The 54,412-nt window shown below is 58.2% G+C and carries 60 protein-coding genes, 1 tRNA gene and 1 pseudogene (2 of these 62 only partly in view); 32 read left to right on the forward strand and 30 right to left on the reverse strand.

The features are described from left to right. From mepA to V8359_RS08060, 9 genes are all read left to right on the forward strand, one after another. Nucleotides 1-21, forward strand: partial view of a penicillin-insensitive murein endopeptidase gene (gene mepA / locus V8359_RS08020; protein ID WP_336428244.1) — the end only. The gene continues 873 nt to the left of window position 1, outside the view; the window shows 21 of its 894 coding nt (coding positions 874-894); the start codon falls outside the window, past its left edge; the stop codon is at nucleotides 19-21. Nucleotides 22-156: 135 nt separating this feature from the next. Then, nucleotides 157-786, forward strand: coding sequence for a queuosine precursor transporter (locus V8359_RS08025; RefSeq protein WP_336428245.1), 630 nt, complete (start codon nucleotides 157-159; stop codon nucleotides 784-786). Between the two features lie 264 nt (nucleotides 787-1,050). After that, nucleotides 1,051-1,473, forward strand: a complete 423-nt coding sequence (gene arfB, locus V8359_RS08030) for an alternative ribosome rescue aminoacyl-tRNA hydrolase ArfB (protein ID WP_336428246.1) — start codon at nucleotides 1,051-1,053, stop codon at nucleotides 1,471-1,473. 82 nt (nucleotides 1,474-1,555) lie between these two features. Then, nucleotides 1,556-2,167 (forward strand): ribonuclease D, encoded by a 612-nt coding sequence (locus V8359_RS08035; protein ID WP_336428247.1) that lies wholly within the window; start codon nucleotides 1,556-1,558, stop codon nucleotides 2,165-2,167. Continuing rightward, a complete protein-coding gene (gene lptC / locus V8359_RS08040) occupies nucleotides 2,157-2,780 on the forward strand; it encodes an LPS export ABC transporter periplasmic protein LptC (protein WP_336428248.1) in 624 nt (207 codons plus the stop codon). Before V8359_RS08035 ends, lptC begins: the two co-directional genes overlap by 11 nt. A 39-nt stretch (nucleotides 2,781-2,819) precedes the next feature. Beyond that, a complete protein-coding gene (gene lptA / locus V8359_RS08045; RefSeq protein ID WP_336428614.1) occupies nucleotides 2,820-3,290 on the forward strand; it encodes a lipopolysaccharide transport periplasmic protein LptA in 471 nt (156 codons plus the stop codon). Beyond that, nucleotides 3,287-4,045 (forward strand): LPS export ABC transporter ATP-binding protein, encoded by a 759-nt coding sequence (gene lptB / locus V8359_RS08050; protein WP_336428249.1) that lies wholly within the window; start codon nucleotides 3,287-3,289, stop codon nucleotides 4,043-4,045. The genes lptA and lptB overlap by 4 nt, the downstream gene beginning before the upstream one ends. Before the next feature lie 249 nt (nucleotides 4,046-4,294). Continuing rightward, on the forward strand, nucleotides 4,295-4,858 hold the full coding sequence (gene hpf / locus V8359_RS08055; protein WP_336428250.1) for a ribosome hibernation-promoting factor, HPF/YfiA family: 564 nt from the start codon (nucleotides 4,295-4,297) through the stop codon (nucleotides 4,856-4,858). 47 nt (nucleotides 4,859-4,905) lie between these two features. Beyond that, entirely contained in the window at nucleotides 4,906-5,370 is a 465-nt protein-coding gene (locus V8359_RS08060; protein ID WP_336428251.1) for a PTS sugar transporter subunit IIA, read from the forward strand. A gap of 3 nt (nucleotides 5,371-5,373) precedes the next feature. On the opposite strand, the gene V8359_RS08065 is transcribed toward V8359_RS08060, so the two are convergent. From V8359_RS08065 to cysQ, 8 genes are all read right to left on the reverse strand, one after another. Next, a complete protein-coding gene (locus V8359_RS08065; protein WP_336428252.1) occupies nucleotides 5,374-6,801 on the reverse strand; it encodes a sulfotransferase family 2 domain-containing protein in 1,428 nt (475 codons plus the stop codon). A 6-nt stretch (nucleotides 6,802-6,807) separates the two neighbouring features. Continuing rightward, complete coding sequence (locus V8359_RS08070; protein ID WP_336428253.1) at nucleotides 6,808-8,508, reverse strand: DUF5927 domain-containing protein; 1,701 nt, start codon at nucleotides 8,506-8,508, stop codon at nucleotides 6,808-6,810. Nucleotides 8,509-8,527: 19 nt separating this feature from the next. Further along, nucleotides 8,528-9,514, reverse strand: coding sequence for a glycosyltransferase family 2 protein (locus V8359_RS08075; RefSeq protein ID WP_336428615.1), 987 nt, complete (start codon nucleotides 9,512-9,514; stop codon nucleotides 8,528-8,530). 172 nt (nucleotides 9,515-9,686) lie between these two features. After that, entirely contained in the window at nucleotides 9,687-10,685 is a 999-nt protein-coding gene (locus V8359_RS08080; RefSeq protein WP_336428254.1) for a glycosyltransferase family 2 protein, read from the reverse strand. A 123-nt stretch (nucleotides 10,686-10,808) separates the two neighbouring features. Beyond that, nucleotides 10,809-11,792, reverse strand: coding sequence for a UDP-glucose 4-epimerase GalE (gene galE, locus V8359_RS08085; RefSeq protein ID WP_336428255.1), 984 nt, complete (start codon nucleotides 11,790-11,792; stop codon nucleotides 10,809-10,811). A gap of 20 nt (nucleotides 11,793-11,812) precedes the next feature. Beyond that, a complete protein-coding gene (galU, locus tag V8359_RS08090; protein WP_336428256.1) occupies nucleotides 11,813-12,706 on the reverse strand; it encodes a UTP--glucose-1-phosphate uridylyltransferase GalU in 894 nt (297 codons plus the stop codon). Between the two features lie 153 nt (nucleotides 12,707-12,859). Beyond that, the gene (locus V8359_RS08095) at nucleotides 12,860-13,660 is read right to left on the reverse strand and encodes a 3-deoxy-manno-octulosonate cytidylyltransferase (RefSeq protein ID WP_336428257.1); all 801 of its coding nucleotides are present in this window, start codon (nucleotides 13,658-13,660) and stop codon (nucleotides 12,860-12,862) included. Then, entirely contained in the window at nucleotides 13,660-14,457 is a 798-nt protein-coding gene (gene cysQ, locus V8359_RS08100) for a 3'(2'),5'-bisphosphate nucleotidase CysQ (RefSeq protein ID WP_336428258.1), read from the reverse strand. Before cysQ ends, V8359_RS08095 begins: the two co-directional genes overlap by 1 nt. A gap of 126 nt (nucleotides 14,458-14,583) precedes the next feature. Between cysQ and V8359_RS08105 the strand changes: the two genes are divergently transcribed. Beyond that, a complete protein-coding gene (locus V8359_RS08105) occupies nucleotides 14,584-15,405 on the forward strand; it encodes an ABC transporter permease (protein ID WP_336428259.1) in 822 nt (273 codons plus the stop codon). 32 nt (nucleotides 15,406-15,437) lie between these two features. On the opposite strand, the gene glmM is transcribed toward V8359_RS08105, so the two are convergent. After that, on the reverse strand, nucleotides 15,438-16,793 hold the full coding sequence (gene glmM / locus V8359_RS08110) for a phosphoglucosamine mutase (RefSeq protein ID WP_336428260.1): 1,356 nt from the start codon (nucleotides 16,791-16,793) through the stop codon (nucleotides 15,438-15,440). Between the two features lie 252 nt (nucleotides 16,794-17,045). On the opposite strand from glmM, the gene V8359_RS08115 reads away from it, so the two are divergent. Next, nucleotides 17,046-17,384 (forward strand): VanZ family protein, encoded by a 339-nt coding sequence (locus tag V8359_RS08115; protein WP_336428261.1) that lies wholly within the window; start codon nucleotides 17,046-17,048, stop codon nucleotides 17,382-17,384. Here V8359_RS08115 and pncA read toward each other — a convergent pair. Further along, nucleotides 17,371-17,976, reverse strand: coding sequence for a bifunctional nicotinamidase/pyrazinamidase (gene pncA, locus V8359_RS08120; protein WP_336428262.1), 606 nt, complete (start codon nucleotides 17,974-17,976; stop codon nucleotides 17,371-17,373). The two genes, V8359_RS08115 and pncA, sit on opposite strands and share 14 nt — an antisense overlap. 98 nt (nucleotides 17,977-18,074) lie before the next feature. Here pncA and trhO point away from each other — a divergent pair, with 98 nt between their 5' ends. Then, a complete protein-coding gene (trhO, locus tag V8359_RS08125) occupies nucleotides 18,075-18,983 on the forward strand; it encodes an oxygen-dependent tRNA uridine(34) hydroxylase TrhO (RefSeq protein ID WP_336428263.1) in 909 nt (302 codons plus the stop codon). A gap of 15 nt (nucleotides 18,984-18,998) precedes the next feature. Here the strand turns inward: trhO and V8359_RS08130 are convergent, their stop codons facing one another. Next, the gene (locus tag V8359_RS08130; RefSeq protein ID WP_336428264.1) at nucleotides 18,999-20,327 is read right to left on the reverse strand and encodes a UDP-glucose dehydrogenase family protein; all 1,329 of its coding nucleotides are present in this window, start codon (nucleotides 20,325-20,327) and stop codon (nucleotides 18,999-19,001) included. Nucleotides 20,328-20,538: 211 nt separating this feature from the next. On the opposite strand from V8359_RS08130, the gene V8359_RS08135 reads away from it, so the two are divergent. After that, nucleotides 20,539-21,498: a KpsF/GutQ family sugar-phosphate isomerase gene (locus tag V8359_RS08135; protein WP_336428265.1), complete on the forward strand. Its 960-nt coding sequence runs from the start codon at nucleotides 20,539-20,541 to the stop codon at nucleotides 21,496-21,498. 73 nt (nucleotides 21,499-21,571) lie between these two features. Here the strand turns inward: V8359_RS08135 and V8359_RS08140 are convergent, their stop codons facing one another. The 3 genes from V8359_RS08140 to V8359_RS08150 form a co-directional block, all read right to left on the reverse strand. Next, nucleotides 21,572-22,186 (reverse strand): peptidoglycan recognition protein family protein, encoded by a 615-nt coding sequence (locus tag V8359_RS08140; RefSeq protein ID WP_336428266.1) that lies wholly within the window; start codon nucleotides 22,184-22,186, stop codon nucleotides 21,572-21,574. Next, nucleotides 22,152-22,634: a hypothetical protein gene (locus V8359_RS08145; RefSeq protein ID WP_336428267.1), complete on the reverse strand. Its 483-nt coding sequence runs from the start codon at nucleotides 22,632-22,634 to the stop codon at nucleotides 22,152-22,154. The genes V8359_RS08140 and V8359_RS08145 overlap by 35 nt, the downstream gene beginning before the upstream one ends. 445 nt (nucleotides 22,635-23,079) lie before the next feature. Further along, on the reverse strand, nucleotides 23,080-23,301 hold the full coding sequence (locus V8359_RS08150; protein ID WP_336428268.1) for a DUF1127 domain-containing protein: 222 nt from the start codon (nucleotides 23,299-23,301) through the stop codon (nucleotides 23,080-23,082). Nucleotides 23,302-23,548: 247 nt separating this feature from the next. On the opposite strand from V8359_RS08150, the gene V8359_RS08155 reads away from it, so the two are divergent. The 3 genes from V8359_RS08155 to V8359_RS08165 all read left to right on the forward strand — a co-directional run bounded on the left by V8359_RS08155 (nucleotide 23,549) and on the right by V8359_RS08165 (nucleotide 25,343). Further along, nucleotides 23,549-24,628, forward strand: a complete 1,080-nt coding sequence (locus tag V8359_RS08155; protein WP_336428269.1) for an Mrp/NBP35 family ATP-binding protein — start codon at nucleotides 23,549-23,551, stop codon at nucleotides 24,626-24,628. Between the two features lie 61 nt (nucleotides 24,629-24,689). Further along, the gene (locus tag V8359_RS08160; protein ID WP_336428270.1) at nucleotides 24,690-25,091 is read left to right on the forward strand and encodes a DUF2177 family protein; all 402 of its coding nucleotides are present in this window, start codon (nucleotides 24,690-24,692) and stop codon (nucleotides 25,089-25,091) included. 3 nt (nucleotides 25,092-25,094) lie between these two features. Continuing rightward, nucleotides 25,095-25,343 (forward strand): hypothetical protein, encoded by a 249-nt coding sequence (locus tag V8359_RS08165; RefSeq protein WP_336428271.1) that lies wholly within the window; start codon nucleotides 25,095-25,097, stop codon nucleotides 25,341-25,343. 5 nt (nucleotides 25,344-25,348) lie between these two features. On the opposite strand, the gene V8359_RS08170 is transcribed toward V8359_RS08165, so the two are convergent. Continuing rightward, nucleotides 25,349-25,870, reverse strand: coding sequence for a peptidoglycan-binding domain-containing protein (locus V8359_RS08170; protein ID WP_336428272.1), 522 nt, complete (start codon nucleotides 25,868-25,870; stop codon nucleotides 25,349-25,351). 257 nt (nucleotides 25,871-26,127) lie between these two features. Between V8359_RS08170 and V8359_RS08175 the strand changes: the two genes are divergently transcribed. Together V8359_RS08175 and V8359_RS08180 are read left to right on the forward strand one after the other, a co-directional pair. Continuing rightward, complete coding sequence (locus V8359_RS08175) at nucleotides 26,128-26,451, forward strand: 2Fe-2S iron-sulfur cluster-binding protein (protein ID WP_336428273.1); 324 nt, start codon at nucleotides 26,128-26,130, stop codon at nucleotides 26,449-26,451. A gap of 4 nt (nucleotides 26,452-26,455) precedes the next feature. Further along, entirely contained in the window at nucleotides 26,456-27,214 is a 759-nt protein-coding gene (locus V8359_RS08180; protein WP_336428274.1) for an FG-GAP repeat domain-containing protein, read from the forward strand. Nucleotides 27,215-27,247: 33 nt separating this feature from the next. On the opposite strand, the gene V8359_RS08185 is transcribed toward V8359_RS08180, so the two are convergent. Then, a complete protein-coding gene (locus V8359_RS08185; protein WP_336428275.1) occupies nucleotides 27,248-28,141 on the reverse strand; it encodes a bestrophin family protein in 894 nt (297 codons plus the stop codon). Then, complete coding sequence (gene purD, locus V8359_RS08190; RefSeq protein WP_336428276.1) at nucleotides 28,138-29,403, reverse strand: phosphoribosylamine--glycine ligase; 1,266 nt, start codon at nucleotides 29,401-29,403, stop codon at nucleotides 28,138-28,140. The genes V8359_RS08185 and purD overlap by 4 nt, the downstream gene beginning before the upstream one ends. A 126-nt stretch (nucleotides 29,404-29,529) precedes the next feature. On the opposite strand from purD, the pseudogene V8359_RS08195 reads away from it, so the two are divergent. From V8359_RS08195 to V8359_RS08210, 4 genes and pseudogenes are all read left to right on the forward strand, one after another. After that, nucleotides 29,530-30,090 (forward strand): annotated as a pseudogene (locus tag V8359_RS08195) (type 1 glutamine amidotransferase domain-containing protein). 37 nt (nucleotides 30,091-30,127) lie between these two features. Then, complete coding sequence (xseA, locus tag V8359_RS08200; RefSeq protein WP_336428277.1) at nucleotides 30,128-31,687, forward strand: exodeoxyribonuclease VII large subunit; 1,560 nt, start codon at nucleotides 30,128-30,130, stop codon at nucleotides 31,685-31,687. 149 nt (nucleotides 31,688-31,836) lie between these two features. Further along, a complete protein-coding gene (locus V8359_RS08205; protein ID WP_336428278.1) occupies nucleotides 31,837-32,742 on the forward strand; it encodes a LysR family transcriptional regulator in 906 nt (301 codons plus the stop codon). Between the two features lie 175 nt (nucleotides 32,743-32,917). Then, nucleotides 32,918-33,466 carry an NADPH-dependent FMN reductase gene (locus tag V8359_RS08210; protein WP_336428279.1) on the forward strand — a complete coding sequence of 183 codons (549 nt, stop codon included), beginning with the start codon at nucleotides 32,918-32,920 and terminating at the stop codon, nucleotides 33,464-33,466. 94 nt (nucleotides 33,467-33,560) lie between these two features. Here V8359_RS08210 and V8359_RS08215 read toward each other — a convergent pair whose 3' ends face one another. From V8359_RS08215 to V8359_RS08225, 3 genes are all read right to left on the reverse strand, one after another. Next, a complete protein-coding gene (locus tag V8359_RS08215) occupies nucleotides 33,561-34,805 on the reverse strand; it encodes an NAD(P)/FAD-dependent oxidoreductase (RefSeq protein WP_336428280.1) in 1,245 nt (414 codons plus the stop codon). Between the two features lie 199 nt (nucleotides 34,806-35,004). Continuing rightward, nucleotides 35,005-35,130, reverse strand: a complete 126-nt coding sequence (gene ykgO, locus V8359_RS08220) for a type B 50S ribosomal protein L36 (RefSeq protein ID WP_005850168.1) — start codon at nucleotides 35,128-35,130, stop codon at nucleotides 35,005-35,007. 80 nt (nucleotides 35,131-35,210) lie between these two features. Beyond that, nucleotides 35,211-35,285 (reverse strand) — tRNA-Val (locus V8359_RS08225). A 152-nt stretch (nucleotides 35,286-35,437) separates the two neighbouring features. Between V8359_RS08225 and V8359_RS08230 the strand changes: the two genes are divergently transcribed. Further along, nucleotides 35,438-36,301, forward strand: coding sequence for an N-formylglutamate amidohydrolase (locus tag V8359_RS08230; protein WP_336428281.1), 864 nt, complete (start codon nucleotides 35,438-35,440; stop codon nucleotides 36,299-36,301). 8 nt (nucleotides 36,302-36,309) lie between these two features. On the opposite strand, the gene V8359_RS08235 is transcribed toward V8359_RS08230, so the two are convergent. The 4 genes from V8359_RS08235 to V8359_RS08250 form a co-directional block, all read right to left on the reverse strand. Further along, nucleotides 36,310-37,563: a DNA polymerase IV gene (locus tag V8359_RS08235; protein ID WP_336428282.1), complete on the reverse strand. Its 1,254-nt coding sequence runs from the start codon at nucleotides 37,561-37,563 to the stop codon at nucleotides 36,310-36,312. Nucleotides 37,564-37,767: 204 nt separating this feature from the next. Next, on the reverse strand, nucleotides 37,768-38,469 hold the full coding sequence (pyrF, locus tag V8359_RS08240; RefSeq protein WP_336428283.1) for an orotidine-5'-phosphate decarboxylase: 702 nt from the start codon (nucleotides 38,467-38,469) through the stop codon (nucleotides 37,768-37,770). A 54-nt stretch (nucleotides 38,470-38,523) separates the two neighbouring features. Then, entirely contained in the window at nucleotides 38,524-38,793 is a 270-nt protein-coding gene (locus tag V8359_RS08245; protein WP_336428284.1) for a hypothetical protein, read from the reverse strand. A 104-nt stretch (nucleotides 38,794-38,897) separates the two neighbouring features. Beyond that, nucleotides 38,898-39,212, reverse strand: coding sequence for a hypothetical protein (locus V8359_RS08250; RefSeq protein WP_336428285.1), 315 nt, complete (start codon nucleotides 39,210-39,212; stop codon nucleotides 38,898-38,900). Nucleotides 39,213-39,443: 231 nt separating this feature from the next. Here V8359_RS08250 and clpB point away from each other — a divergent pair, with 231 nt between their 5' ends. Continuing rightward, complete coding sequence (gene clpB / locus V8359_RS08255; RefSeq protein WP_336428286.1) at nucleotides 39,444-42,062, forward strand: ATP-dependent chaperone ClpB; 2,619 nt, start codon at nucleotides 39,444-39,446, stop codon at nucleotides 42,060-42,062. 183 nt (nucleotides 42,063-42,245) lie between these two features. Here clpB and V8359_RS08260 read toward each other — a convergent pair whose 3' ends face one another. Then, the gene (locus V8359_RS08260) at nucleotides 42,246-43,859 is read right to left on the reverse strand and encodes an ABC transporter substrate-binding protein (RefSeq protein WP_336428287.1); all 1,614 of its coding nucleotides are present in this window, start codon (nucleotides 43,857-43,859) and stop codon (nucleotides 42,246-42,248) included. 92 nt (nucleotides 43,860-43,951) lie between these two features. Between V8359_RS08260 and V8359_RS08265 the strand changes: the two genes are divergently transcribed. Continuing rightward, nucleotides 43,952-44,884: a LysR family transcriptional regulator gene (locus V8359_RS08265; protein WP_336428288.1), complete on the forward strand. Its 933-nt coding sequence runs from the start codon at nucleotides 43,952-43,954 to the stop codon at nucleotides 44,882-44,884. Nucleotides 44,885-44,888: 4 nt separating this feature from the next. On the opposite strand, the gene V8359_RS08270 is transcribed toward V8359_RS08265, so the two are convergent. The 3 genes from V8359_RS08270 to V8359_RS08280 are packed head-to-tail and all read right to left on the reverse strand — an operon-like array spanning nucleotide 44,889 to nucleotide 46,344. After that, the gene (locus tag V8359_RS08270; RefSeq protein ID WP_336428289.1) at nucleotides 44,889-45,362 is read right to left on the reverse strand and encodes a nucleoside deaminase; all 474 of its coding nucleotides are present in this window, start codon (nucleotides 45,360-45,362) and stop codon (nucleotides 44,889-44,891) included. Between the two features lie 25 nt (nucleotides 45,363-45,387). Beyond that, nucleotides 45,388-46,092: a hypothetical protein gene (locus V8359_RS08275; RefSeq protein ID WP_336428290.1), complete on the reverse strand. Its 705-nt coding sequence runs from the start codon at nucleotides 46,090-46,092 to the stop codon at nucleotides 45,388-45,390. 18 nt (nucleotides 46,093-46,110) lie between these two features. Further along, nucleotides 46,111-46,344 carry a hypothetical protein gene (locus V8359_RS08280; protein ID WP_336428291.1) on the reverse strand — a complete coding sequence of 78 codons (234 nt, stop codon included), beginning with the start codon at nucleotides 46,342-46,344 and terminating at the stop codon, nucleotides 46,111-46,113. A 187-nt stretch (nucleotides 46,345-46,531) separates the two neighbouring features. Between V8359_RS08280 and V8359_RS08285 the strand changes: the two genes are divergently transcribed. The 6 genes from V8359_RS08285 to V8359_RS08310 all read left to right on the forward strand — a co-directional run bounded on the left by V8359_RS08285 (nucleotide 46,532) and on the right by V8359_RS08310 (nucleotide 51,996). Further along, nucleotides 46,532-47,059, forward strand: coding sequence for a hypothetical protein (locus tag V8359_RS08285; protein ID WP_336428292.1), 528 nt, complete (start codon nucleotides 46,532-46,534; stop codon nucleotides 47,057-47,059). A gap of 114 nt (nucleotides 47,060-47,173) precedes the next feature. Next, nucleotides 47,174-47,803 carry a ribonuclease HII gene (locus tag V8359_RS08290; RefSeq protein ID WP_336428617.1) on the forward strand — a complete coding sequence of 210 codons (630 nt, stop codon included), beginning with the start codon at nucleotides 47,174-47,176 and terminating at the stop codon, nucleotides 47,801-47,803. 91 nt (nucleotides 47,804-47,894) lie between these two features. Further along, entirely contained in the window at nucleotides 47,895-49,010 is a 1,116-nt protein-coding gene (locus V8359_RS08295; protein ID WP_336428293.1) for a site-specific DNA-methyltransferase, read from the forward strand. Nucleotides 49,011-49,316: 306 nt separating this feature from the next. Continuing rightward, nucleotides 49,317-50,270 carry a calcium/sodium antiporter gene (locus tag V8359_RS08300; RefSeq protein ID WP_336428294.1) on the forward strand — a complete coding sequence of 318 codons (954 nt, stop codon included), beginning with the start codon at nucleotides 49,317-49,319 and terminating at the stop codon, nucleotides 50,268-50,270. Between the two features lie 277 nt (nucleotides 50,271-50,547). Then, nucleotides 50,548-51,084 (forward strand): hypothetical protein, encoded by a 537-nt coding sequence (locus V8359_RS08305; RefSeq protein ID WP_336428295.1) that lies wholly within the window; start codon nucleotides 50,548-50,550, stop codon nucleotides 51,082-51,084. A 249-nt stretch (nucleotides 51,085-51,333) separates the two neighbouring features. Then, the gene (locus V8359_RS08310) at nucleotides 51,334-51,996 is read left to right on the forward strand and encodes a cupin domain-containing protein (protein WP_336428296.1); all 663 of its coding nucleotides are present in this window, start codon (nucleotides 51,334-51,336) and stop codon (nucleotides 51,994-51,996) included. Nucleotides 51,997-52,032: 36 nt separating this feature from the next. On the opposite strand, the gene V8359_RS08315 is transcribed toward V8359_RS08310, so the two are convergent. Next, entirely contained in the window at nucleotides 52,033-53,166 is a 1,134-nt protein-coding gene (locus tag V8359_RS08315; RefSeq protein WP_336428297.1) for an alkane 1-monooxygenase, read from the reverse strand. A 39-nt stretch (nucleotides 53,167-53,205) separates the two neighbouring features. Further along, nucleotides 53,206-54,267 (reverse strand): A/G-specific adenine glycosylase, encoded by a 1,062-nt coding sequence (gene mutY / locus V8359_RS08320; RefSeq protein ID WP_336428298.1) that lies wholly within the window; start codon nucleotides 54,265-54,267, stop codon nucleotides 53,206-53,208. A gap of 80 nt (nucleotides 54,268-54,347) precedes the next feature. Here mutY and V8359_RS08325 point away from each other — a divergent pair, with 80 nt between their 5' ends. Further along, nucleotides 54,348-54,412: the beginning of a DUF721 domain-containing protein gene (locus V8359_RS08325; protein WP_336428299.1), read on the forward strand. Its footprint extends 439 nt past the window's final position; only the first 65 of its 504 coding nucleotides appear in the window; the start codon lies at nucleotides 54,348-54,350; the stop codon falls past the right edge of the window.

Below are 54,412 nucleotides of genomic sequence, written 5' to 3' on the forward strand. Positions count from 1 at the left end.
GGCGTCTTGCAGTCGCCATAGACCAAGGTTTTGCCGCTTGCCGGGCCTAGGACATATCATCGTTTGCCGAGTTGACCTGTGCGCTTCGCGAGACTAGAGCGCAGTTGCCCTGCGCAGGTAGGGCCAAGTCTCCGCAACCTTGGCAAAACGGAACAGATGATGAGACACCTTCCCGGCATTCTTGCCATGGCCGCGATTGTCGTGGCCTCGAATATCCTCGTGCAATTCCTTATTCTGGACGGCCTGCTTACCTGGGGCGCGTTTACGTATCCGCTGGCCTTTCTGGTTACGGACCTCATGAACCGCATCTATGGTGTTGCTGCCGCGCGCCGCGTCGTCTTGGCGGGGTTCATCGTGGGCGTCATCTCAAGCCTTATAGGGTCACAAATCATGCTCGAGCATGGTCCGGCGGTTGCTTTGCGGGTGGCCGTCGCTTCGGCCACCGCTTTTCTTGTGGCGCAACTCATGGACGTGGCGATTTTCGACCGTTTGCGCAGCGGGGCCTGGTGGCGCGCGCCGCTGATTTCGACCATTGCGGGCTCGACAGTTGATAGCGCGCTGTTCTTCACGATCGCCTTTGCACAGAGCCTTGCCGTTTTCGGACCCGAGGCGGATGCCGCGATAAGCTGGGCCTGGGAGTCGTTGCCATTCGTGCTTATCGGGCCGGATGCGCCGCTCTGGGTGACATTGGCGGTGACGGATTGGGGCGTGAAAATCCTTGTTGGTCTGCTCGCGCTGATTCCGTTCCGCCTTATCGTCACAAAGGTTTCGCAGGATATTGTGTAATTTCTTTTGACTTCTGCAAAATCTATGGCAGGCTCCGAGATGTGGATATCAACCAGAAAGGAGGTGCCAATGATTATTGGGAAACAGGAGCAGCTGGTTAAGGTTACGAGCGGGGTATTAGTCTAGGGGGCAGCCCCTCTTGCACTGATCTCGGCTTCGGGTGCCCTTGTTGGCCCTGCTTGCCACCTCCGATTCTCGAGGCGAGCCCCCTATTCGGGGGCTCGTTCCGTTTTCCATGTCTGAATTTACTGGTATGACGTCGTCATGCTTCGGATAAACGAACAAATCGCCATAGAAGATTGGGAGCTGACCGAACAATTTGTCCGGTCAAGTGGGCCCGGTGGCCAGAACGTGAACAAGGTTGCTACAGCCGTTGAACTCAGATTCGAAGCCGAGCGGTCGCCCAATCTGCCTAATCCTGTAAAACGGCGGCTTAAACGTCTGGCGGGTCGGCGTTGGACCGATGCGGGAACGCTTATCATCCAATGCGACGAGACCCGCAGCCAAGCCCGCAATCGGGAAATCGCACGTGACAGACTGTCGGAACTGATCGCCAAGGCGGTGGTGAAACCGAAGAAGCGCATTCCAACGCGTCCGACTTTGGGCTCAAAGAAACGCAGGCTCAAGGCCAAGAAGGTCCGAGGAGAGGTGAAATCACTACGCGGGAAAGTCGATCCCGACACCTGAACCATGCGGATTGCCGCCAATTATTTGTGGTCGGGACGCATGAACCTATATATGCCATGCGCAAACTCGCGGAAGGCCCATCATGACAAACACTCTTTACAAGGGCGATTTGCCCGATGATCTGGATCTTGGGCCTGTGGTGGCCATTGATTGCGAAACGATGGGTCTCAGGCCGCATCGTGACCGCCTTTGCGTGATCCAGATGTCAGGCGGAGACGGGCATGCCCATCTTGTTCAGGTGGCCAAAGGTCAGACAGAGGCGCCGAACCTTGTTCGGATGCTTGAAAACCCAGATGTGCTCAAGCTGTTTCACTTTGGCCGGTTCGACATTGCGGCCATGCTAAATGCTTTCGGCGCGCTGACTGCGCCGGTCTATTGCACAAAAATCGCCAGCAAACTGATACGCACATATACTGATCGGCACGGGCTGAAATATCTGCTTCAGGAACTTCTGGGTGTCGATATCTCGAAGCAGCAGCAAAGCTCGGATTGGGGTGCTGAAACGCTGAGCGATGCGCAGTTGGATTATGCGGCTTCGGACGTTCTTTACCTGCACCGGCTTCGGGATGAGCTTAATGCGCGGCTCTTGCGTGAGGGGCGCATGGAGATGGCTCAGGCCTGTTTCGACTTTCTTCCGATGCGTGCGCGGCTAGATCTGGCCGGCTGGCCGGACGAAGATATCTTTGCCCATTGACCGGACCGTGGGCAGCGACGATTTCCATACGCGCTTCGTGGACTGGCTGAAGGTTATTCTGCCACTTGTAGCACTTGGTCTTCTTTCGACCCTGTTTCTTTTGTCCCGAAAGGTCGACCCCACGTCAAATGTGCCGGTATCACAGGTTGACCTTGAGCAGCGCGCGCAGGATCAGGGTGCCAGCAATCCAAGCTTTTCGGGTGTGGCAAGCGGCGGGGAGCAGATTACATTCCGCGCGGACACCGCGCGCCCAGATCCGAAGAATCCCGAACGCGTCCTCGCCGAGAAGGTGGTTGCCGAGCTTACATTGAACGGCGGGACCGTGATTGACGTCAGGTCCGACCACGGCATTGCTGGCCAAGACCTTATGAATGCGGAACTGCATGGGAATGTCACTGTCACGACGACGTCGGGCTATGACATCCGCACACAACGGCTTACTGCGGATTTCGAGACGCTGAGAGCCGAGAGCCCGGGCCGGGTGACAGGCAAGGGCCCTCCGGGTGACCTTGAGGCTGGTCGCATGGAGCTTATATCCAATGAGGAAACCGGCCAGGCGCATTTGCTGTTCACCGACGGAGTGAAACTGCTATACCAACCGCGGGGAGAGTAAAGAATGACGGGTCTGATCCGGACGATTGTGATCGTTGCGATGCTTGGCGCAGGGGCAAATTTTGCCAGCGCTCAGGCACAAGGAGCGCAGGTGGCGTTCGGTTCGTCTCCGCAGGATGGCGACCTTCCGGTCGAAGTGACCGCGGATCAGCTTTCGGTGGATCAAAATGACGGCACGGCGATTTTCACCGGCGGGGTTGTTATTGCTCAGGGTGAAATGCGGCTTTCTGCACCATGGGTGAAGGTTCACTATCTCGACGATCAGTCAGGTATCGAAAAGCTTGAGGCCAAACAGGGCGTGACGCTCGTCAGTGGCGAGGATGCCGCGGAATCGAGTCGTGCCGACTATAACGTCGAGACCGGGATTATCACGATGGTGGGTGATGTTCTTCTGGTTCAGGGGCAAAGCGCGATCACGGGCGATAACATGTTCGTCGATACCGTGGCCGGAACCGCGCGCATGACAGGCCGAGTGAAGACCGTTCTGCAGCCACAAGCGGAGCAACAATGAAAAGGCCCGACCTCAAACTGGCCCACGAGGCGCAGGGATTAAAGATTTCCAACCTGCGAAAAAGCTATCGCAAACGCGTTGTCATTCGTGATGTCTCGCTCGAGGTGAAGCAGGGTGAGGTTGCCGCGCTTCTGGGGCCCAATGGCTCGGGCAAGACGACCACGTTTTACGCCATTGCGGGCCTTGTTCAGCCAGAGGCTGGCAAGGTCGAAATTGACGGCCGCGATGCGACCCGATTGCCCATGTATCGCAGAGCCAGACTTGGTATCGGATATCTGCCGCAGGAAATGTCGATCTTTCGGGGGCTTTCGGTTGAGGATAACATCATGTCGATCCTCGACATCACCCATGCAGACCGCCACAAGCGACGAGAGCGGCTTGAGGAGCTTTTGTCGGAATTCTCGATCGAGCATCTGCGCCGGGCGCCGGCCCTCGCGCTTTCGGGCGGTGAGAGACGGCGGGTCGAAATCGCGCGATGCCTTGCCGCCGAGCCCCGCTATCTGCTTCTGGATGAGCCCTTCGCGGGCGTAGATCCCATCAGTGTGGGCGATATTCGTCACCTTGTCGCCGATCTCAAGAAGCGAGGGATCGGCGTGCTTATCACCGACCACAATGTGCGCGAGACGCTCGAGATTGTTGATCGCGCCTACATCCTGCACGATGGGCGCGTGCTTATGTCCGGAACGGCGGATGATGTCGTGGCGAACGAAAACGTGCGCCGGGTCTACTTGGGCGAGAATTTCAAGATTTACTGAAAGCTCTTTGGAACGTGATGCATGCGCTGGATTGAGCTGCGCTTGGACATTGACAAGAGATGCAGAACGCGCGTCAATTGGAGCATGACATTTGTGCTCTTCGGATTTTTCGGATCGCGCCCCCAATACACTGGGGCCAGAAACGAACACGAAAGCCAAATGTCTTATCTCAACGGTCTAAACTGAACGATTGCAACGGGGATGCCCCGTCAGCAAACGCGGTGTGGCCTGACAATCGAAGGAGACGAGATGCGGTATAAAATCAGTGGAAAACAGATCGACATCGGCGACGCGTTGCAGACCCATGTCAAAAATTCGCTTGGTGCAGCCGTCGAGAAATATGCGGAGCGCCCGACTGACGCGAATGTGATTTTCTCGAAGAATGCCAGCGAGTTCGTGTGTGAAGCCACCGTGCATCTCTCCACTGGTCTTACGGCGCAAGCTCGTGCGCATTCCCACGAAATATATGGCGCATTCGATTCGTGTTGCGAGAAAATGGAAAAGCAGTTGCGCCGATACAAGCGCAGATTGAAGGATCATCACCGCGAGCGTGCAGAGCCGGTTGAACTTCTTGGTGCATCCACTTATATCCTCGCCTCGGAAAACGAGGATGTGGAATCAGAGCCTGACTCCTTGCAGCCCATCATCATCGCCGAGACCGAGACCACGATCCCGGCGCTCAGCGTTGGTGAGGCGGTCATGCAGATGGAGCTTTCTGGAGCGCCGGTTCTTGTCTTTCGCAATGAGGCAAAGGATGGATTGAACGTTGTATATCGTCGGGACGACGGGAACATCGGGTGGATAGATCCTTAAAATTATAGACTGTGGGTGCCTGCGAGGCAGACCTGTCGGAGCGATTGATGGACTTTACAAATATCCTCAAGCCTGAGGCAGTGCGTGTTCTCTCCACGGTGTCGAGCAAAAAACGGCTCATGCATGAGTTGGGTGATGTGGCGGCGTCGGTGCATCACCTTGACCCGCAGAGTGTGATTGATGCGCTTCTCGAACGTGAAAACCTAGGACCGACAGGTGTTGGCAACGGTGTGGCTTTGCCACATGCGCGACTTGATGGAATTTCGGATGTCCGGGGGGCTTTCGTTCTTCTGGAAAAGCCGGTGGATTTCGATTCAGTTGATCGTCAGCCGGTCGATCTTGTTTTCGCACTGTTCGCTCCGGTGGATGCCGGGGTCGAGCATTTGAAGGCGCTGGCGCTCGTCTCGAGGACACTTCGTGACAAGGGCATCTGCGGAAAACTCCGGTCAAACCCGGATCCCAGCACGATCCACACGATCCTTACAGAAGCTCAGGCCGTACAAGCGGCCTAAGTCTCAGGCCCAAGGGCCGAAGCCGAACATCACATAGTCTTTCTGATAAATTTCCGCGCATAGCGTCTCGATCTCGGGATCGTAGATTTCGGTAAGCGCGAAAGGCGTCACAAACTCGGGTTCGGGCATGGGTGGCGGGTCATCGCAGCCCATAGCACGGGCAAGGGCGGGCAACGCAGTGGCCATCTCGTCTTCGCGAAGGATATGATCCGGGAGCATGAAATTCGCCATGCCCGAGACGATGGATGATTGGGTTGCCCAGCTTGCGTCGACCCGAAAGCTGGTTTGACCGCGCAGATTGGCCTTGATGATCTCAAGATAGGCAAGAAACGCCGTGCGGTGCGCGCGGCGATCATAGCCGTCTTCGGGGCCCGGACCCGGGATCGGTAACTTGTGAAAGTTACGCATTGTGCGACGAATCTCGGGGAAACACTCGGGCCCGCGATTCAGAATGCGCCTGCAAAACGCGTCATGCGCCCGCGCAACCGGATGGCGCAGAACGGTAAAGCTTCGGTGAAGCTTGTTGCGCCGCTTCCATTTTCGCAGATCTTTCTGGGCGAGCTTGGTCGGAAGATCCTCGGCTCGGGCGCCATCAAGTGCTCCGAGCCAGTCCTTGATCTGTTTTTCGGGCCCTGAGCGCACGGGCATGAAGAGCAACGGGGCGCGCAGACCGGTGACAAAGCCCGGGACCGCAGGCCCGCGGCGTGGCTCGAAATCGGGCGTGCGGGTCAGGTTGAAGCGGTCCTGTCCGGCAAGCGCCTGAGCCATCTCCTCGAAGTTATCAACCTTGTCGGATAACGGTTCGGGATTTTGAATTTTAAGTTTGGTATCGAGCGTCTCAAGTTTTTCGTCACTGCCCAGAAAGCTGGCGAGACCATTAATCACATCAAGGTCGTTCAGATCCTCATAACCGATATAAAAAGCCGTCTGACCGGTTTTTTGCAGCCGTTCCATCAGGAGCCTCTGAAAGCTCTGAAGCGTGTCTAGGTGCGCCTCAAACTCGGCGGCGTCGAACTGTGCCTTGGCGTCGCGGCGGCGCTTCACGTTGGTCAGCTTCCATTGCCCGGTTTCCTGAGCGATCTTGAGGGAGACATAGCTTTCGGCCGGGTTGCGGTTCAGAATGATTTTCGCACATCGCGAATCCTCAAGGCAGATTTCGAGCGCGCGTGGATCGTGGTCGTGAAAGAAGCGAAAGCCACCCATTCCGTTGCTCTGATCGCGGATCGTTTCGATCAGGCGCTTGGGATCACCTTCGCGCATGGCCTGTGTCACGCCAAGAATTTCAGTTCGGTTGGGATAGCCGATGAACAGCAGGTTAAACGCCTCACCGTGGCATTCGAACGATTCAAAAGCGTTGAGATTGGACTCGAGCAGGTTCGAGCCGGTGCGCATCTCGGCAAAGAGCACAAAATAATCAAATCGGGAGGTCATGGATATTTATCGCACCAAATAGGGTTTGCGCGGAGGTTCTTGCGTCGATTGCGGGTGTTGAGACACCGGGAAATTCCCCATCAGATACGGATGCATGCCTTGGTTCTTTAGGTTCTGAAGAAACTGACCAAAGCCCGTCAAATCCGACATACGCGGCACTTCGGCAAGGCTGCGGGTGCCTTGAACCGGTCCGATCTCGTCTATGATGAGCTGAAGCGGTTCCATCGGCGCCTCGATGAACTCGGCCATGCTCCAGATGCGCACGCGGGCCTTTGTCCAGGACGATCTGAGAATTTCGAGATGCTTGCTTTCGATCTGTTGAAGGCGGGCAGCTTCGCGCCGGATTTCGGCAAAATTCATGTTGGACTTGAACAGAGGCACAGCCCACGCGCCGGAAATGATCGAAACCTGTGCATTGGGGTCTTTTGCGATGTCCCAATTGATGTCCTGATTGTCTCCGGGCCCGAATTGAAAGCACTGCCGCTCGCCGCGCGTATTCCAGATCAGATTGGCCAGGAAGGCGCGCGTGTTGTAATCACGCAACGCTGTACTGTCGCTGAGTGCGCCATTCATGACGGTCTGACCTTCCGAAAACTCTGCGCGATCCGGTGCAAAAAGGTGTCCGTGCACGCGTGCTCCCGTCATCCGGGTGAGCCAGATTTCGAAGTTTTCGAAGAGTTCGGCAAACCCCTGAAAAACAGAGTATTGGGCAGAGGTCAGGCCGTTTTCGCGAGTTTCCACCGGGAAGCGGCTTTGCATATAGAGGCCGGTGCGTCCGCGTGTCCGACGCTCGACCGCCTTGGCAAAAATCCGGTCAATCTTGCCCGGGTTTGGTTCGGTTTTTTTCATGGCGCCGGCTTCGTCGGTCAGGAACGCCTCGTAGAGCCGGTTCGCATGAGGCCAGATCTTGCGCGCGACAAAACAGTCAGAGCGGCGCAAAAGCTGAAGGTGATCATCGTAGAAAATATGAGGCTTACCCTGATAATCAAACTTTGAAAGGGTCAGGGACCGGCTTTCGATATGGCGGGAATACTGTCTGGACAGCGTCTGAAAATAGCTTTCATCAGGAATCCACACGCGCCGGAAATAGCGGTCGTACTTCTCACGATCAGGATCGTCGAGGATGGCCGACAGCGTCTGACGGGTCAGACACCACCATTGCGAACCCATATGCGGTATGAGCCCGTTTGGTATGCGGCGTTTAAACCTTATAAGGCGCTGAAATTGAACGTATTTGTCAAAAAGGATACGATGTTTGCGCCACGAGAAGGGGAAGCGGAGCGTGAACCTTTCCTCATCCAACCCGCCGATGGTCCATGGGACGTCTGCGGTGGTCGCACTTTCGATAAAATCGGTCTGTGGACGCTCCGCGAGGTAATCGATCAGTTCACGAACCGGGCGAAGCGGAAGGCAGGATCCGGATGCGAGATAGACGTGCCGGACCTGAGGAAATTCATCCAGCATGATGCGCGATGCCGATTGCGACGCGGCCACAAGCCCCCATGTTCCCCATTCGCAGCGGTGTCGTTTGCAGAACTTGATGTCCGGCAGATCCGAAAGCGCCTCGATGAATGCTTTGTAGGATTTGCGGGGGACGTTTGCATCGGCGTGAATCACGATAGGGCACCCCGCAGCGGCCCAATGACGTGCGACCTGCTCGGCCCTTCCCAGCGCGGTGTGGACCAACATGACGATACCGACACTCACAGATTTGCTGCCTTTTCCCTCATGCCCAGTTCCCCTTCGACATAAGCCCGAGGATTTCGAGTTGCCTCCAGTTTATATATTTTTCCGACCATTTGCACCAAAGCTCTGGTGTCTCGCGCAGGTTTTCGGCGTAGGCCTTGTATTCGATTGAGCCGCGATAGTGCTGTTTTCGGTTCAATTCCTCCTCGGCCTTGAGGGTGAACGTGTCCAAAAACTTGGCATGAAGAAGAATTCCCGACGCCATTTCTCCGCCCCACTGATCGTATACGTGGTTCAGGCCGCGCGGGAGCAGCATATGGGTCGAGCTGACATAGGCATAGCGCCTGTTCCACTTCACAAGTGGGATCTTGTTGAGGGCGGGCGCCTTTTTGGGCTTGTCGGGGAAGAAGACACGGGCACGAGGGCCGCCTTGAATCCAGAGATTGCCGAACTTCTTGTTCTTTTCGATCATGTAATTCCCAGGATCGAACCATGAGGCGATCTCGATAGGGTCCTGACCGCGGCGATAGGGGACCGCATCGATCCGGCCCTTTGGGTACATGTCCAGAAGCATGGCACCGAAAGACTTGATCGCCGAACTGTCGAGCCAGTCTGTCAATGCCCGGATAGGACGCGTGTCGCAAAACGGATAAACAAAGAATTCATCAGGATCGACAACAAGCGTCCAGTGGTCGTGCCCATATTTCTGCTGAAGCCAATTGATCCAGTCGACGCCAAACCGTGATCGCTTGTAGCTTCCTTTCGTGTGCCAGACCGAGACGTCCGGCTGATCGGCGAGGTAATCGCCGCTTCCATCGTCGCTGTTGTTGTCCACGATCAAAAAGTGGCTGATACCAAGATCGCGATAATATTTCAGGAAGTAAGGCAGGCGCACATGCTCGTTCCTGAGGGTCGAGAAAAGAAGCACGTCCTTTGGTTTGATCAGTTCGGTGCGGTCCGCCACTGAGCGCAGGCCAAAATGCTTGCGAAATGCGCGCGCCTTGGCGTGCTTGCGCCTGATGCGCATCTTGTATGATTGCCACACGCTCACGCGGCATCGCTCCGCAATACCTGATCCGAAATATGCACAGACTTACCCACCCGAGCTTAACATTTTCTTGGCTTCGGAAATTCGGGCGCTCCCCAAAGTTCGCCCGCACGATAGAACCTTGTTTCCAATGGGTAAACAATATTTGCTATCAAAGCCACAGCCCCCTTGATATAAGGCCCATCGCCTCGAGCTGTCGCCACCCTAGATAGCGGGACGATCCTTCGCACCAGAGATCGGGATTGGCCGTCAAGTTATCGTAGTAATCCTCATAAAGTGATGAATTCGCAAAATGCTCGCCGCGCTGCTTTTCTTCGGCGGATTTTTCTATGATCGTGTGCAGGAACTTGGTGTGCAAAAGAGCGCCACAAAGCCTTTCTCCGCCTGAATCGTCGTAGACATGGTTAAGGCGGCGCGGCAGGATCGAGTGTGTGGAGCTTACATAGGCAAAACGGCGGTCCCATTTCACCAAGGGGATCTTACCCATCGTCGGCGCGCGCCGGGGTTTTTCAGCAAAGAACATCCTCGCTCTCGGGCCACCTTGAATCCAAAGATTTTGAAGGCGTGGTTGCCGTTGAATCGTGTAATTTCCACTGTCGAACCACGAGAGAATCTCGGTCGGGTCCTGCCCGGCATGATAGGTTCGGGCCTCAAGAGGCCCCTTCGGATACATGTCAAGCATCAATGCCCCGAAAGACCCGATCTCACGATCATCGAGCCATTCTGTCAACGCAGAGAGCGGGCGGGTTTCGTGGAAGGGATAGATGAAAATCTCGTCCGCATCGAGCGTCAGGCACCAATGACCGTGCCCGTGAAGCATTTGCAGCCACGTCAGCCAATCCACCCCGAACCGGGACAGCCGATAACTATGGGGTGTTGTCCAGACCGACACATCCGGCTGCGTGCGCAGATAGTCGGCGGTTCCGTCATCGCTTTGATTGTCGACAAATAGGAAATGACCGACCCCAAGCTTACGGTGATGCTCAAGGAAATAAGGCAGGCGCACCGCCTCGTTGCGGACGGTGGAAAAGCACAGGATCGTGTCGGGGCGAATGTTACCCGTGCGATCGCTGAGCGGTGTCAGCTGCCGTCGCTTGCGCAACGCACGCAACAGTAGCCTGCGCCGTTTCCAGCGCAGACGATAGGCCATGGTCAGCTCCGATAGCTGACCTGAGCGATCCTGCCTTGCGTGCATTCGACCCTAATCCATGGTCTTGGGGTTCATAAGCGCATGATACCCGGGGGCTGTGGCAGACCGAGGGCAGAATCGCGCCTATTTCTCGGAATGTCCAGTTTGGTGCCAGCGCCAAGCATCGGTGACCATCTGTTTCATCGTTGAGCGATGTGGCCGCCATCCAAGCTCGATCTCCGCTCTCGTAGACCCCGAAACAAGGCATGTGCAGTCGCCCGGACGGCGCGGTCCTTCGGTTACGGGAACGGGTTTGTTTGTCACATGCGCCGACTGATCGATTACCTCGCGGACGGTAAAACCGCTTCCTGTGCCAAGATTGAACACTCGGCTTTCTTTCCCGTTTTCGAGCCAGTTCAAGCCCTTTACATGCGCGTCCACCAGATCCATCACATGCACATAGTCCCGGATACATGTGCCGTCGGGTGTATCATAATCCGTGCCATGGATCGTTAGCGATGCGCGTTTTCCGGCAATGGTGTCCAGAACGAGCGGTATGAGATGGGTTTCAGGTTGGTGATGCTCTCCCACCTCGGCCTCCGGATCGGCGCCGGCCACGTTGAAATAGCGGAAAATAACGTGGTGTAGGCCGTGGGCCTTTTCGAAATCGTGCAGAATATCCTCAATGGCGCGTTTCGAGGCGCCATAGGCGTTGATGGGGTGTTGGGGCGACTCCTCGTCCAGAACGATGTTGTCCTGATCGCCATAGGTGGCGCAGGTGGATGAAAAGACAAAATTAGTGCATTCCGCAGCGACGGCCGCCTCGAGCAAATTGAGTGAGCCGGCCACGTTGTTGCGCCAGTAAAGGCCTGGTTTGACCATGCTTTCGCCCACCTGACTGAGGGCTGCGAAATGCATCACGGCGGTGGGGGCGTATTTCTCAAAGACCTCGTCGAGGCGTTTGCGGTCAAGAAGATCGCCCCGTTCGAACGGTCCGAATTTGACCGCCTCCTGCCAGCCGGTGCAGAGATTATCGAAAGTGACCGGTGTATAGCCCGCAGCCCGCAGCGCCTTGCAGGCATGCGAGCCGATGTAACCGGCGCCGCCGGTAACAAGAATATGTGTCATGCCCCCTCCCGTTGCGCAGATTACTGCGCGGCCTGACGCGACTGAATGATGTCGTGAAGATAGTTTTCCAGTTCTTCCCGAAGGTCGTCCCGGGCCAGTGCGAAGGCCACTGTTGCCTGAAGGAAGCCAGCTTTCGAGCCACAATCAAAGCGCTGTCCGCGGAAGCGGAACCCATAAACCTCTTCGCCATCCGCGCGTGCGTCGTCAATGGCATCGGTCAGTTGAATTTCGCCTCCTGCGCCGGGCTTCTTCTTATTGAGCTTCTGAAGAACGGTCGGCGTCAGGATATAGCGCCCGATCATGGCAAGGTTTGACGGCGCGTCGCCCGGCGACGGCTTTTCGACCATGCCCTTTGTTGAGACGATCGACCCCATATCCTCCTTGACGTCGAGTATGCCGTAGGATGACGCCATATCGTCGGGCACTTCCATGGCCGCAACGATGTTTGACTGGGTTTCCTCGAACGCTTCCACCATCTGAGCCAGACAGGATTTTTCAGCGGCGATCACGTCATCGGGCAGGATCACTGCAAAGGGTTCGTTCGCGATAAGGCGCCGCGCGCACCAGACTGCGTGTCCAAGACCAAGCGGTTTGTGCTGCCGCATATAGGCGATCTCGCCCGAGTCCATGTTGGTTGATTTCAGGATCTCCAGAAGATCGTCCTTACCCTTCTTGCGCAGTTCCTGTTCGAGCGCGGGGGCGTTGTCAAAATAATCCTCAAGCGCGCCCTTGCCACGCGAGGTGATGAAAATGAACTCCTTGATGCCAGCTTCGCGGGCTTCGTCGATGGCGTATTGCACCAACGGCCGGTCCACCAGCGTCATGATTTCCTTGGGAACGGATTTGGTCGCGGGTAGAAAACGGGTTCCCATGCCCGCAACCGGAAAAATAGCCTTAGTGACTTTGGTGCGCATTGCCTGATCCTCAAAACCGATTATTTTTTAACCCACTCTACACCAACTCAATGGTAGTTGGCCAAATATTACCGAAGATGTGGACATTTTTTTGACAGAGTTGCGGGTTCTTTGCCAAAATTTGACACGGCTGATCGCGGTAAACTGGTACTGTCAGGCCATGCCCATATGCGCCATCATCTCTTCAAGCCGGGGCACGTCTTCTGGATTGTTCAATTCCCAGAATTGCCGGTCTCGCGCATCGACTTCGACACAGAGAATGGGGGTATTGTTCTCAAGAAAGCGCAATTGCTCGAGCCCTTCCAACTGTTCGAGCGGGCCGGGCGCCAAACTGCGATAGCGTTCGAGGGCCTGAGGACGGTAAGCGTAAACGCCGACATGGTGAAAAACAGGCGTCGGGTCCGCGTCGGCAAAGGTCGTCCCGGTATAGGGCACAACCTCTTTCGAGAAATAAAGCGCGTGGCGGTTGCCCGCGAACACGGCGGTCGTTCCTCCAACGCGGCCGTTGCGCCGATCCTCGAGAAACCCGTTCAATGCAGCGCCGTCGCAACGCAAGACCGGTGTCGCGACATGTGCCTCCGGGTCATTGCGTAGCCCCTCCACGAGGTTTTCGACGAACCAATGAGGCGTGAGCGGAGCGTCACCTTGCAAATTAACAACGATATCAAAATCTTCGCCGAGATTGTCCAGCGCCTCGGCGCAGCGTTCAGTGCCGTTGGCGCATTCGGGCGATGTCATCACCACCTCGGCGCCGAATGCGTTGGCGGCGTCCCGGATCCGCTCATCATCCGTGGCCACGACCACACGGTCGACGCCTGCAACCTGACACGCCGCTTCCCATGAGCGTTGCACGAGGCTCTTGGTTTCGCCTGTGGCGCCGGTGAGCGTGGCCAACGGTTTGCCGGGATAGCGCGTGGAGGCATAGCGGGCGGGTATCGCGATAAGAACCGACATCAGGAGTCTTTGAGCTCCACGTCGGGAGCATACGCGATGAAGAACGGATTTGCGAACCCGTCCTTGCCATAGGTGAGAGGTGTCTGGTCATCGAAACGCGCAACAAATCCGCCAGCACCCTTGAGAACGGCGTGCCCAGCAGCCGTGTCCCATTCCATCGTGCGCCCAAGGCGTGGATAGAGGTCGGCCTCGCCGGTTGCCACCAGACAGAATTTGAGCGAAGAACCCGCGCTTTTCATATCCTTCACTGAATACTTGCCAATATAGTCATCCGTCGCCTGATCCCGGTGCGATTTAGATGCAACGACCATGAGCGCGTCATTGTCGGACTGCGCCACGCGCATGGCGGTCAGCATACCAATGCTGTCCTTGTCGAAAGGCCCCGTTTCCTCTTTGGCGTGGCCAACCTCATCGGTGAAAAACATACGCCCCTTGGCCGGAGCATAGACCACCCCGCGCGTCGGTTCGCCGTCTTCGACCAAGGCGATATTCACGGTGAAATCGCCGCGGCGGTGAATGAACTCCTTGGTGCCGTCCAACGGATCGACGATGAGAAAGGTCCGTGCTTGTTCGGTATGCGAGGCGGCCTGCTCTTCGGTAACGAGCGCGACGTCCGGAAATTCCGCCCGAAGGCCCGCCGATATGATGTCATCCGCGGCCTGATCTGCCGCGGTCACAGGGCTGTCGTCAGACTTTACCTTGACGTCAAAGTCGTCGGCTTCGTAAATTTCCATGATACGGTCGCCAGCCTCGAGCGCCAATCGGCGCATGACCGTCACCAGTTTGGAATAATCCAAGTGAATGCTCCTTTGTCCAATAATTTTGAACAGTTGATCCGTTGCCTCGCCCCTCTTATGGTATCGTAATAACGGGACAGCAAGAATTCCGTGATATTTTCCGAATAGAGCAGCCCCGGTGCGGTCATGTTTGAACAGGTAAAGCCCAAGTCACGGACTAAATCGGCTTTCTCGATTCTCGAGCTGATTTATCATTCCATAGTGAGGGATGTGCGCAAGTCGCATGGTAACGCACTCATGGCGCTGATGATGAACATTCTTCAGGCGGTGGTGTTCATCGGCGCGTTCTATTTCATGTTCACGGTTCTGGGCTTGCGCGGTGCTGCGCTCAGGGGAGATTTCCTGCTTTATATCATGTCGGGAATCTTTCTTTTTCTTACCCACATCAAGACCGTGGCCGCAGTGGCCGGGGCCGAGGGGCCTTCGTCGCCGATGATGAAGCACGCCCCGATGAACACCGTGATTTCCGTCACGGCAAGCGCGCTTGGCTCGCTCTACATGCAGTTCCTGACGCTGGTGATCGTTCTCTTTGTTTATCACGTTGCGATCACACCCTTCGAGATAGATGAGCCGTTCAAAGCGATGGGAGCATTTCTGCTTGCGTGGTTCACGGCGGTCGGTGTGGGCGTTATTCTGTTCGCGATCAAGCCGTGGTTTCCAGGGTTCGTTCAGACCTTCACGACGATCTATCAACGGGCGAACATGATTGCTTCTGGCAAGATGTTCGTCGCCAACACTTTGCCAAGCTATATGCTTGCGATGTTCGACTGGAACCCACTGTTTCATTGCATTGATCAGGCGCGGGGCTTTGTCTTTATCAACTATTTTCCCCGCAACTCCTCGATCGAATACCCTTTGTATCTTGGGTTGATCCTTCTGATGATCGGGCTTTTGGGTGAATTTTATACCCGTCAGCAAGCCTCGCTCAGCTGGGAGGCGCGGCGCTGACCGTGTCGTTCCAAAGCGTTTTGCGAAACGCTTTAGCTGCGCGCTGTTCCGGCTTCGCGCACCGCGACTGAAATCTCGCCCACCACGTCCTGCAACAGATGCTGATCTTCACATTCGGCCATGACCCGGATCAAAGGCTCTGTGCCTGACGCACGGATAAGGACGCGCCCGCACCCGTCGATGCGCTTCTCCTGATCCGCGATCACGGCTTTGACGGCTGCTGATTCCAAAGGCATCAAGCCGGCATCAATGCGCACATTCTCAAGCATTTGGGGCACGGCGATAAAGTTCCGCATCAAAGAACTTGCTGGTTTCCCGCTTTCGACCATGGCGGCCAGAAACTGAAGGCCCGCGATGAGCCCATCGCCAGTCGTGGCATAATCGGTCATCACGATGTGGCCCGATTGTTCGCCACCCAGATTGTAACCGCCGCCGCGCATGCGTTCGACCACGTGCCGATCTCCGACCTTCGTGCGCTCAAGTTTCAGGCCGCGTTCGGTGACAAAACGCTCCAACCCCAAATTCGACATGACAGTCGCGACAAGCGTTCCGTGCATGAGGCGGTTCTGTTCGGCCCAAAGACTTGCAAACAAGGCCATGATTTGATCGCCGTCGCCAACCTCGCCATTTTCATCAATCAGGATGATACGGTCGGCATCCCCATCAAGACAGATGCCAAGGTCCGCGCCATTTTCGAGCACCGCTTTCGCCGCTGCATCAGGCTTGGTCGATCCACAGTCTTCGTTGATATTATAGCCGTTCGGAGCGACACCAACAGGGATAACATCGGCACCCAATTCCCACAGAACCTCGGGAGCGGCCTGATACGCGGCACCGTTCGCGCAATCCACTACAACCTTGAGCCCGGTAAGACGCGTGGCGCGGGGCAGGGTGGTTTTTGCGTATTCAACATACCGGCCCTGGCCGCTCTCGATACGCTTGGCGCGTCCGATGCTGATGGGCTGCACCGGGATGATCTCTTCGGCTAGGATACGCTCGATATCTTCTTCGGCGGCGTCCGAAAGCTTGAAACCGTCGGGGCCAAAAAACTTGATCCCGTTGTCACGGTGGGGATTGTGGCTTGCTGAAATCATGATTCCAAGATCGGCGCGCATCGAGCGGGTGAGAAACCCGACAGCGGGCGTCGGGATCGGCCCGAGCAAAAGGACATTCATCCCGGTCGAGGTCAGACCGGCGGTCAGCGCGTTTTCGATCATGTAACCCGAACGGCGGGTGTCTTTGCCGATGACGACGCGATGGCCGTTGTGACCGTCGGTTCGAAAATGCCGACCCGCCGCGGCGCCGATGCGAAGCGCGACATCTGCAGTCATCGGAAAGCTGTTGGCCGTGCCCCGGATACCGTCAGTGCCGAAATACTTGCGTTGCATGAAATGTCCTTCCGTAATCGCGCGGGTTGGCGTGCGGATCGTATAATCCCTGATCCGTTTTGTTGCGAGTATGGATTCCCTCAGTTTCCTGCGATTGCCCAAGGTCCGCGAAATTCCGCTTTGCGACGATCACGAATGTTGCAAGCGGGTCATATACGCGCCACATAAATGTTTCGCGAAACGCCTTAGTCGACGCGACAGTCAAGGACAGCACCCAGGATGGCACAGCTAAAACGAGCCAAAGCAAGGATAATGACCGCCTACTTGGTCACAGCACTGATTGTCGTGCTTATCACCGTTCTTGCGCTTGTCCCCTTTGGCCCGGCCACGCCCGTGGCGGGGAGTGACAAATTGGGTCATGCGTTGGCGTTTTTCGTGCTTGTGCTGCCGCTTGCCTGTGTTGCGCCGCAGCGGTGGCTTGCGATCTGGCTCGGGGCAGTCACGTATGGCGCACTCATCGAAATTGTTCAACCTCTGACAGGACGGATGGCCGAGATGGGTGATCTTGTGGCCGATGGCGCCGGTGCTGCTGTGGGAATTTTCCTGGGGATCGGCTGGGCGGTATGGCGCGGCAAGGTCAGTTTAGCGTAACGCCCAGTTCAGCCATCCCGTTCATCGCAACCTTAAGCGATCCGTCAAAGTCGATCGCACGACAGAGCGCCATATCGACACGCACCTCATAGCCAAGCCGCGCCGCGTCGGTTGCCGAGAAATTGACACAGAAATCCGTCGCAAGGCCCACCATCGTCAATTGGGAAATACCCCGCGTCTGAAGATATCCATGCAAACCGGTCGGAGTTTTCTTGTCATTCTCGAAAAACGCGGAATAGCTGTCGATCGCCGGGTCAAAGCCTTTGCGAATAATCATGTCGGCCCGATCGGTGTTCAGATCGGGATGAAATTCCGCGCCCTTGCTTCCCTGCACGCAATGATCGGGCCAGAGGACCTGAAGGCCATAGGGCATTTCAATCATCTCCAGTGGTTTGGTCCCTTCATGCTCGGATGCAAAGGAACTGTGCGCGGGCGGGTGCCAGTCCTGAGTGAGGATGACGGCCTGAAACTCGGTCATCAGTGTGTTGATGCCGGGAATGATGACATCCCCTTCCGGTACGGCAAGCGCGCCTCCGGGACAGAAATCATTCTGAACGTCGATCACGATCAGTGCGTGCGTATCGGAATGCATTAAGAACCTCCGGGTGACCTGCTTCAATGGGTAGTGAGCAGCGCGGGATGCGTCAATGCACCTTGCCTGAAGCGGTGGAATTGCCTAGATGCCTGCGCATGTTCACCGTTGCCGCGCTCTATCATTTTACCCGCTTCGACGATCCCGCAACGCTGCGCGGGCCGCTCCTTGGGCTTTGCGAAAAGCAGGGTATCAGCGGCACCATTCTATTGGCCGCAGAGGGGGTGAACGGCACCATCGCGGGACCGCGTGCGGGAATTGACAAGGTGCTTGCGCATCTGCGGTCTCTACCCGGTTGCGCCACGCTCGAGCACAAGGAAAGCTTTGCCGAAGAGCAGCCTTTCCGGCGGCTTAAGGTGCGGGTGAAAAAAGAGATCGTGACCATGGGTCAGCCTGATGTCGATCCACGCGCCAAGGTGGGGCATTATGTCGAGCCGGCAGATTGGAACGCTTTGATCCAGAACCCGGACGTGGCCTTGATCGATACACGCAACGGCTATGAGATCGCCATTGGCACGTTCGAGGGCGCTGTCGACCCTGAAACAGAAAGTTTCCGTGATTTTCCAACGTGGTGGGAAAAGAATAGCCACAGATTCCACAACAAGCGGATCGCGATGTTCTGCACGGGCGGCATTCGTTGCGAGAAATCAACAAATTACCTGCTGGAGCAAGGGGTGGAGGGTGTCTACCATCTCAAAGGTGGAATCCTGAAATATCTAGAAGAGGTTCCCGAGGATCAAAGCACCTGGCACGGCGATTGTTTCGTGTTCGACGGGCGGGTGTCGGTGGGGCATGGGCTTCGCGAAGGGCCACATGAGTTGTGCTTTGCCTGCCGCCGACCGATCCTTCCCGAGGATATGCAGCGCGACGATTACGAGCATGGCGTATCGTGTCGGCATTGCATCGGTGAAACGTCGGACGCGGACAAAGATCGCTTTCGCGAACGTCAGAAACAGATCGCGCTCTCCGAAGCTCGTGGTGAAAAGCATATGCGCTTTCTCGACTGATGGCCTGCTCGTGGGTCAGTCCAAATTGGGCATATACCCGATCCGCCCGACGGAATCATATGCTTCGAACCCGGCGCGACGCACATCCTTGGGGGAATAGATGTTGCGCAGGTCGGCCATGCGGGGCGTTTCCATTCGTCTCGCGAGGCGTTTGAGGTCAAGCGCACGAAACTCGTTCCATTCGGTCAGAATCACGATCAGGTCTGCATTTTGCACCGCCTTGTAAGGGTCTTCGACCCAGTTCACGCCGGGCAGAAGCGCCTCGCCTTCGTGTTTGCCCTGCGGATCACAGACGCGCACCTTCGCTCCGGCGCCAACCATCGCGGGCACGATGGTCAGGGATGGGGCGTCACGCATATCGTCCGTGTTGGGCTTGAACGTGACACCCAGCACCGCGACGGTTTTACCGTTGAAGGAGCCGTCACATAGATCAAGAAGCTTGTCGATCATGCGCCGCTTCATCTCTTCGTTGACGGTTATCACCTTTTCGGTGATTTGCATCGGCAGGCCGTGCTCTTGCCCGATCCGCGCCAAAGCGCGGGTGTCTTTCGGGAAACAGCTGCCGCCATATCCGGGTCCGGCATGGAGGAACTTGTTGCCGATGCGCCCGTCGAGGCCGATGCCGTGGCTGACCTGTTTCACATCCGCGCCTGTGCGCTCACAGAGCGCGGCAATCTCGTTTATGAACGTGATCTTGGTCGCAAGAAATGCGTTGGCCGCGTATTTGATCATTTCGGCGCTTTCCAGATCTGTTGTCAGGATCGGAAAATCGCGCAGGTAAAGCGGACGGTAAATATCTTCCATAACCTGTGCCGCGCGCTCGGTCTGAACCCCGACGACGACGCGATCGGGTTTCATGAAATCGTCGATCGCGGCCCCTTCGCGCAGGAACTCAGGGTTTGAGGACACATCGAAATCGAGGTTCGGATTGGCCTTTTTGACGGCTTGCTTGATCTTGCGGTTGGTGCCCACCGGCACCGTCGATTTGGTGACGATCACGACATAGTCCTTGGCCGTCACCGCGATCTCCTCGGCGGCGGCCATGACATAGCTCAGGTCGGCATGCCCATCTCCCCGGCGCGTTGGCGTGCCCACGGCAATGAAAATCGCCTCGGCGCCCTCGATCGCGGCTGTCATGTCGCCGGTGAAAGAAAGCCGGCCCGCCTCAACGTTCTTGGCCATCAGGGTCTCGAGGCCCGGCTCAAAGATCGGCACCTCCCCACGCTCGAGCATCTCGATCTTGGCGGGATCTTTGTCCACGCAGACGACATCGTGACCGAAATCGGAAAAGCATACTCCCGAAACTAGCCCGACATAGCCGGTGCCGATCATAGCGATTTTCATGCGATGTCCCTTTGACTGCTCTTGTTTTTGAGAAATCTTGTGTTCATCGTCCGTCTCCAAGTCAATGAGAGACGCGTTATATGAGCACAAACACCGTTCAGTTTTTCCTTTGGCGAGTCTTCGTTGCATCTCTCGCGCAGGGGCATAGGCCTTTCCCTTGGGCTGTGGGCGCTATATCAACCGGCGGCAAGCCAAGCGCGGAGCACCTGCCATGACTACCCCCCCGAGCCCTGTCGATATCGCCCGCGATGTTCTTGAAATCGAAGCCAACGCCTTGTTGGCGATGCGAGAAAACCTGCCCGGGGCGTTTGATGCCGCGGTGCAGCTTCTTCTTGGCGTGAAGGGGCGCGTGATCGTTTCGGGCATGGGAAAGTCAGGGCACATCGCCCACAAGATCGCCGCCACGATGGCCAGCACGGGCACCCCCGCGCAATCCGTCCATCCCGGTGAGGCAAGCCATGGTGATCTTGGCATGGTCACATCCGATGATGCGGTCATTCTGATTTCCAATTCCGGAGAGACACGCGAACTCGCAGACATTATCGCGCATACTCGGCGCTTTGCGATTCCGTTGATCGCCATCACCAAGAAGGCCGAGAGCACCTTGGGTCAGCAAGCTGATCATGTGCTTGAATTGCCTGACGCCCCTGAGGCTTGCGGAATTGGCATGGCGCCCACCACGTCGACGACCTGCACTCTTGCTCTGGGCGATGCGCTTGCTGTGGCTTTGATGAAAATACGTGGATTCGCCCGCGAGAATTTTCTTGATTTTCACCCCGGTGGCACGCTGGGTGCCAAATTGCTCAAGGTGGGCTCGGTCATGCATACCGGTGATATGTTGCCAGTCGTGCATGAGCATACCGACATGGGTGAGACGCTTCTGGAGATGACGGCCAAGGGATTTGGCGTCGCCGCGGTTGTTGAGCGTGGCACTCTGACCGGCGTGATCACCGATGGCGATCTGCGGCGCAATCTTGAGGGGTTGATGAACAGGTCCGCTGGCGAAGTCGCCACGCGTGACCCGCGCACAATCGGGCCTGATGCCCTGATGTTCGAGGCGCTGGGCGTGATGAACGCCAACAAGATCAGCGCGCTTTTCGTCGTGAACGATGAAGGGCAGCTTCAGGGCCTCGTGCATATCCACGATGCGTTGCGCGCCGGAGTCGCGTGACACCTTCTGCGCCAGCATTGCAACTCAAAGCATTCTCTTTTGTCCTTGAGACATCAGCGACGGGCACAACGCCTTAGTTCTGGCGAACCTGCTGAATGATCGACGCCAGTTCAGAGGTCATGTGTTTTCCTGGGCAAGCCGTGCTCGCATAGTGATTGTGAGCGCCAATCGCACTGGCTGGAATTCCATGCTCCTCAGACAATCTCAGCAAAAGCTGAAATAACGCGGCTTTCTGATCGTGGTCAGGGTGTTCAACCTCAAAGTTGCCTTCCAGAACGATCCCGATATGACCCTTCGGATCATATTTGGTGTTCGTATCTCCGACGAATCCAACCTTCCGGCCTTCGGCGACCTGACCCGAGGCATCAATGAAATAGTGATACGGAATGTCGGCCCACGCCTTTTTGGTGCGCCCGTCGGCCAGCTTGCCTTCGCTTTGAGAAAAATTTTGAAGTGAGCGTAGCTTGGTCGCGATTGTCCTCTTTGGTTTTTGCCTGACTGCCGAGTGATGAATCGTTATGCGTTCCGGATCGTGTGGCACCATTTCGAGAACGGGTGCTTTTGCCCCCCATTCACTTCTAGAAATTATCTCGAATGCGGTCGCGTGATCGGCAGAAAACGGAATGAGGTAAAGCGCGGCGATGAGAAACGAACTAGTCGCCTTTTTTAACGTATGCATCGGGAACATAACCTTTCACACCTTCCAACGCGCGGAATGCCTCGCTTCTGGAGTAAGAGGCGACGACGACGGCGAACAACCCATTCGTCAGCTTTGGATATCTATTTGTTTCGATAAGCTCCGCCGCGAGCCCTTGATCTCTAAGGTATTGCAATCGTTCCATTGCCTGATCAGTAGAGTCGAGAGGGAATGAACCTGCGATCACAAACCAGTCCCCGTTGGATGAGACACCTGTGTTGTTAACCAGTTGATCTTGTGAAGTGCCGCTATCTGCTGAAATGTCTGGCTCGGGGGCGACAGGATCGTCCGGTGTGCCGATGTCGATTTTCATGTCTGGCATCTGGCTGGTTTCACCGCATTCACCCAATCCGGGATAGCACTCCTCACTGGTCTGAGCCGTGGCGGCTGTTGCGAGCAGGGCGGTGATAATTCCGAAAATCCACTTCATCGCGCTCATTCTCCTGAAACATGAGGGAAACGCTTACTATGAGGTCCTCTCCCTCGTCCTTGGGCCTCATGAAAAATGGCCGAATCCTCGGCGCCAGTACAGCCGCTGATCCCAGAGAAAACAAGGTTGCCAAATCTATGAGTTTGCAAGACGAGCATGCGAAAAACGTAGCATATGATTTGCTAACGAGTCTATCCATCCGGCCTTGGTCCCGGATGACCTGAGTTGCGCCACGTAGTCGCTCGTTGCAGTGGGGAAGTGTTGGCCCGTCCCAATAAAAAACGGTGACGCCAAGGGAGGAGGGCGCCACCGTTCTTTGACGTCGGGTTCGCAGGCAAATGTGCCCGACAGGGAGGAGTGAACCCGTCGTTATGAGGAAAATGCCGGGACTAAAGGGAGGAGGGATCCCGACATTTCCTGAACAACCCCCGGTTTTGGGGGGCTGAAACCAGTATCAGAACTGGTGACCGTAAACAGCCCGGCGCGCGATGGCGTCGATTTCGCCACGGCTGATGCCGAGATCGGCAAGACCGCGATCGCTGAGCGAATTCAGCTCGTTGCGGGTCTTGTTGAATTCGCGCCATTTCTGGATGCTGTTGACCGTTTGGCCAAAGAAACCTGCGTTTGCGTTTGAACGCGCGGCGCGTCCGGTGTGTGTGTCAGATGCGAAAGCCATCTCTTCCGTCCTTTGTGCATATGCGCCGATGGCAAAAGAAGCCGGGGCGCTGTGTTCGTGTTCTGGAGCTTAGATAGTTGAATGCTGCACGCGCACAATCCCCGCTCTTTTCAATGCCGCTATGCAGCAAATGCATAAGCAAGGCTGACATATAATTGCCATATTTACTTGACGTTGCGTCCTTTGATCGCCTTGCGTCCATCTCAAAACCTGCCAAGTAGGTAGGAGCAACACAGAGGAGGCGCATATGGCTGCATCACGAGAGAACATCGAAGCCGAGCTGGCCCGGCTCGAGTTGCCGGACGGCGGCAATATCATCTCACGCGACATGGTGCGCGCGATGACGATCGATGGCGGACAGGTGCGTTTCGTGATCGAGGCGCCCAGCCCGGAAATGGCGCGACAGATGGAAACTCTGCGCGAAACGGCCGAGCGTCTGGTCGGGGCACTTGAGGGCGTGGAGACGGTTTCGGTGGCTCTGACCGCGCATGGACCGGCAGCCAAGTCAGAGGCCGGTCCGCCGCCAAGCCTCAAGGTCGGAGGTCACCCCAAGCCGACCTCGGGGTCGTTGAAGCCTGCTAGCGTCAAATCGATCATCGCCGTCGGATCAGGCAAGGGCGGCGTGGGGAAGTCCACGGTAGCGTCTAACCTTGCCGTCGCTCTGGCGCGCAAAGGAAAGCGCGTGGGCCTGCTCGATGCCGATATTTACGGACCCAGCTTGCCGCGTATGATGGGCGTGAGCAAACGCCCGGCAAGCCCGGATGGCAAGATCATCGAGCCGCTTCACGCCCACGGTGTAACCATGATGTCCATCGGTCTCATGCTTGACCCCGACAAGGCGGTCGTGTGGCGTGGCCCGATGCTGATGGGGGCGTTGCAGCAGATGATATCACAGGTGAACTGGGGTGATCTTGATGTCCTGATCGTCGATCTGCCTCCGGGCACAGGTGATGTGCAGCTTACACTCTGCCAGAAGGCCGAACCGACAGGCGCGATCGTTGTTTCCACGCCTCAGGATGTGGCGCTTCTTGATGCGCGCAAGGCCATGGACATGTTCCGCACGCTCAAGACCCCGATTCTGGGAATGATCGAAAACATGTCGTCGTTTCACTGTCCCAATTGCGGTCATGAGGCGCATATCTTTGGCGAAGGCGGCGTGCGCGCCGAGTCCGAAAAGCTTGGCCTGCCGTTTCTGGGGGCGTTGCCCATCGATCTTGAAACCCGTGTCGCCGGAGACAGCGGAACTCCCGTGGCCCTAGGCGAAGGGCCCGTCGCCGAGGCTTATGGCACCTTGGCCGACAGGCTTGTAAAGGGTGGCATTGTTTGATCCATCAGGTTTGCGGCCTAGCTTATCTGCGATGCTAGGCCGACCGGAATGGGAGAAAACGATGACAGTCGCGATACTCTACGTGGTGACATTTGCGGTGTTTCTGGGGCTCGATTTTTTCGGCCTCAGCTACATCGTGAAGCCGACGTTCGAAAAAGAAATCGGTGGGATGTTGCTCGACAGTCCCCGGTTTGGTCCGGCGGTCGTCTTTTACGGCTTTTTCATTTTTGCCGTGCTCTGGTTCGTAAGCTGGCCTGCCTTGACGCAACAGAAATCACTTCTCTGGGTGTTCTGCACGGCAGCACTTCTGGGTGCTGTGGCATACGGAACCTATGAGTTCACCAATCTTGCGACGCTCAAGGGCTGGACGTGGACGATGGTGGCGACTGACCTGACATGGGGCACCTTGCTAACCGGTATTTCCGCCACGGTGGGCGTGGGTGTGACGCGATGGGTGACCTGAACGATGTTGCTGGTCGGTGTCGTCGTGCTTTTGGTGACAGTGTGGCTTTGCGCGTATGGCGCGGTGCGCACCGGTCGGTTCTACGTGTTTTACACCATTGCTCTTTTGCCGATACCTGTGGCAATCGGTCTGTCATATAGCCTGTTTACGGCGGAGACCGGACTCTCACCGCTGACGCTTATCTTGTCAGCGATGGCAGTTGCTGCGGTCTTTTATCCTGTCAATGTCTGGCGTCTCAGGCTGGAACGCTAGAGCCCCTAGTCCTCTTGCGGCAAATCCACAGCCACAAGACCGAGCTGTCGAGCCGCCGCCAAAGACAATATACCGCTATCAAGGCCCTCGGCAGACTGATATTTCCTCACCGCTGCGCGGGTACGGGCATCCATCTGGCCGGTAATGCCACCCCTATACACTCCCCTTACCTTGAGGGCGCGTTGAACCGAAGAGACGAAGTCAGGCGTCATATCCGCAGCGCAGGGTGTTTCGAACCATGTGACCTTGCGCTCTTGAATGATGGCTTGCCGCGTTTCCGTTTTATAGATTGCCGGTTCCGCCACGGTGCCGTCGGCCCGCACTTCGGCGGGTTGCAGAATGATCTGGTCAGTTACGGTTTCCACGATTGCGGGTGTGACGACCTTACCCCAGCATGTGCCGGGTTCCGCGCCGGGGGGCGCTTCGGCCAGAGTCTGAACCAGATCGGGTTCACCGGATGGCAAGGTCGCATCGCACGCGCCGATCAGGGTTGTGGCGATCAGGAACAGTGAAAATGATCGGATCATGTGCTCGTGCTTCAGGGGCAATCTTTTCGCGGACCTTATCCGTTTTCTCCTGTGCGGGAAAGGCGGCTCTGACGGGGATGAAAACGACGAATCAAAGGTGACGAATGATCCCTCCGAGAGAGCGTGTGGAATCGGACAAAGCGCGAACATATATGCTTTGTCGCAACTCTTTCCTGTTTGGGTCGAAAATTGGTCTGGCGCGCCCTACCTGCCATCGGTAGGAACACCAGAGAGAGATTGAAAGGGGGCGCATATCCATGGCGAAAATCACTTATATCGAGCATAATGGCACCGAGCACGTGGTTGACGTGGCCAATGGCCTGACCGTGATGGAAGGCGCGCGCGACAACAATATTCCCGGCATCGAGGCCGATTGCGGCGGCGCCTGCGCGTGCTCCACCTGCCATGTCTATGTTCACCCCGATTGGGTCGAAAAGCTCCCCGCGAGGGACGACATGGAAGAAGACATGCTTGATTTCGCCTATGAACCCGATCCGGAACGCTCGCGCCTGACCTGTCAGGTCAAAGTGACCGACGCGCTTGACGGTCTTGTTGTGCAGATGCCCGAAAAGCAGATCTAAGCCGATGCGGGCGTTTGTGGTCATCGCATCGCTCGCGGTTCATCTCGCCGGGATGGCGGGGGCGAAGCAACCGGTTACACGCGCCGACGGCTTGGGCATTGTCGAAGCATATTTCGCCGAAGATGCCGATGTTTACCCTCATCGTGTTCTGGGGGACATCCGCGAAAAGCTCGCACTTTCGGCGCGCGATCACGAAGGGCGGTTTCACAACGTCAGGCTTTATCTCAGGGGCAATCGGCGCACCGTTTTTGAGGATATTGCGCCGCGGCTTGCCGATGTGACCGGTGATGGTCTCAACGATATCGTAGTCGTTGAATCAGACCCGCAGAAGGGGGCATCGCTCGCGGTTTACGGCCTTAAGCAGGGCAGATTGATCAAGGTGGGCGCCACGCCGCATATCGGATCGCGCTTTCGCTGGCTCGCGCCCGCCGCCATTGCCGATCTCAACGGGGACGGGATCACCGATATCGCCTATGTTGAGACGCCGCATTTGGGCAAGACCCTCCGGGTCTGGAGTTGGTTTGACGGTGGCCTTACCGAGATTGCCAACCTTAAAGGCGTGACCAATCATCGAATTGGCGACGAAGTGATTTGGGGCGGTCTGCGCGATTGCGGTGAAGGCCCTGAAATCGTGCTCGCCGATGCCGGATTTCAGGGCCTTGTCGCGGTTGCCTTTGCCGGTGACACCCTCTCCGCGCGCCCCCTCGGGATTGAGGCCAGTGCCGACGGCTTTGATGGCGCGATGTCCTGCCTTCTGCCTTGATCAGATCGCGTCAACGATCCGATACCGCGCCTTTCAACTCAGGTAATAGTTCTTTGGCTGCAATGGCGCTGACGGGTCTTGACCAAGATGCGGCGCAAAGCTGATTTCGATGGTCCGGCACATCGCGTCAAGCGGTAGACCGTTCACCGTCTCACCAAAGGGATGCGCTAGTTCCTCGGTCACTTCGGCAAGGCCGAAGAACACGTAGGCGATCACCGCCACGAACGCAGGCGTCATCCACCCCGCCACATCCAGAAGCGCGAGCGGCACCAGCAGGCAATAGAGATAGGTCGTGCGAAAGACGAGCAGCGAATAGACATAAGGTAGCGGCGTGGCCGCGATCCGCTCACATCCCGCCTGCGCCAGAGCGATCGCCCCCATCCGCTCGCTCAGCGCCTTGAGGCCAAACCCGTCTATCTGGCCCGCTTTTTGCCCGGCGGCGATGTTCTCGGTGATCCGGTCAAGCGCGGCACAGGGCGGATGCGCCGTCTGCGAGAAATCGTCATCGCACCACATCTGCGCCGCCTTTGACGGACCCAGCTTGCGCAGTTGCGCGCGGTGCAGATGGATGAAGGCCAGCGCGAGCCGCAGCACGGTTTCACGGCGGGCAGGATCGTCCACGAAGAGCGCCGTCTCGCGGGCCAGCGCGCGCAGGTCCGCGACCAGCTGCCCCCACAGCTTGCGCGCCTCCCACCAGCGGTCATAGGCAGCATTGTTGCGAAACCCCAAGAACAGCGAGAGCGCCACCCCGAACACGGCAAACGGCGCGGTGCTGGTGTGGGTCAGGGTCACGACATGATGGTCCACCGCGACCATGAGAGCGGCGATCACCGTGACGCCGACGATGCGTGGCAGAATCTGCGGAAGGACCGATCCACGCAACGCAAAGAGAAGTTGCAGCGTCCCCGGCTTGTCACGCAGAATCATGAGAGCGCGCGCCAGCCGATATCACGCCGAAAGAAGCCTTCGGGCCAGTCGATGGCGTCTGCCAAGCCATAGGCGCGATCCCTTGCCTCGATCAAGCTGGCCCCGCGAGCGGTGACGTTGAGAACGCGCCCTCCGTTCGCGATGATTGCGCCGTCACGCCGGGCGGTGCCGGCGTGAAATATCTGATGAAAGCTGTCCTCGGGCGCGTCCTCGATCCCGTTGATGACGCTGCCCTTTTCATAGTCTCCGGGATAACCCTTGGCGGCCATCACCACTGTCAGCGCGTGATCTTCGGCCCAAGTGACCGACATCTCTCCAAGGCGCCCTTCGGCGCAGGCGTGCATCAGGTCCAGCGCCTGTGCCCCAAGGCGCATCATCAGCACCTGACATTCAGGATCGCCAAACCGGACATTGTACTCCACGAGCCTCGGTTGGCCGTCCTTGATCATCAGCCCGGCATAAAGCACGCCCTGAAAAGCTGTGCCCCGGCGCGCCATCTCGGCCATTGTTGGACGAACAATCTCGTCCATGGCGCGCGTCTCGATCTTGGACGACAGGACCGGAGCCGGGGAATAGGCCCCCATGCCGCCGGTGTTCGGACCGGTGTCACCCTCGCCTACCCGTTTGTGATCCTGCGCCGTACCGATGGAGAGGACATTCTCGCCGTCGCACAGGACGAACAGCGATGCTTCTTCGCCTTCCATGAACTCCTCGATCACCACCTCTGCGCCCGCGCCACCAAAGGCGCCTCCGAACATGTCGTCGATGGCGGACAGGGCTTCGTCCTGGGTCTCGGCGATTATCACCCCTTTGCCAGCGGCAAGACCGTCGGCCTTGATGACAATGGGTGTGCCGACCTCGCGCAGATGGGCCTTGGCCGAGTCGGCGTCGGTAAAATGCGCATAGCCCGCCGTCGGCGCAGACGCGGCATCGCATATTTCCTTGGTAAAGCTTTTTGATGCCTCAAGAAGCGAGGCCGCTTCGGATGGGCCAAAAGTCAGGATACCTGCCTCGCGCAGACGGTCGGCCACACCCGCGGCAAGCGGCGCCTCGGGCCCGACGATCACGAAATCCATCGCGTTCGCTTCGGCGAAACTCACCACGGCGGCGCCATCCATGATGTCGATATCTGCACACTCAGCGATCCACGCGATTCCGGCATTTCCCGGCGCCACGATAAGCCGCCCGCATTTGGGATTCTGCTTCACGGCCCATGCCAGGCTGTGTTCACGCCCGCCGCTGCCAAGGATCAGGATGTTCATGGCGTCGCTCCGTCTTGAGGTCGGCGCCTGCATAGGCTGCACACCGCGCATAGGCAAGCGTGACGGAACATGCATTTTCTGGAGGCGTTACTGCTTGGAATGACACGCATGAAGAAAGGAAAGACAATGACCGATATCAGCGATCGCAAAGTCGCCATCCTTGCAACCAACGGGTTTGAGCAATCTGAGCTCGAAAAACCGCGCGATGCGCTACGCGAGGCGGGCGCCGAAGTGCATGTGATTTCGCCGGATGGCGAAGATATCAAGGGGTGGGAAGGCCCTGATTGGTGCCGCATGGTCAAGGTGGACAAGGCGTTGGGTGAAGTCACGTCGGAAGATTACGACGCGCTCGTTCTGCCCGGCGGTCAGATCAACCCTGATATTTTGCGGGTAAACGAAGACGCGCTGAACTTTGTCCGCGCCTTCTGGACCGAGAAAAAGCCTATTGGTGCGATTTGCCACGCCCCGTGAATTCTGGTCGAGGCTGGAATTGCAGAAGGCCGTGATATGACGTCCTACAAATCCATTGCAACCGATGTGAAGAACGCGGGCGCAAACTGGAAAGATAGCGAGGTCGTCGTGGACAAGGGTCTGGTGACAAGCCGCAACCCGGACGATCTTCCGGCCTTTTGCAACAAGTTGATCGAAGAAATCTCGGAAGGTAGGCATACCTCACGCGCAGCCTGATCTTTTCAACCGCGCCGGGATCGGTCATTCATGAGGCATGTCAGATCTTATCGATGACCCGCTCCCGGGGCGAAACTTACCAGAATACACCGTCTCGGAAATATCCGGAGAGGTGAAGCGCACGCTCGAAGGCACGTTCGGGCGTGTGCGGGTTCGTGGCGAAGTTGGCCGCGTCTTTCGCGCCCGGTCCGGACATCTTTACTATGACGTCAAGGACGACCGGAATGTGCTGGCCTGCACGACGTGGAAAGGCCAGATCGGCAACCTGTCGGTTGAACCCGAAGAGGGGCTCGAGGTTGTCGTGACCGGGCGCCTCACGTCGTTTGGGGCGCAATCCAAATATAATCTCAATGTCGATGAGGTGGCCGTCGCAGGACAAGGGGCGCTGATGGCGCTTCTTGAGAAGCGGCGCAAGCAACTGGCCTCCGAGGGTTTGTTCGACGAAGCGCGCAAGACGCCCCTCCCCTATCTTCCCGACGTCATCGGCGTGGTCACGTCGCCTTCGGGCGCGGTCATTCGCGATATTCTGCATCGCTTGCGCGACCGTTTCCCGCGCAAGGTGCTTGTCTGGCCGGTCGCCGTGCAGGGGGCCAATTGTGCCCCCGAGGTGGCCCGGGCCATCGCGGGGTTCAATGCGTTGTCACCGGGCGGTGCGTTACCGCGCCCCGATCTTATTATCGTGGCGCGGGGCGGCGGGTCGATCGAAGATTTGTGGGGGTTCAACGAAGAGGCCGTTGTCCGCGCCGCCGCTGCATCGGACATTCCGTTGATCTCGGCGGTTGGGCATGAAACGGATACGACGCTCATCGATTTCGCGTCGGACAAACGCGCGCCGACCCCGACGGCGGCGGCAGAACTCGCGGTCCCCGTACGGCTTGATCTTCTGGCTTGGGTCGACGGGCAGGCCGCGCGACTAAGCCATGCCCTGAGCGCAGGGGTCGAGCGTCGCGGTCAGCGGCTGCGTGATCTGAGCCGTGCCTTGCCTCGGGTCGAAACGCTCTTGGATGCACCGCGACAGCGGCTTGATTTCTGGGGCGAACGCCTGCCCGCGGCACTGACCCAATCGGTACAAAAAAGACGCGTAGAACTGTCCGAAATCTCCGGCGCGCTGCGCCCCGGCACCTTGCGCGGACAGTTGCGCGATCAGGCGCAGCGAGTGGATCAGCTGGCCGGGCGTCTGTTGCCTGCGCTGGATCAGCGCGCCGAGCGAGGCCGGGAACGCTATGATGCGATGGCCGCGCGCCTTGGGCGGTGTCGCCCGGATGCGGACGTTGCGCAAAGGCGCGAACAATTTACCGCTCTGTCCAATCGGCTGTCTCAGGCTGGCATACGACAATTGCAGGATCTTCGTGACAAGATCGGTGCGCTAGACCGGCTGCGCGAAACGCTAAGTTACAAGGCGACGCTCAATCGTGGATATGCGGTCGTGCGCGGAGATGGTGAGATCGTCAAACGCAAGGCGGCGGCCCAAACCGCAACCACGCTTGAGATCGAGTTCGCCGACGGCAAGCTCAGCGTCGGGAAGGGCGCGACCAAACCGGCGAAGCCCGCGCCGCGCGCAAAGCCTGACACACCCGAACAGGGCGACCTTTTCTGACGTGTGACGTGACGCGGAAACACGCGTTTCCGTGTTTCCATGTCACGAACGATCCGTGACAAAACCCTGATATTGTCTGCGCGATGCCCAAGTTGTGCCTGAATTCACGGCGATACCCGACCCTGACAAGAAATGCAGAGGTAACGAGTATGGATCGCCTGACCGAGATGGAAGCGTTTGCCACCGTGGTGGATCAGGGCGGCTTCACGGATGCAGCCCGCAAGATGGGGATTTCCAAGTCCGCAGTGTCGAAGCACGTGTCGTCGCTTGAGGCCCGCCTTGGGGCCCGACTGCTTAACCGGACGACGCGCCGTGTCAGCCCCACGGAAATCGGCCTTGCCTACTATGACCGCGCCCTGCGCGTTCTGAACGACGCAGGTGAGGCGGATGCGTTGGTGTCCTCGATGCAGTCCGATCCTTCGGGCCTTCTTCGGATCTCGGTGGCGACTGATTTCGGGGTCAATCATCTGAGCCCGGTGCTTGGAAATTTCCTTGAAGAGTTTCCCGACATCACCGTGAACATGGTGCTCAACAACCGCTATGTGGAGTTGATCTCGGAAGGGTTCGACATGGCGATTCGCATTGGCGAACTCGAAGACAGCACCCTGCGCGCGCGCAAGCTGACCGAGACGACGAAGCGTATGATCGCCAGCCCCGGCTATCTTCAAAAGTATGGGCGGCCCTCGAAGATAGATGACCTGAACGAACACAAGCTTCTGCATTACTCCAGCCAGTCCGGCGGAAGCGTCTGGAAGCTGACCGCGCCCTCTGGCGAAAAGCGGCAGGTGCGCACCGCCGGCGGGCTTTCGGTGAATGACGGTCAGTCGCTTCTGAATGCCGCGATTTCCGGTCTGGGCATCGCCTATCTGCCAAGTTTCCTATACGCTGATGCCATGGCCAGCGGTCAGGTTGAGGATGTGATCCCCGATCTTCCCATGGAGACGCAGGGCATCTATGCCGTGTATCCCCCCGGTCGCTTTACACAACCCAAGGTGCGCGCTTTCATCGATTTTCTGGTGCATGCGTTCGCTGACAAGGGTCCGACGGACTGGTAACTCTTCCTCCCCGCTCATAAGCAGAGCCAACTTGGCCCCGAATGCAGATGCTTCGGGGTCTTTTGTTTGACTGCTGCCAGTCGTTGCACAGCTCTTGTGCGCGGCGTGGCCTTGTCGTGTGGCAGGGTTTGTTACACATAACCCGCAAGCAACATTTCCAGAAAGGTCTGACCTCATGTCGAAACCCGTTCTTCTCATGCTCAGTGGCTCGCTTCGCAAAGAGTCCTATAACCGCAAGCTTGTCAGCGAAGCGGTGAACGCCTTCGGCCCCGCCGAGGTTATCGACGGTGATCTGGACCTGCCACTGTTCAACGAAGATGTCGAAGCCGCGGGTTTCCCCGACAAAGTCGAAACGCTCTATGATCAGGTCAGGCGCGCGGATGCGCTTATTATCGGCGCACCTGAATACAACAAGGGAATTTCCGGCCCGCTCAAGAACGGGATTGATTGGTTGAGCCGTCCCAACCCGTCGATCCTCAAGGACAAGAAAGCCGTAGTGCTATCGGCCGCGGGTGGGCGCACGGGCGGAGAGACGGCGCATTTCATGACCGTGTCGATCCTGACTCAGCTTCAGGTCAATGTCGTGCATGGCCCGCTCATTCTGGTGGCGCAGGCGCAGAACGAATTTGACGAAAATGGCCGCCTGACCAATGACTTTCTGAAAAAGCAGGTAACCGACCGGATGGAGCGGCTGCGCGGAATGCTTAAAGCGTTTCGCCTTTAACCTGAGACATCAGCGAAAGGCGAAACGCGTGCAACGTCTGAATGTCGCGCTGCGTTTCGCGAAAATCTGTGATCCAGGTTTTTCGCGAAACGCTTTAGCTGAACCTGTTCGCGTCATAGGATGAGAGATCGGTGTTCGGGTGGCGTCCTGAAATGAGGTCGGCCACCCACCGCCCTGTCTTGGGCCCGCCGGTCAATCCTACATGTTGGTGCCCGAACGCGGCATACACGCCGGTGTCACGTATCTCCCCAACCAAGGGGAGGCTGTCGGGTGTGGAGGGGCGGAACCCCATCCATTCTTCGGCCACGGCGTAGGTGAGATCGGGAAAAGCATCGGTTATATTGCGCCGCATAAGGGCGAGGGGCCCGCGCGAGGGCCCCTTTTTGATCCCGCCCAGTTCGACCATGCCGGCACAGCGTAGTCCGTGCTCCATCGGGTTTACCGCGAACTTTCCCGCCGTCATCATCATCGGCGTGCGCGGCATTATCGAGGGCTCTTTGAAGTGGATGTGATAGCCGCGTTCGGCCTCGAGGGGCACCTTGATCCCAAGCTTGCGAAGGATTGGCTTGGACCAGATTCCGGCGGCCAGCACCGCCTGATCGCAGGCGAATGATCCCTCGTTGGTTTCTACTGCGGAAATGCGCCCGTCGCTCAGCGTGATGTCCTCGACCGTGGCGCGGCGAAATGTGCCGCCTTCTTGCTCGAACACCCGGGCAAGCGCCTGCATATAGGCACCGGGGTTGAGCACGTGGCCATGTTCACGCAGCACGGCAAGACAGCTCGTATCAGGGCCAAGAATCGGTTCGGCCTCGCGCACGGCGGCACCTTCGATGATCTCGGGCACATAGCCGGCCGTGCGTTTCATTGCCCAGCCATAGGCGTCGGCGTCAAAGGCGGCGCGGCTCTTGTAGGCGTAGGTGAAATCGCTTGTCGTGACCCAGCGTTCAGCGGTTGTGCCACGCACCATAGCCTGATGCTGTTCAACACTATCTCCAACGAGCGGTATTAGGCCGTCGATCATTCGGCGCGTGCCCGCTTCGGTCCCGTTGGCCAGAAACTTCAAAAGCCACGGCATGAGACGCGGCAGATAGCTCCATTGCAGAAAGAGCGGCGAGTTCGGATTCAGAACATATTTCGCGCCGGTGGAAAGGATATCGGGGGTGTTGACAGGAACGATCGCCCATTGCGCCAGAAGCCCGGCATTTCCAAATGAGGCCCCGGCCCCCGGCCCATCCTTGTCAAGAAGCGTGACATGATGTCCGGCGCGGCGAAGCCAGATCGCCGCGCTGAGTCCGCAGATACCTGCCCCGATGACGATTACGGTTTGATGTTCGGCCATGACCTTGCGCTCCGATTGTTCTTGAGAGCACCTAAAGCGTTTCGCGAAAAACCTGAAACCCAGATTTTCACGAAGCGCAGCCCGACATTCAGGCGAAACGCTGTAATCCCAAGGTGTGACGCTCAGCAAGTTGCGGCGATCACAAATGCGAAAACCCCGCCGGATAGGGCGGGGTTTCAAGCTGTTCTGTGACGCAAGCTCAGCCTTGGCGGGCTTTGAAACGGCGCTGGGTTTTATTGATCACGTAGACGCGGCCTTTGCGGCGCACCACGCGGCAATCCCGGTGCCGGTTCTTGAGCGAACGGAGCGAGTTACGAACCTTCATCGTTCTTTCCTCTTTCTGTCGCGGCGCGGGCCAGCGCCTTCTGGTTGCGGGTGCCCCCGGAAGGCCGGGAACAGTGAAAATGGTGGGCGATACTAGGATCGAACTAGTGACCCCTTCGATGTCAACGAAGTGCTCTACCGCTGAGCTAATCGCCCGTTATCCGTGACCCGGTTCCATGCCCCCAAACAACAGGGGCGCGGAAAACCGCGCCGCAGCGTCGCTGTCTATAAAAGGAGTCGAAGAGGTGATCAAGGGCTTTTGATGAGTGAATTTTTCGGGCTATGCTAAACCCGTATCCGGAGGACCAATGCCACGCCACGCCTACCATCTTGCCGAGCCTGTCAAAAGAACCACGAGCGTGGTCTTTGCCTCGCCGCATAGCGGGCGGGATTATCCGCATTGGTTCCTTGCGCATTCGCGGCTTGATCGGCTTGCGATCCGGTCTTCGGAGGATGCGTTCGTGGATCAACTTCTTGAGGTTGCGCCGGATTTGGGTGCGCCGCTTCTGCATTCCGGGGCGCCACGGGCATTTATCGATCTGAACCGGGGGGCGGATGAACTTGATCCGGCCCTGATCGAAGGGGTGCGGCCCAGCGGGCACAACCCGCGTGTCGCCTCGGGGCTTGGGGTGATACCGCGTGTGGTGGCCAACGGTCAGTCGATTTACACCGGCAAGCTGACCCGGGACGAGGCAGAGCGTCGGATTGTGCAATACTGGCATCCGTATCATGCGGCGCTCAGATCCCAGCTTGATCAGGCATATGCCCAGTTCGGAGAGGCGATTCTGTTTGATTGCCACTCGATGCCGCATGAAGCTGTCGAGGCGATTTCGAAACGCGGCAAGACGCGGCCTCAGGTTGTTCTTGGTGACAGGTTCGGGGCGTCCGCATCGGTTGATGTGGTGGATCAGGTCGAGTCGGCATTCGTGCGGGCGGGGCTTAGTGTGACGCGCAATTCACCGTTTGCGGGGGCCTATGTGGCGCAAAGTTATGGGCGACCGGCGCGCAATCGCCATGCGCTTCAGATCGAGATTGACCGGTCGCTTTACATGGATGAAAGAACTGTTTTGCCCAACAGTAATTTTGCAGAATTTCAAATACTTATGAGATCAATTCTGGCAGAATTGATCGAAATCGGCCGTCCCGGCGAACAGACGCTCGCGGCAGAGTAAACGAATCCCTAACGCAGCGCGCGGCCCTTGACGATCGCCTTGTCGCCGAACTTTTGCCGGATGGCATCGGTGGCGCGCTCGGCTTCGCTTCTCCGGCGGGCGTCTGGATCAAGGAGATCGCCCGAAAGATCGGCGGCGCCTTCGTTTACCAGATCGGAAATGCCGACCCCCACAAGGCGATAGGGCGCGGTGTGATCCACCTGATCAAAGAGGGCGCGGGCCTGGCGGTAAATCGTGTCGGCCATCTGCGAGGCGTCGCGCAGGGCGATACGCCGGGTGATCGCGGTGAAATTCGCGCGCTTGAGCTTGAGCGTGACGACCCGCCCTGCCAGATGCCGCGCCTTGGCCCGGTCCGACACTTTTTCGGACAGCCGCCAGATATGGCCATCAAGCAGATCGGTGCTGGACGTATCGTCGCGGAAGGTGGTTTCGTTCGAAATCGATTTGACGGGGGCGCGGGCCTCGACGCGGCGGCGGTCCTGTCCGCGAGCAAGATGCCAGAGCCTGTCGCCCATCGAGCCGAAGCGCGCCACGAGGTCGGTTTGTTCCCAGCGCAGCAGGTCCGAGAAAGTTCTGATCCCCGCCTTGTCGAGCGAAGCCTGCGCAGCCTGTCCGACACCCCAGATCATGCGCACCGGTTTGTCGCGCAGGAAATCAGCTGTTTCGGCCTGTCCGATCACGGAAAACCCCCTTGGTTTATCAAGATCAGACGCGACCTTTGCTAAGAATTTGTTATGGCTGAGCCCAATCGAGCCTGTGACACCCAACTCATCGCGCATCCGCCGGACCAGACGGGCCAGCATGACGGCAGGCGGTGCGCCGTGCAGACGCTCGGTGCCGGTCAGGTCCATGAATGCCTCGTCAAGGGAAAGAGGCTCGACCGATGGCGTAAGTTCTTCCATTAGCGCGCGAATTTGGCGTGAAACGGAAACGTAAACCTCCATGCGCGGACGCAGGACAACGGCCTCGGGACAGAGTTTGAGCGCCTGAAACATGGGCATTGCCGAGCGCACGCCGCGAATGCGGGCGATATAGCAGGCGGTCGAGACAACCCCGCGACGACCACCCCCTATGATGACCGGCTTGTCGGCAAGATCGGGATTGTCGCGTTTTTCGACGCTGGCATAAAAAGCATCGCAATCCATATGCGCGATCCCGAGCGAGTAAAGCTCGGGGTGCGAGATGACACGCGGGCTTCGGCATGCGGGGCAGCGGCCGGGCATGGGCGTTGATGAAAGGCAATCTCGGCAAAAGGCGGGCATGGCTTTGTTTTGCGTTAGGTAGGCTTATCCTACACCATATCTTGTGGTTTCTGAACAGATTAAGCAGGTATTACTGCACAGCACACAACGTCGGTATTCACGTCGGTAGTAACGTAAGTATCGCGTCGGTGCATGTATCACCGAACAATTAAAGCGCCCGGGGAAAACGTGAAGGATCACCTTTCCGAAACGCTTTGGGGACAGTCAGGGCAGGTCGGACAGAATCGCGCGGGCGGCGTCGCGGGGGTCTTTGGCGGCCCAGATGGGGCGACCAACGACAATGTGGTCGGCCCCGTCGGCAATGGCCTGTGCCGGAGTCGCCACGCGCTTCTGATCGCCCAGCGCGCTGCCTTGGGGGCGGACGCCGGGCGTGACGATGAGCCGGTCTTTTGCTTCGGGCAGGGCGCGGATCATGGCGGCCTCCTGCGGGGAGGCGATAACGCCGTCGGCCCCGGCCTCGAAGGCGCGGGCCGCGCGCTCGGCGACAAGCTCGGGGAGGTCGCCGGGACGGATGAGCCCTGCATCAAGGTCGCCGCGATCAAGCGAGGTGAGAATGGTGACAGCGAGGATTTTCATATCGCCGCCACCCGCGCCCTCGCGGGCGGCGCGCACCACATGCGGATCACCATGCACGGTGAGAAAATCGAGGTCGAACTGTGCCAATCCGCGCACCGCAGTTTCCACGGTGGCGCCGATGTCAAAGAGCTTCATGTCGAGAAAGATGCGCTTGCCCTGATCCTGCTTGAGCTCGTTGGCGAGGGCGAGGCCGCCACCGGTCAGCATACCGAGGCCGATCTTGTAGAAAGAAACGCTGTCGCCCAGCGTTTCGGCGAGTTTCAGACCGGCCAGCGCGTTGGGCACGTCAAGCGCCACGATCAATCTGTCATCGGCGGGGAGGCGGGGCATGGCGGCGATCCTTGTTGTGGGTCGCGCCGGTTTTGGCCATGCGGTGAGATCGCGTCAAGCGCTTTGCGGGAACTCGAGCGGTGCGTCCTCGGCGATCTGAACGCCGCGTGGGTTGCGGCGGTATTCAGGCATCTGGCGCACTTGTCGCACCGCGTCGCGCATCAACTCGAGCGCGATATCGTTGATCGGATGATCCTTGGGGCACTGGGCATGACAGACAAGCGACAGACACCCCAGATCGGTCGTCAGAACAATGACGGCAAGATGCGCGTCACGTTCCGGTCGGTATTTCAGGTCATGAAACTCGATTTTACTGATCAGCATTGCGCCACCAATCCGCCGTTTCGGGACGGATACGCCACCCCGCTGACGCATACAGGGTGAATCGGCAGACCAGTTTCCCCGCTCAGGGGGCATGCCATCCATGATCAGGCGGCAAGGCGCGGATCGGTTGCGCCCCCGGACATCGCGCCGCTGGCGAGGATTTCGGCGACGCGCGCCTGATAATCGGTATCCGTCGCAGGGGCCGTCATATGGAGGCCGGGATATTTGTCCGCATGCGCCCGTGCCGCGCTTTCGCTCAGGCGGCGGGCGATATCCCCGAATTCGGCGTAAACTGTGGCTTTGATCGAGGTCGGGTAGGTATATGTTCGGCCCTGATCGTGGATCCGAATGAGTGTTTCGAAGGCGCTGAATTCAGGGTTGTAGCGGACCTGATCAAATTCAATCTTGTCGATCTGCATTGTCGTTTTCCTTCTGCTCGTTGCCGGAACATGTCCTGCAGTGATAACTTAGGAAAGTTCCTGAAAATTTAACGGGCTTGGGCCGATTTTGTTTCGCCTGCGGCAAAAAACACGTTCACGATTGCTTGAAGATCGGCATGATATTGCCCATTTCCCTATCAGAGGTTCCCGAATGACGCATGCCTAAGGTTGGGTGCGCACCGGGGTAACGCTTGTAAAAGGAGAGTTGGGATGGACTTTGAGAAGTTCACCGAGCGGTCACGCGGCTTTGTTCAGGCCGCCCAGACGATCGCCATGCGGGAAAGCCACCAGAAACTGGCGCCCGAGCATATTCTGAAAGCCTTGATGGATGACGGCGAGGGGTTGGCGAGCAACCTTATCCGGCGTGCGGGCGGATCGCCCGAACGTGTGGTTCAGGCGCTTGACATCGCGCTTTCGAAAATCCCGCGCGTGACGGGCGACGCGGGTCAGACCTATATGGATCAACAAACCGGCAAGGTGCTTGCCGAGGCCGAAAAGCTTGCCAACAAGGCGGGCGACAGTTTCGTGCCGGTGGAGCGCATTTTGACGGCGCTGGCCGTGGTCAAGAGCGGCGCGAAAGAGGCCCTCGAGGCCGGTGACGTCAGTGCGCAAAGCCTGAACGAGGCGATCAATGACGTGCGCAAGGGGCGCAAGGCCGACAGTGCCAGCGCCGAAGACACGTATGAGGCGCTTGAAAAATATGCCCATGACCTGACCAAGGCCGCCGAGGAGGGCAAGATCGACCCGATCATTGGCCGCGATGACGAGATTCGCCGCGCGATGCAGGTTTTGTCACGCCGGACCAAGAACAACCCTGTTCTGATCGGGGAGCCGGGTGTGGGCAAGACCGCGATCGCCGAGGGCCTTGCTCTCAGGATCGTGAATGGCGATGTGCCCGAGAGCTTGGCCGACAAGCGGCTTCTGGCGCTTGATATGGGGGCGCTTATTGCCGGGGCCAAATATCGCGGTGAGTTCGAGGAACGGCTTAAGGCCGTGCTGAACGAGGTCACGTCGGCGGCGGGCGAGATCATCCTTTTCATCGACGAGATGCACACGCTTGTGGGCGCGGGCAAGGCCGATGGCGCGATGGATGCCGCCAACCTGATCAAGCCTGCGCTGGCGCGGGGCGAGTTGCACTGTGTTGGTGCGACCACGCTCGATGAATACCGCAAGCATGTGGAAAAGGACGCGGCGCTTGCCCGTCGGTTCCAGCCGCTCACCATCGAGGAGCCGACCGTCGAGGACACGATCTCGATTCTGCGTGGTATCAAGGAGAAATACGAGCTGCATCACGGCGTGCGCATCAGTGACAGCGCGCTGGTCACGGCGGCGACGCTGAGCCATCGCTATATCACCGACCGCTTTCTGCCGGACAAGGCCATCGACCTGATGGACGAGGCGGCAAGCCGTTTGCGCATGGAAGTGGACAGCAAGCCCGAGGAGCTTGACGCGCTCGACCGGCAAATCCTGCAAATGCAGATCGAGCAGGAGGCGCTGCGTAAAGAGGACGACGCGGCCTCGAAAGACCGGCTTGAGAAGCTTGAAAAAGAGCTTTCGAACTTGCAGGAGCGCGCGAGCGAGATGACCGCGCAATGGCAAGCCGAGCGTGACAAGCTGGCCGGGGCCCGTAAGCTCAAGGAGGAGTTGGACCGCGCCCGCATCGAGCTTGACGCAGCCAAGCGCGAGGGCAATCTGGCGAAGGCCGGTGAGCTGAGCTATGGCGTCATTCCGGGACTTGAGAAGCAACTCGCCGAAGCCGAAGAGCAGGAAGCCGAAGGCATGATGGTCGAGGAGGCCGTGCGCCCCGAACAGATTGCGCAGGTCGTGGAACGCTGGACCGGTATCCCGACCGCCAAGATGCTGGAGGGCGAGCGCGAGAAGCTTCTGGGTATGGAAGAGAACCTGCATCGCCGCGTGATCGGTCAGGATCAGGCCGTCAAGGCCGTGGCCAATGCCGTGCGCCGGGCGCGCGCGGGATTGAACGACGAGAACCGGCCGCTCGGGTCGTTCCTGTTTCTTGGGCCAACGGGTGTTGGCAAGACCGAGTTGACCAAAGCGGTGGCCGAGTTCCTGTTCGACGACGACAGCGCCATGGTGCGCATCGACATGTCGGAATTCATGGAGAAACACTCGGTCGCCCGCCTGATCGGCGCGCCTCCGGGCTATGTCGGCTATGACGAGGGCGGTGTCCTGACCGAGGCGGTGCGGCGACGGCCCTATCAGGTGGTGCTGTTCGACGAGGTCGAGAAGGCGCACCCGGACGTATTCAACGTGCTGTTGCAGGTGCTTGATGACGGCGTTCTGACCGATGGTCATGGGCGCACCGTGGATTTCAAGCAGACGCTGATCGTGCTCACCTCGAACCTTGGGTCACAGGCTCTGAGCCAATTGCCCGAGAACGCGGACGGGGCCGACGCCAAGCGCGACGTGATGGATGCGGTGCGGGCACATTTCCGACCCGAGTTCCTGAACCGTCTGGACGAAACGATCATCTTCGATCGGCTCAAGCGTGAGGACATGGCGGGCATCGTGGATATCCAGATGCGGCGTCTGCTCAAGCGGTTGGCGGCCAAGAAGATCACACTCGAACTGGACGATGCTGCGCGCGAGTGGCTTGCCAATGAGGGTTATGACCCGGTGTTTGGCGCGCGTCCGCTCAAGCGGGTGATCCAGCGGGCGTTGCAGGATCCGTTGGCCGAGGCGCTTTTGTCGGGTGATATCCTTGACGGGGCGACCGTGCCGGTGACAGCAGGGGCCGAGGGCCTTGTTATCGGCGACCGTGTGGGAAGCTCGGACAGGCCCCGCCCGGACGATGCGGTGGTGCATTGATGGCCATCACGCGGCCTGAGATCTAACACTTAAAAGAAGGGGCCGCGGGCAGGATGCCCGCGGCCCTTTACGATCGTCGTGCTACGCTGTCACCAACCAATTTTTCGGACCCGTTAACCCGCGCGGACATGGGCATCGCGGCTGATCTCGGGGAATATCCGGTTGGTGCGACTCGTCTTCGACTTATGCAAACCACCAACGTTCGCAATTCTTGAGCCCGTCAAGCTGAGAGTTCGATGCGAGTTTTTCCGGGGTGCCGATCTTGTCGGTCTTGCACGCGATAAAGTTTGCAAACGCAGGGATGACCGTGGGGCAATCGTCGCGAACGAGCTGTTGCATTTCATGATACATTTCAGCGCGCTTCGCCTTATCAAACACTCCCCGCGCTTCTTTCAACAGCTTGTTGAAACGCTCGTTTGCCCATGTCGTGTCATTCCATGGCGCATCGGCGGCGTAAGATACCGACATCACCCAATCGATGGTTGCGCGCCCCGCGAGACTGCTGACATGCCACGGCACGTTCAATGGCACCTCTGACCAGTAACCGTCTTTCGGCAGCCTTCTTACGTCAATGTTGATACCTGCGGCTTTTGCGGACGCCTGATAAAGCAATGCGGCGTCAACGCCCCCGGAATAAACGTCGGACGCAACCAATTCGACGCTTAGGTTATCTTCGTATCCTGCCTTCTTGAGGTGGAATCGAGCCTTGTCAGGGTCATAAACGCGCTGTTCCAGAGAGTCGGCGAAGAACTGTTGATTGCGACCAACCGGGTGGTCATTGCCCACGTACCCATGACCCTTGAGGATTTTTTCGACCCATTCCTCGCGATCAACGACCAGTTTCAACGCCATTTGGACATCCTTGTCGTCAAATGGTGAGGCAGTTTTCAACATGGGATAGGGAAAGTGGCGGGTTCCGCCGACTTCCAGAACATCAATTCCGGGTAACCGCTCCAGAAGGTGCAGCGTTTTCAAATCAGGGTCTTCTATGACATCCACTTCGCCCGTTTGAAGCGCGCTTGTTCGTGCTGCTACGTCGGCGATGTTGAGCGTTTCGACCGCGTCGAAATATGGCATGCCGTCCTTGAAGTAGTTCGGGTTCCTTTTGGTAAGGGCGCGCACCCCCGGCTCCCATTCCTCGAGTATGAAGGGCCCGGTTCCGATGCCCTTGTCCCACTGCTCACCGTTTGTGCCCTCAGGGCCAATGACGAGGTGATAATCCGACATCAGAAAGGCGAAGTCGGCGTTGGGATTCGCCAGTTCCACGATCACCCTCTGTTTGCCGTCGGCCTTGATGTCACTGATCGCGTTCATGATGCCTGAGACGGCGGATTCGCTTTCTTCGCCGCGGTGCAGGTTCAATGAGTGGATGACGTCCGCAGCCTCGAGGGATTTGCCATTGTGGAATTCGACCCCTTTGCGGAGGTTGAAGACCCAGACCTTTCCGTTGTCTGATGCCTCCCAGGACTCGGCCAATTCACCAACCACCTGACCATCGGCGTCGATCTCGGTCAGATTGTTGCGGAGCTGCCAGCTTACGTTGATCGGATGAGCGGCTTGCAGGGTTCCGCCATTCAACGTGTCGGTCGTCGCGCCGCCCCGGAGGGCCTGACGCAAAACGCCGCCGCGCTTTGGCGTGGAGGCTTGGGCTGATTGAAGACTCAAGGCTGACCCGATCACCCCCGCGGCGCCAACTGCTGCGGTGGTTTTCAGGAACTGCCGGCGATCATATGGACCCGGTTGGAGGACGTCGCGGTTCTTTTTTGAAGCATTCATAGCTCGCTCCTGTTTTGTCAAAAGAGATTGACGACAGTTTTGCACACGCTGAATGTTGACACATCCGCATAAATCATCATCGTAAATGCGAAATACTCAATGATGGGACGGCCATGACCTTTCGTCAGTTGCAGGCATTCATCCACGTGGTCCGCCTTGGGTCAATCGTGGCGACAGCCGAGGCCATGGGGCTTACTCAGTCAGGTGTCAGTCGTATGATTTCCGAGCTTGAAAAGAGTGTCGGGTTCAAGTTGTTCGTGCGTTCGGGGCGTGGTCTCAGGCCAACGTCGGAGGGGTTCAAGTTCTTCAAGGAGGTCGAACGCAGCATCACCGGGCTGGAATCTCTGGAGAGGGTTGCAGAAGAGATTCGCTTGGGTTTTGGGCAACGGCTGCGGGTCTCGTGCCTTCCGACAATGTCGGCAACGGTTTTGCCGCTCGCACTCAGAAGTTTTCAGGAAAGCTTTCCAAATACCGTGGTCGAGATAGATACGGCAACCTACGGTTCGGCGCTTATCGCTTTGGAGGAGGACCGTGTCGATCTGGCCATAACCTTCAACATTCCGGGCATGGATGGGATTGATATCGAATGGTTGGCTGAAGCGGATTATGTGTTTGCCGCGAAGTCGGACCATCCGCTTATGAAGAAGGATCATCTGAACGCGCGTGACTTGGAGGAAGAGCGCCTTATCGGCGGTATGGCGGACAGGGTGCAGGACATTCAAGAATCCGATGATCTTCGCAGGTCATTGGAGGCACCAGCGCAGCGGCGCATCTGGTGCCATACCTCTTTCACGCGATACGCGATGATCGCAAACGGGTTGGCCTCAAGTCTGGCCGAACCTTTTTCGGCCCCTCTGTGGTCCCACGCCGGGGTCTGTATCCGTCCGTTCGAACCGACATTGAGCATTCAATATTGTTTTGCCGTCCCCAGCGCCGAGCAGAATTCAAAGGCATCTGTTTCGTTTCGAGAGCATTTCCGCACGGCGATCAGATCATTCGCGGAGGCGCATGATCTTCCGATCAGAACCGGGCCCGCCCGGGCCTGACCACTCACGAAACCGCATTGTGCGCGCGAATGTGAAGGGCGCGGATGCGGGCGGCGAACGCGTCAAACGGGCCCGTGGTCGGGATTTCGGGCGCGACTTCGCCGATTGGACGGGAGACGAAGGAGGAGGGCGGACATCCAAGCTCTTGCAGCCAGTCGCGGAGTTGCGCGGTCGAGGTGGCATAGACGATCGGGCCAAGCCCGGCGAGCGCGTGCGCGGTGGTACACATCGGACAATGCTCGCCCGACGTATAGACCGTGGCGTTCCGCCGTTCCTCGGGCGTCATATTGGCACCGGCCCAGCGCGCGAGATCGAATTCGGGGTGGCGCGTGGGATCGCAGGTGCTCGCGCGGTTGCGTTCTTCCCGCAGGATCGTGCCGTTACGATCAACCAGGACGGAGCCGAAGGGCTGATCTCCAGCGGCGACGGCCTCTTCTGCCAGTTCGGTGCAGCGTGTGAGATAGGGAAGGTGAGTCATCCTGTCAGTCCGTCTTGTGCGGGGGTCAGATAACGCGGATCACGTCCTTGTCGATGGCAAGCACATAGCCCTGACGCGCGATGTTCTTGACCAGAAGTTCGCTCACAAGCTGATTTCCGAGTGTGTCGCGCAGGCGCTTGATCCGCGTGGCGCCTGCGGCCTCTTCGCAATCCGCCGCTGAGCGGCCCGAGATGATCGCCTCGATCTCGGCCCCGGTGAGCACGTCTCCATCCATCCGCGCCTCAGCCAGTATCGACAGCGTTTCAAGCGCGGCATCCGTCAGTTTGAACCCCATATTGTTGAGATAGACCGACTTCTCGGCACGGCTGATCAAGAGAGAGCTGACCTGAATGCCCGAGCGTTCGATCTGCGCCATGCGCCGGTTGAGCGCCACAAGCATGATGAGAAACACGACCGCCGCAATGAGAAGTGCCGCCGCGAAAACCAGCAGCACAAAGATCACCATCCGGTAGCTCACCAGCGTTTCGGAAAACGCGGTGCCCGACAGCGCAAGAATTTCCAGCAGCTTGATCTCGGCGTCCGAGGTGAGCGCGTCGTTCTCGACGAATATCCGTTCGACCCGCGCATTGAAGGCGTTGGCATCCGGCAGCGACACGAAGATAAAGACCGCCGCAAGGGTCAGGATCACCACGATGGCGGTGACGCCCGCGACAACGATCCGGTTCCCCGAGCGGCGGGCATCGGCAGCAGTGGTGCTGGTCTCTTGCATTGGGCGCCCTCCGCGGGATCATGTGTCAGTCACCGAGATCACCTTGAGAAGGGTCAGCCCGGCGGCGGCCAGCCGCGATTGTAGCGCCTCTGACGCGGCGGCCACGGTGCAGGGGCCACTAATCTGGGCCACATCATAGAAAAGCTCAAGCGGGTTGTCGCGCTTGGCTTTGTATTCGACCTGACATCCGGCATGGGCGGGTGCGCCTATGAGGGTGGACACGAGGGCGAGGGCAAGGGTCATCTGCTTCATGACGACAAGATGCGCGAGGCGGCCCGGCTATTCAATAACAGAAGGCCCGAAATGCGGGCGTTATCGGATAACACCGGGTGGTTATTGCCTGTCTGAGCGGGTCTGGCCCAGTTTTGATGCATCAACGCCCACAGCCCTAAATGGGGCGCAAGACATCGACAGGGACGCTGCCCGGAAAGGACCCCCCATGTTCACGCAGATACATACGAGATTTATCACGATCATTTCCGCCCTCGCGATCGCGCTGACCGGCCTGACCGCCGCACCGGCGCGCGCCGATGACAAGGATACCGCGAAATGGATCGCGGGTATTGCCGCCCTCGCCATCATCGGGGCGGGTATTGCCGACGCGAACAAGAAGAAGCGCCACCGCCGCCAGCAGGCGCATGAGTATCGCAATCACAATGACGGGCGCGGCACGGCCTATGGCCACAGCGACGAATACAGCTGGCGGAAGCATAACAAGCACGCGCGCCCGGTGCCACGCGCCGTTCAGCGCAAGCTTTTGCCCGGTCGTTGTATCGTGCGCGGCCAGACCCGCAGGGGGGCCGTCCGTGGCTTTGGGCGCCATTGTCTCAATCGCCACTACGGCCATGCCAACAGCCTGCCGCAACAATGCGCGGTGCGCGCACGGAACCGCAACGGGCACTACAGCCGCGTGATCTATCGTCAACGCTGCCTTGGCCAATTCGGATATCAGGTGGCACGCCGCTAAGCGTGCCGGATCGAGCAGGAGAGGAGGGCAATTGCCCTCCTCTTTTTTGTGCGCGGTTTGATCGGCGGTGCTTTTGAGGTTCACTTCATGACGCGATCGGGAATAATAGGCGGTATGGGACCGAATTTCGATCTTGAGCGCGAAGCGATGGCTGCCGGACATGCGATTGTGGCGGGTGTCGATGAGGTAGGACGTGGACCGTTGGCCGGGCCGGTGACAGCAGCGGCCGTGATCCTTGATCCGCGCTGCATTCCCGTGGGGCTTGACGATTCCAAGAAGCTTTCGGCCAAGCGACGGCAGGTGCTTCATGATGAAATCGCGCGGGTCGCGCAGGTCTCGGTGGCGCATGCGAGCGTCGAGGAAATTGACGACCTCAACATTCTGCGCGCCTCGCATCTTGCGATGGAGCGCGCGCTTGCCGGGCTCGCGCTCAGCCCGGCCATGTGCCTGATCGACGGCAACATGATCCCCCGAAATCTGAAACTTCCGGCGCGTGCCGTGATCAAGGGCGATGCGCTTTCGGTGTCGATTTCAGCGGCCTCAATCATGGCCAAAATATGTCGGGATCGTGTCATGTGGGATTTGGCGCAACACTGGCCCGGCTATGGATGGGACACCAACGTGGGATACGCTTCGAAAAGCCACAAAGAAGCGATCCGAAATCTTGGTGTGAGCCCACACCATAGACGTTCCTTTAAACCGGTACACAATATCTTGTATCAAGATAATTTTATAAGTGACTGATTCAAAAAAGAAATTGACCACGAATCAGGTTTGACTCATCCTCTGTCTCAACAACCAGAGCGCACTCAGGCGCCGGGGACAGAGGCAGAAAATGAAGATCAAGACGAAAGCCGAGGGCGCGCAAGCGCTTCCTCTCAACACTATCCTCGACGGTGATTGCATCGAGATGATGAACGGGCTGCCCGAGGCGTCTGTGGATCTCATCTTTGCCGATCCGCCATATAACCTTCAGCTTAAGGGCGATCTTCACCGGCCGGACAACAGCCAGGTGGATGCGGTGGATGATGCCTGGGATCAGTTCGCGTCTTTCACAGCCTATGATCAGTTCACGACGGCATGGCTTCGAGCGGCGCGGCGCATCCTGAAGCCGGGTGGCGCGATCTGGGTGATCGGGTCGTATCACAATATTTTCCGGGTAGGTGCCGCGCTTCAGAACGAAGGGTTCTGGATTCTCAACGACGTGGTTTGGCGCAAGTCGAATCCGATGCCCAATTTCCGGGGCAAGCGCCTGACCAATGCGCATGAGACCATGATCTGGGCCAGCAAGGAAGAAGGGGGCAAATACACCTTCAACTACGAGGCTCTGAAATCACTCAACGACGGTATCCAGATGCGCAGCGATTGGGTTTTGCCGATCTGCACCGGGCACGAGCGGCTCAAGGATGCGGATGGGGGCAAGGCGCATCCAACGCAAAAGCCCGAAAGCCTTTTGCACCGTGTTCTTGTCGGAACGACCAATCCGGGCGATGTGGTGCTTGATCCGTTCTTTGGCACAGGCACGACGGGCGCCGTGGCCAAGATGCTGGGCCGCGACTATATCGGGATCGAGCGCGAGGCATCCTATCGCGAGGTGGCCGAGAAGCGGCTGGCGAAGGTGCGCAAGTTTGATCGCGAAACGCTTGAGGTGAGCCAATCAAAGCGCGCCGAACCGCGTGTGCCCTTCGGCCAACTTATCGAGCGCGGCATGCTGCGACCGGGCGAAAACCTTTATTCCATGAACAACCGGTTCAAGGCCAAGGTTCGCGCCGATGGCACGCTTGTCGGTGACGATGTCAAAGGGTCGATCCATCAGGTCGGCGCCGCCCTTGAGGGCGCGCCAAGCTGTAACGGCTGGACCTATTGGTGCATTCAGCGCGATGGCAAGCGCGTGCCGATCGACGTTTTCCGTCAACAAATCCGGGCAGAAATGGCCGAGCGGCCGAACTGAACTCGCAACAACGAACACCGCCGGTGCCTGTGGCCTGACATAGGCACTTACCTCGTGGCCCCGCCCTTTGTGGTGGGGCCTTTTTTCATGCAGGAGAGTATGAGGTGTGGCGCGGTCTGGTGGTTAAGCGTTTCGCCTTTCGCTGATCTCTCAGGATAAAGGTGCGGAGCCTTAAAAAATGTTGCGATTGTCAGGGTCAGCGGCTTTTTTCGGGACTGCATGACGTTATATCCGTCTGAGCATGTAACGCCGCTTGTCTGAACCGTTCAGGACGCCGCCTCGCTGCACAACAAGAAGAGTTCAAGCATGAGTGCCGCTTTCTTAATCATCATCGGTCTGATCGGGTTGATCATCGGTGGAGAGATGTTGGTTCGTGGGGCGGTATCGGGGGCCAAATCCTTTGGCGTCTCGCCAATGGTGATTGGCCTGACTTTGGTCGGGTTCGGCACATCGACACCGGAACTGGTGACAAGTCTTCAGGCCGCCTTGTCCGGCTCCTCGGGGATTGCCATGGGGAATGTGGTTGGAAGCAATATCGGCAACGCGCTTTTGATCCTTGGCATTGCTGCGTTGCTGGCCCCCATCGCGGTTGATCCGAAGGCATTGCGGCGAGATGGGGCGGTGATGGTTCTTGCCACGCTCATGTGTCTTGCCGCAGTGCTGTTCGGCGAGGTGAGCCGCTTGATCGGCGCAACCTTCCTCATGGTGCTCATTGCGTATCTGGCGTTCACGCTCTGGTCCGAGAAAGGACCAAGCATCTCGGCCTCCGAAGCGGTTTATGTGGCCGAGGCCGACGCCGTGCCCGGACCGGATTACACGCTTGGGATTTCCATTGGTATCGCGGCAATCGGCCTTGTGCTGACGATCCTTGGCGCGCGGTTTCTGGTGTCGGGAGCAGTTTCCACGGCCCAAGCCGCCGGTCTTTCAGAGACGGTGATCGGTTTGACGATTGTTGCGATCGGCACCTCGATGCCGGAGCTTGTTACATCCATCATAGCAGTTCGCAAAAGTCAGGGCGACGTCGCTTTGGGCAACGTTCTTGGCAGCAATATATTCAATATCCTCGGAATTCTGGGAATTACCGCTATTGTTCAACCGATGGCGGTTCCGCTTGAAATCATAAGGCTCGATATCTGGGTGATGTCTGCGGCGGCTTTGCTGATCATTGTGTTCACCCGGAGCGGTTGGCGGCTGGCCCGGCGCGAAGGGGGAGTTCTGCTTGCGTGCTATGTTGGCTACCTCGGCTGGCTTTTGGCCTGATGCCCACGCCGATCAAACCCCAAATTGAGAGGTGTCCCCGGACGTCTGAACCGTCGGGACAAGAGGATTTTCTGCGCTACAGCGGCATGATGCTGAGATGGCGCGCACCGCATAAGACATCACTATTTTCTAGACATGGACAAGGTTCAACGGCAATTTTGAATTCATTGAGAAAGCACGGGGAAGCCTGAGTTCCACAAAGGTGTGGCGCAGGCGTTCAAGAATTTTACCACAAAGCAATTCAGGCAATCCAAGTATTGGAAACAGGGGATAGGTTTTGAGAAAATTGATTATATCCACTCTCGCGTCGTTCGTTTTTGTCAGTGCAGCCCACGCCGCCGATTTGTGCAATCGCACTGGCTCAACAATTCGTATTGCAAACCATTACACGGCGGTCGCCCTATTTTTTGGCGGGAAGTCATCATTCACGGGATGGTTTGTTCTCAAAAATGGCCAATGCAAGCACATTGGAGCTGACAATGGGCAGCAAGACATCATTTTGACAGTTCAAAAGGAAGGCATGCTTTGGGGTTGGAAAACTCTTAGGCCATCAAACTACCAAGTAGAAACACGGACCAAAAATGCCTCAAGTGGCCACTGGAAAATGAGACCGTCCAATAGCTTTTTATGTGTTCCGCCCGATGGGACCGTTCAGCGCAATGCAAAGTGGATTCCGCGCGAAAGAGCAAATAGCACTAAGTGCTATGGCAAAAACACTTTGGCAAAAAACCTGATTGCTTTGGCGTCGTGGTCGACGAATTACATGCCACGTATGACAGTTGTTCTCACCCCAAATGGAGCCTTCATGCAGTAGACCTGCTGGATGATCAGCTTAACACCCGTGGCCAAACTCCTTTTCCGAGCGGCGCTTCGGGCCTTGCTTTTTGATCCGTCAAGAGCGCCGTAAGCTGAGGGCGCTTTGACAACTGCCTTGAGGCTGCCGTTTATGAACCCATTTGGGAGCACCCCGCTCTAATCCGTTTCAGCTTGGTTTACCCGAAGCTCTGGCCATGGCAAGCGAACGCGTTATCATCATGAAAGCAAGACAGGGAGTAGGGACCGAATGCGGATCAACGCGGATTTTTCACGCCGGGCAGTGGTGCGGCCCGAAGATCGGGAATGGGTTGCCTCTCCGGCGGCGGGGGTTGAGCGGATGATGCTGGACCGGGTGGGCGAAGAGGTGGCGCGCGCCACCACCCTCGTGCGGTTTGCGCCGGGGTCGTATTTCGATGCGCACACCCACGGCGGCGGCGAAGAGTATCTGGTGCTTGACGGGGTGTTTTCCGACGAAACGGGGGATTTCCCGGCGGGATACTATGTGCGCAATCCGATCGGGTCGTCACACACCCCACATACCGAGCCGGGCTGCACGATTTTCGTCAAGCTATGTCAGTTCGAGGAAAGCGACACCGCGCAGTTTGCCGTGGACACAACGTGCGCCCATTTTGAAGAAAGCGACGTTGCGGGTGTTTCCGTTCTGCCATTGCACGAGGCCGGAGCCGAACGGGTCGTTCTTGAACGCTGGGCCCCCGGCACGGCGCGGGGTGCGCACAGCCATCCGGGCGGAGAGGAGGTGCTCGTTCTTGAAGGGCACCTTTCGGATGAGGAGGGCGATTATCCCCAAGGCACATGGCTGCGTAATCCGGCGGGATCGCGGCATGCTCCGCAGTCTGACGAAGGATGCCTTCTTTATGTCAAGACCGGCCACTTGAAACCGGCCACTTGAACCAGAGCCATTTGCGGCGATGTTTGGTGCGTGGCCTTAGCGCGGCGCCGGGTTGAGCGCCTTGTTGTAAGGTTTCCAGTCGTTGATTTCGGGGTAATACATCTGTCGCCAGCGCCGCACGCGGGGATTCATGACCCGCCGCCAGATGGGCGGCACCATCGCCGCCATGGTCATCAGCGGATATCCGTAGGGGAGTTGCGGGGCGTCCTCTTCGGTATGGTTTTGCAGGAGCGGGAACCGCCGGTCGGGCTTGTAATGGTGGTCGGAATGGCGTTGCAGGTTGATCAGAAGCCAGTTTGACGCCTTGTGCGCCGCGTTCCAGCTGTGACGGGGGTGAACGTGCTCATATCGGCCGCTGCCCAGATGTTTGCGCGTCAGCCCGTAATGCTCGACGTAATTTACCAGCTCAAGCTGCCAGATCGCGATGAACGCCTGCCACAGGAACAAGAGCACCCCCGCGACCCCGCCCAGCAGGATCGCGATGAGCAGCATCAGGCCCTGCATCGCCCAGTACCGGAAGAACGGGTTAGAGAGATCTGTCCAAGGTTTGCCCTTGCGGTTGAGCATGGCCTTTTCGGCGTTGAAGGCCGAGACGTAGCATTGCCGCAGGACGCGGGGAAAGAACCGGTGGAAGCCTTCGTTATAGCGTGCAGTGACCGGATCGCGCGGGGTCGCGACATAGCGGTGATGAACCAGCATGTGTTCGGACCGGAAATGCGAATAGAGCACCATCGCAAGAAGCGCATCGCCAAGAAGCCGTTCACCACGGGGTTTTTGATGCATGAGCTCGTGGCTGTAGTTGATGCCGACCGTGCCGGTGATCACGCCCAGCCCGAGGAAGAGAACGATCTTTTCGAGCACTGAAAGGTGATCGGCGGCGGGCACATACCACAGCATCCACGCCAGCAGCGCGAACTGTACCGGCGCCCAGATCAGCGTGACAGCGCGATACCAAAAGAGCTGATCCTCGGGGGTGTCGACGTCGTTGTTGTCAAGGTTGAGGCCGACAAACGCATCGAGGATCGTGAACAGATACCACGTAGCCAGAGGCAGGAGAATCACGGTCCAGCCGCCTTGCATCGCGCCCCAGACGGCGAGCGGCACGAGCAGGAGCGACATCCAGAAGGGGAGCGCATTGCGAATGTGTGAGACAGGTGTTCGTGTCGTCATGGGATCACTCGGGACATGAGGAACAGATTTGCTGCGAGTCTATACCATTTCGCGCAGGCTGCCACGCGCCAGATCAAAGACTTTGCGCATGACGGTGGGTAATTTTGACGGGTGAAAGCCGTGCGGGGCATGAAAATCACCCGTTTCGGGCGTGCTGGTGGTATCGACATGCGCGACCATAACCCGCAGGCGCAGGTGGAAATGGGTGAAGGTGTGGCGCGCCTCTTCGGGCAGTTCCTGCCATGACGCGTCAAGCGGGGGGCGCGGTGTTGGATCATCGCACCAGTCCGAGCCCGGCCAGCCCAGCATGCCGCCCAAAAGCCCGCGCGCCGGACGCGTCTCGAGCAGGAGGGCGCCATCGGGCCGCTGCGCGACATAGGCGATACCGTGGCGCGTTGGTTTGGCCTTTTTCGGTGACTTGCGGGGCAACTCGCCTGCCGTGCCCGCCGCGCGCGCCGCGCAAGCCGACATCAGGGGGCATATTCCGCAGGCGGGCGAGCGGGGTGTGCAGACCGTTGCACCAAGGTCCATCACGGCCTGCGCATAGTCGCCCGGCCGCGCCTTTGGCGTCAGATGTGCGGCACGCGCCGTCAGTTCGGGCTTGGCGGCGGGGAGGGGTGTGTGAACATCGTGAAGCCGCGCCATGACCCGTTCGACATTGCCATCGACCACCGTTTCGGCCTGATCAAAGGCAATGGCCGCGATTGCGGCGGATGTATAGGGGCCTATCCCCGGAAGTGCCTGAAGTGCATCGCGGGTTTCGGGAAAGGCGCCGCCAAGATCGGAGGCCACGACACGCGCGCATTTCAGAAGGTTGCGCGCACGGGCATAATATCCAAGCCCCGCCCATTCGCCCATCACGTCGGCATCCTCGGCATGGGCCAGATCGGTGACGCTGGGCCAGCGCGCGGTAAACCGGTCGAAATAGGCCCGGACCGCCGCCACTGTGGTTTGTTGCAGCATGATCTCGGACAGCCACACGCGGTAGGGGTCGGGCCGCACACCGGCCGCGCGCGCTACCGGCGATACGCGCCACGGCAGATCGCGCGCGTGGTGGTCATACCAGTCGAGCAGATGCCGGGTTTCGGCGGCTTCACACATGTTTTATCCCCTTGCGCGGGTTTCGGGCTGGCACCCGGCGCTGCTTAACTTATTATATGGGCGACATGAGAGGCCAGTCCATGACCGGACAGAAAACATCCAGAGGATTCCAGCGAACCTCGCAGCTTTTGCAGGGGCGCATTAG

This window comes from Roseovarius sp. E0-M6 (assembly GCF_037083845.1).
Classification (GTDB): Bacteria; Pseudomonadota; Alphaproteobacteria; order Rhodobacterales; family Rhodobacteraceae; genus Roseovarius.

What these genes read in the sequence shown, in the direction of transcription:
- V8359_RS08025 (WP_336428245.1), top strand. Translation starts at nt 157, where the DNA reads ATGATGAGACACCTTCCCGGCATTCTTGCCATGGCCGCGATTGTCGTG.
- arfB (WP_336428246.1), top strand. Translation starts at nt 1,051, where the DNA reads ATGCTTCGGATAAACGAACAAATCGCCATAGAAGATTGGGAGCTGACC.
- V8359_RS08035 (WP_336428247.1), top strand. Translation starts at nt 1,556, where the DNA reads ATGACAAACACTCTTTACAAGGGCGATTTGCCCGATGATCTGGATCTT.
- lptA (WP_336428614.1), top strand. Translation starts at nt 2,820, where the DNA reads ATGCTTGGCGCAGGGGCAAATTTTGCCAGCGCTCAGGCACAAGGAGCG.
- lptB (WP_336428249.1), top strand. Translation starts at nt 3,287, where the DNA reads ATGAAAAGGCCCGACCTCAAACTGGCCCACGAGGCGCAGGGATTAAAG.
- hpf (WP_336428250.1), top strand. Translation starts at nt 4,295, where the DNA reads ATGCGGTATAAAATCAGTGGAAAACAGATCGACATCGGCGACGCGTTG.
- V8359_RS08060 (WP_336428251.1), top strand. Translation starts at nt 4,906, where the DNA reads ATGGACTTTACAAATATCCTCAAGCCTGAGGCAGTGCGTGTTCTCTCC.
- V8359_RS08065 (WP_336428252.1), bottom strand. Translation starts at nt 6,801, where the DNA reads ATGACCTCCCGATTTGATTATTTTGTGCTCTTTGCCGAGATGCGCACC.
- V8359_RS08075 (WP_336428615.1), bottom strand. Translation starts at nt 9,514, where the DNA reads ATGCGCATCAGGCGCAAGCACGCCAAGGCGCGCGCATTTCGCAAGCAT.
- V8359_RS08080 (WP_336428254.1), bottom strand. Translation starts at nt 10,685, where the DNA reads ATGGCCTATCGTCTGCGCTGGAAACGGCGCAGGCTACTGTTGCGTGCG.
- galE (WP_336428255.1), bottom strand. Translation starts at nt 11,792, where the DNA reads ATGACACATATTCTTGTTACCGGCGGCGCCGGTTACATCGGCTCGCAT.
- galU (WP_336428256.1), bottom strand. Translation starts at nt 12,706, where the DNA reads ATGCGCACCAAAGTCACTAAGGCTATTTTTCCGGTTGCGGGCATGGGA.
- V8359_RS08095 (WP_336428257.1), bottom strand. Translation starts at nt 13,660, where the DNA reads ATGTCGGTTCTTATCGCGATACCCGCCCGCTATGCCTCCACGCGCTAT.
- V8359_RS08105 (WP_336428259.1), top strand. Translation starts at nt 14,584, where the DNA reads ATGTTTGAACAGGTAAAGCCCAAGTCACGGACTAAATCGGCTTTCTCG.
- glmM (WP_336428260.1), bottom strand. Translation starts at nt 16,793, where the DNA reads ATGCAACGCAAGTATTTCGGCACTGACGGTATCCGGGGCACGGCCAAC.
- V8359_RS08115 (WP_336428261.1), top strand. Translation starts at nt 17,046, where the DNA reads ATGACCGCCTACTTGGTCACAGCACTGATTGTCGTGCTTATCACCGTT.
- pncA (WP_336428262.1), bottom strand. Translation starts at nt 17,976, where the DNA reads ATGCATTCCGATACGCACGCACTGATCGTGATCGACGTTCAGAATGAT.
- trhO (WP_336428263.1), top strand. Translation starts at nt 18,075, where the DNA reads ATGTTCACCGTTGCCGCGCTCTATCATTTTACCCGCTTCGACGATCCC.
- V8359_RS08130 (WP_336428264.1), bottom strand. Translation starts at nt 20,327, where the DNA reads ATGAAAATCGCTATGATCGGCACCGGCTATGTCGGGCTAGTTTCGGGA.
- V8359_RS08135 (WP_336428265.1), top strand. Translation starts at nt 20,539, where the DNA reads ATGACTACCCCCCCGAGCCCTGTCGATATCGCCCGCGATGTTCTTGAA.
- V8359_RS08140 (WP_336428266.1), bottom strand. Translation starts at nt 22,186, where the DNA reads ATGTTCCCGATGCATACGTTAAAAAAGGCGACTAGTTCGTTTCTCATC.
- V8359_RS08145 (WP_336428267.1), bottom strand. Translation starts at nt 22,634, where the DNA reads ATGAGCGCGATGAAGTGGATTTTCGGAATTATCACCGCCCTGCTCGCA.
- V8359_RS08150 (WP_336428268.1), bottom strand. Translation starts at nt 23,301, where the DNA reads ATGGCTTTCGCATCTGACACACACACCGGACGCGCCGCGCGTTCAAAC.
- V8359_RS08155 (WP_336428269.1), top strand. Translation starts at nt 23,549, where the DNA reads ATGGCTGCATCACGAGAGAACATCGAAGCCGAGCTGGCCCGGCTCGAG.
- V8359_RS08160 (WP_336428270.1), top strand. Translation starts at nt 24,690, where the DNA reads ATGACAGTCGCGATACTCTACGTGGTGACATTTGCGGTGTTTCTGGGG.
- V8359_RS08165 (WP_336428271.1), top strand. Translation starts at nt 25,095, where the DNA reads ATGTTGCTGGTCGGTGTCGTCGTGCTTTTGGTGACAGTGTGGCTTTGC.
- V8359_RS08170 (WP_336428272.1), bottom strand. Translation starts at nt 25,870, where the DNA reads ATGATCCGATCATTTTCACTGTTCCTGATCGCCACAACCCTGATCGGC.
- V8359_RS08175 (WP_336428273.1), top strand. Translation starts at nt 26,128, where the DNA reads ATGGCGAAAATCACTTATATCGAGCATAATGGCACCGAGCACGTGGTT.
- V8359_RS08180 (WP_336428274.1), top strand. Translation starts at nt 26,456, where the DNA reads ATGCGGGCGTTTGTGGTCATCGCATCGCTCGCGGTTCATCTCGCCGGG.
- V8359_RS08185 (WP_336428275.1), bottom strand. Translation starts at nt 28,141, where the DNA reads ATGATTCTGCGTGACAAGCCGGGGACGCTGCAACTTCTCTTTGCGTTG.
- purD (WP_336428276.1), bottom strand. Translation starts at nt 29,403, where the DNA reads ATGAACATCCTGATCCTTGGCAGCGGCGGGCGTGAACACAGCCTGGCA.
- xseA (WP_336428277.1), top strand. Translation starts at nt 30,128, where the DNA reads ATGTCAGATCTTATCGATGACCCGCTCCCGGGGCGAAACTTACCAGAA.
- V8359_RS08205 (WP_336428278.1), top strand. Translation starts at nt 31,837, where the DNA reads ATGGATCGCCTGACCGAGATGGAAGCGTTTGCCACCGTGGTGGATCAG.
- V8359_RS08210 (WP_336428279.1), top strand. Translation starts at nt 32,918, where the DNA reads ATGTCGAAACCCGTTCTTCTCATGCTCAGTGGCTCGCTTCGCAAAGAG.
- V8359_RS08215 (WP_336428280.1), bottom strand. Translation starts at nt 34,805, where the DNA reads ATGGCCGAACATCAAACCGTAATCGTCATCGGGGCAGGTATCTGCGGA.
- ykgO (WP_005850168.1), bottom strand. Translation starts at nt 35,130, where the DNA reads ATGAAGGTTCGTAACTCGCTCCGTTCGCTCAAGAACCGGCACCGGGAT.
- V8359_RS08230 (WP_336428281.1), top strand. Translation starts at nt 35,438, where the DNA reads ATGCCACGCCACGCCTACCATCTTGCCGAGCCTGTCAAAAGAACCACG.
- V8359_RS08235 (WP_336428282.1), bottom strand. Translation starts at nt 37,563, where the DNA reads ATGCCCGCCTTTTGCCGAGATTGCCTTTCATCAACGCCCATGCCCGGC.
- pyrF (WP_336428283.1), bottom strand. Translation starts at nt 38,469, where the DNA reads ATGCCCCGCCTCCCCGCCGATGACAGATTGATCGTGGCGCTTGACGTG.
- V8359_RS08245 (WP_336428284.1), bottom strand. Translation starts at nt 38,793, where the DNA reads ATGCTGATCAGTAAAATCGAGTTTCATGACCTGAAATACCGACCGGAA.
- V8359_RS08250 (WP_336428285.1), bottom strand. Translation starts at nt 39,212, where the DNA reads ATGCAGATCGACAAGATTGAATTTGATCAGGTCCGCTACAACCCTGAA.
- clpB (WP_336428286.1), top strand. Translation starts at nt 39,444, where the DNA reads ATGGACTTTGAGAAGTTCACCGAGCGGTCACGCGGCTTTGTTCAGGCC.
- V8359_RS08265 (WP_336428288.1), top strand. Translation starts at nt 43,952, where the DNA reads ATGACCTTTCGTCAGTTGCAGGCATTCATCCACGTGGTCCGCCTTGGG.
- V8359_RS08270 (WP_336428289.1), bottom strand. Translation starts at nt 45,362, where the DNA reads ATGACTCACCTTCCCTATCTCACACGCTGCACCGAACTGGCAGAAGAG.
- V8359_RS08275 (WP_336428290.1), bottom strand. Translation starts at nt 46,092, where the DNA reads ATGCAAGAGACCAGCACCACTGCTGCCGATGCCCGCCGCTCGGGGAAC.
- V8359_RS08280 (WP_336428291.1), bottom strand. Translation starts at nt 46,344, where the DNA reads ATGAAGCAGATGACCCTTGCCCTCGCCCTCGTGTCCACCCTCATAGGC.
- V8359_RS08285 (WP_336428292.1), top strand. Translation starts at nt 46,532, where the DNA reads ATGTTCACGCAGATACATACGAGATTTATCACGATCATTTCCGCCCTC.
- V8359_RS08290 (WP_336428617.1), top strand. Translation starts at nt 47,174, where the DNA reads ATGGGACCGAATTTCGATCTTGAGCGCGAAGCGATGGCTGCCGGACAT.
- V8359_RS08295 (WP_336428293.1), top strand. Translation starts at nt 47,895, where the DNA reads ATGAAGATCAAGACGAAAGCCGAGGGCGCGCAAGCGCTTCCTCTCAAC.
- V8359_RS08300 (WP_336428294.1), top strand. Translation starts at nt 49,317, where the DNA reads ATGAGTGCCGCTTTCTTAATCATCATCGGTCTGATCGGGTTGATCATC.
- V8359_RS08310 (WP_336428296.1), top strand. Translation starts at nt 51,334, where the DNA reads ATGCGGATCAACGCGGATTTTTCACGCCGGGCAGTGGTGCGGCCCGAA.
- V8359_RS08315 (WP_336428297.1), bottom strand. Translation starts at nt 53,166, where the DNA reads ATGACGACACGAACACCTGTCTCACACATTCGCAATGCGCTCCCCTTC.
- mutY (WP_336428298.1), bottom strand. Translation starts at nt 54,267, where the DNA reads ATGTGTGAAGCCGCCGAAACCCGGCATCTGCTCGACTGGTATGACCAC.